Origin of the sequence: Sphingomonas profundi, assembly GCF_009739515.1 — a bacterium.
Taxonomy (GTDB): Bacteria; Pseudomonadota; Alphaproteobacteria; order Sphingomonadales; family Sphingomonadaceae; genus Alterirhizorhabdus; species Alterirhizorhabdus profundi.
The window spans coordinates 2,300,509-2,354,876 of the sequence record NZ_CP046535.1; the positions used below are offsets into that span (position 1 = coordinate 2,300,509).

The 54,368-nt window shown below is 71.1% G+C and carries 56 protein-coding genes and 1 pseudogene (1 of these 57 running past the window's edge); 16 read left to right on the forward strand and 41 right to left on the reverse strand.

The annotated features are described in order from the left end of the window. The 7 genes from GNT64_RS10895 to GNT64_RS10925 form a co-directional block, all read right to left on the reverse strand. On the reverse strand, positions 1-399 hold the 5' portion of the coding sequence (locus tag GNT64_RS10895; RefSeq protein ID WP_156679551.1) for a DUF3617 domain-containing protein. Its footprint begins 27 nt before the window's first position; the window shows 399 of its 426 coding nt (coding positions 1-399); its start codon is at positions 397-399; the stop codon falls past the left edge of the window. A gap of 184 nt (positions 400-583) precedes the next feature. Next, a complete protein-coding gene (gene hslO, locus GNT64_RS10900) occupies positions 584-1,459 on the reverse strand; it encodes an Hsp33 family molecular chaperone HslO (protein WP_156681559.1) in 876 nt (291 codons plus the stop codon). A gap of 182 nt (positions 1,460-1,641) precedes the next feature. Next, complete coding sequence (gene argF, locus GNT64_RS10905; protein ID WP_156679552.1) at positions 1,642-2,586, reverse strand: ornithine carbamoyltransferase; 945 nt, start codon at positions 2,584-2,586, stop codon at positions 1,642-1,644. After that, positions 2,583-3,773, reverse strand: coding sequence for an aspartate aminotransferase family protein (locus GNT64_RS10910; RefSeq protein ID WP_156679553.1), 1,191 nt, complete (start codon positions 3,771-3,773; stop codon positions 2,583-2,585). The genes argF and GNT64_RS10910 overlap by 4 nt, the downstream gene beginning before the upstream one ends. A gap of 149 nt (positions 3,774-3,922) precedes the next feature. After that, positions 3,923-4,066: a hypothetical protein gene (locus GNT64_RS10915; protein WP_156679554.1), complete on the reverse strand. Its 144-nt coding sequence runs from the start codon at positions 4,064-4,066 to the stop codon at positions 3,923-3,925. Beyond that, positions 4,063-4,308 carry a hypothetical protein gene (locus GNT64_RS10920; protein ID WP_156679555.1) on the reverse strand — a complete coding sequence of 82 codons (246 nt, stop codon included), beginning with the start codon at positions 4,306-4,308 and terminating at the stop codon, positions 4,063-4,065. The genes GNT64_RS10915 and GNT64_RS10920 overlap by 4 nt, the downstream gene beginning before the upstream one ends. After that, the gene (locus tag GNT64_RS10925; RefSeq protein WP_156679556.1) at positions 4,305-5,132 is read right to left on the reverse strand and encodes an ABC transporter permease; all 828 of its coding nucleotides are present in this window, start codon (positions 5,130-5,132) and stop codon (positions 4,305-4,307) included. Before GNT64_RS10925 ends, GNT64_RS10920 begins: the two co-directional genes overlap by 4 nt. 67 nt (positions 5,133-5,199) lie before the next feature. Between GNT64_RS10925 and GNT64_RS10930 the strand changes: the two genes are divergently transcribed. The 3 genes from GNT64_RS10930 to GNT64_RS10940 all read left to right on the forward strand — a co-directional run bounded on the left by GNT64_RS10930 (position 5,200) and on the right by GNT64_RS10940 (position 9,118). Continuing rightward, positions 5,200-5,877, forward strand: coding sequence for a GcrA family cell cycle regulator (locus tag GNT64_RS10930; RefSeq protein WP_156679557.1), 678 nt, complete (start codon positions 5,200-5,202; stop codon positions 5,875-5,877). A 55-nt stretch (positions 5,878-5,932) separates the two neighbouring features. Next, positions 5,933-7,915, forward strand: a complete 1,983-nt coding sequence (parE, locus tag GNT64_RS10935) for a DNA topoisomerase IV subunit B (protein ID WP_156679558.1) — start codon at positions 5,933-5,935, stop codon at positions 7,913-7,915. Between the two features lie 246 nt (positions 7,916-8,161). Then, positions 8,162-9,118, forward strand: coding sequence for an extracellular catalytic domain type 2 short-chain-length polyhydroxyalkanoate depolymerase (locus tag GNT64_RS10940; protein WP_197276951.1), 957 nt, complete (start codon positions 8,162-8,164; stop codon positions 9,116-9,118). Positions 9,119-9,131: 13 nt separating this feature from the next. Here the strand turns inward: GNT64_RS10940 and GNT64_RS10945 are convergent, their stop codons facing one another. Genes GNT64_RS10945 through GNT64_RS10960 form a run of 4 tightly spaced genes read right to left on the reverse strand, consistent with a single transcriptional unit; the run spans position 9,132 to position 12,410 of the window. Further along, complete coding sequence (locus GNT64_RS10945; RefSeq protein WP_479683733.1) at positions 9,132-9,938, reverse strand: EAL domain-containing protein; 807 nt, start codon at positions 9,936-9,938, stop codon at positions 9,132-9,134. Between the two features lie 48 nt (positions 9,939-9,986). Further along, a complete protein-coding gene (locus GNT64_RS10950; protein WP_156679559.1) occupies positions 9,987-10,775 on the reverse strand; it encodes a LysR family transcriptional regulator in 789 nt (262 codons plus the stop codon). Between the two features lie 10 nt (positions 10,776-10,785). Further along, on the reverse strand, positions 10,786-11,184 hold the full coding sequence (gene apaG, locus GNT64_RS10955; RefSeq protein ID WP_156681562.1) for a Co2+/Mg2+ efflux protein ApaG: 399 nt from the start codon (positions 11,182-11,184) through the stop codon (positions 10,786-10,788). 17 nt (positions 11,185-11,201) lie between these two features. Beyond that, positions 11,202-12,410: a trans-sulfuration enzyme family protein gene (locus GNT64_RS10960; RefSeq protein ID WP_156679560.1), complete on the reverse strand. Its 1,209-nt coding sequence runs from the start codon at positions 12,408-12,410 to the stop codon at positions 11,202-11,204. 131 nt (positions 12,411-12,541) lie between these two features. On the opposite strand from GNT64_RS10960, the gene GNT64_RS10965 reads away from it, so the two are divergent. Further along, positions 12,542-13,093 (forward strand): glutathione peroxidase, encoded by a 552-nt coding sequence (locus GNT64_RS10965; RefSeq protein WP_156681563.1) that lies wholly within the window; start codon positions 12,542-12,544, stop codon positions 13,091-13,093. A gap of 161 nt (positions 13,094-13,254) precedes the next feature. Here GNT64_RS10965 and recO read toward each other — a convergent pair whose 3' ends face one another. From recO to GNT64_RS11015, 10 genes are all read right to left on the reverse strand, one after another. After that, complete coding sequence (gene recO, locus GNT64_RS10970) at positions 13,255-13,986, reverse strand: DNA repair protein RecO (RefSeq protein WP_156679561.1); 732 nt, start codon at positions 13,984-13,986, stop codon at positions 13,255-13,257. Positions 13,987-14,043: 57 nt separating this feature from the next. Continuing rightward, entirely contained in the window at positions 14,044-15,966 is a 1,923-nt protein-coding gene (gene uvrC, locus GNT64_RS10975) for an excinuclease ABC subunit UvrC (protein ID WP_156679562.1), read from the reverse strand. A 217-nt stretch (positions 15,967-16,183) separates the two neighbouring features. Next, positions 16,184-16,819 carry a F0F1 ATP synthase subunit B family protein gene (locus tag GNT64_RS10980; protein WP_197276952.1) on the reverse strand — a complete coding sequence of 212 codons (636 nt, stop codon included), beginning with the start codon at positions 16,817-16,819 and terminating at the stop codon, positions 16,184-16,186. Between the two features lie 11 nt (positions 16,820-16,830). Then, positions 16,831-17,325 carry a F0F1 ATP synthase subunit B family protein gene (locus GNT64_RS10985; protein WP_156679563.1) on the reverse strand — a complete coding sequence of 165 codons (495 nt, stop codon included), beginning with the start codon at positions 17,323-17,325 and terminating at the stop codon, positions 16,831-16,833. A gap of 59 nt (positions 17,326-17,384) precedes the next feature. Continuing rightward, complete coding sequence (locus tag GNT64_RS10990; RefSeq protein ID WP_156679564.1) at positions 17,385-17,612, reverse strand: F0F1 ATP synthase subunit C; 228 nt, start codon at positions 17,610-17,612, stop codon at positions 17,385-17,387. Between the two features lie 55 nt (positions 17,613-17,667). Next, positions 17,668-18,453: a F0F1 ATP synthase subunit A gene (locus GNT64_RS10995; protein WP_156679565.1), complete on the reverse strand. Its 786-nt coding sequence runs from the start codon at positions 18,451-18,453 to the stop codon at positions 17,668-17,670. Positions 18,454-18,490: 37 nt separating this feature from the next. Beyond that, complete coding sequence (locus GNT64_RS11000; RefSeq protein WP_422396586.1) at positions 18,491-18,820, reverse strand: AtpZ/AtpI family protein; 330 nt, start codon at positions 18,818-18,820, stop codon at positions 18,491-18,493. Positions 18,821-18,948: 128 nt separating this feature from the next. Beyond that, positions 18,949-19,332, reverse strand: a complete 384-nt coding sequence (locus GNT64_RS11005) for a YdbL family probable chaperone protein (protein WP_156679567.1) — start codon at positions 19,330-19,332, stop codon at positions 18,949-18,951. Beyond that, entirely contained in the window at positions 19,329-19,517 is a 189-nt protein-coding gene (locus tag GNT64_RS11010) for a YnbE family lipoprotein (RefSeq protein ID WP_156679568.1), read from the reverse strand. The genes GNT64_RS11005 and GNT64_RS11010 overlap by 4 nt, the downstream gene beginning before the upstream one ends. Before the next feature lie 47 nt (positions 19,518-19,564). After that, the gene (locus GNT64_RS11015; RefSeq protein ID WP_156679569.1) at positions 19,565-22,714 is read right to left on the reverse strand and encodes an intermembrane phospholipid transport protein YdbH family protein; all 3,150 of its coding nucleotides are present in this window, start codon (positions 22,712-22,714) and stop codon (positions 19,565-19,567) included. A 102-nt stretch (positions 22,715-22,816) separates the two neighbouring features. On the opposite strand from GNT64_RS11015, the gene radC reads away from it, so the two are divergent. After that, positions 22,817-23,548: a RadC family protein gene (gene radC / locus GNT64_RS11020; RefSeq protein WP_156679570.1), complete on the forward strand. Its 732-nt coding sequence runs from the start codon at positions 22,817-22,819 to the stop codon at positions 23,546-23,548. 20 nt (positions 23,549-23,568) lie between these two features. Here the strand turns inward: radC and folP are convergent, their stop codons facing one another. The 4 genes from folP to cpdR all read right to left on the reverse strand — a co-directional run bounded on the left by folP (position 23,569) and on the right by cpdR (position 27,046). Beyond that, positions 23,569-24,696 carry a dihydropteroate synthase gene (folP, locus tag GNT64_RS11025; protein ID WP_156679571.1) on the reverse strand — a complete coding sequence of 376 codons (1,128 nt, stop codon included), beginning with the start codon at positions 24,694-24,696 and terminating at the stop codon, positions 23,569-23,571. Then, positions 24,693-25,844 carry a site-specific DNA-methyltransferase gene (locus tag GNT64_RS11030; protein WP_156679572.1) on the reverse strand — a complete coding sequence of 384 codons (1,152 nt, stop codon included), beginning with the start codon at positions 25,842-25,844 and terminating at the stop codon, positions 24,693-24,695. The genes folP and GNT64_RS11030 overlap by 4 nt, the downstream gene beginning before the upstream one ends. 89 nt (positions 25,845-25,933) lie before the next feature. After that, a complete protein-coding gene (locus GNT64_RS11035) occupies positions 25,934-26,608 on the reverse strand; it encodes a ribonuclease HII (protein ID WP_156679573.1) in 675 nt (224 codons plus the stop codon). 63 nt (positions 26,609-26,671) lie between these two features. Beyond that, positions 26,672-27,046, reverse strand: coding sequence for a cell cycle two-component system response regulator CpdR (gene cpdR, locus GNT64_RS11040; protein WP_156679574.1), 375 nt, complete (start codon positions 27,044-27,046; stop codon positions 26,672-26,674). Positions 27,047-27,139: 93 nt separating this feature from the next. Here cpdR and GNT64_RS11045 point away from each other — a divergent pair, with 93 nt between their 5' ends. Beyond that, positions 27,140-28,012: an N-formylglutamate amidohydrolase gene (locus GNT64_RS11045; protein WP_156679575.1), complete on the forward strand. Its 873-nt coding sequence runs from the start codon at positions 27,140-27,142 to the stop codon at positions 28,010-28,012. A 189-nt stretch (positions 28,013-28,201) separates the two neighbouring features. Here the strand turns inward: GNT64_RS11045 and GNT64_RS11050 are convergent, their stop codons facing one another. From GNT64_RS11050 to GNT64_RS11060, 3 genes are read right to left on the reverse strand one after another with little or no spacing between them, the layout of a single operon-like run. After that, entirely contained in the window at positions 28,202-28,771 is a 570-nt protein-coding gene (locus tag GNT64_RS11050; RefSeq protein ID WP_156679576.1) for a cytochrome b, read from the reverse strand. Then, positions 28,771-29,541 (reverse strand): SapC family protein, encoded by a 771-nt coding sequence (locus GNT64_RS11055; protein WP_156679577.1) that lies wholly within the window; start codon positions 29,539-29,541, stop codon positions 28,771-28,773. Before GNT64_RS11055 ends, GNT64_RS11050 begins: the two co-directional genes overlap by 1 nt. A gap of 36 nt (positions 29,542-29,577) precedes the next feature. Beyond that, positions 29,578-31,059 carry an FAD-binding oxidoreductase gene (locus GNT64_RS11060; RefSeq protein ID WP_422396587.1) on the reverse strand — a complete coding sequence of 494 codons (1,482 nt, stop codon included), beginning with the start codon at positions 31,057-31,059 and terminating at the stop codon, positions 29,578-29,580. 96 nt (positions 31,060-31,155) lie between these two features. On the opposite strand from GNT64_RS11060, the gene GNT64_RS11065 reads away from it, so the two are divergent. Together GNT64_RS11065 and GNT64_RS11070 are read left to right on the forward strand one after the other, a co-directional pair. After that, entirely contained in the window at positions 31,156-31,590 is a 435-nt protein-coding gene (locus GNT64_RS11065; RefSeq protein ID WP_156679578.1) for a hypothetical protein, read from the forward strand. A 100-nt stretch (positions 31,591-31,690) separates the two neighbouring features. Next, on the forward strand, positions 31,691-33,193 hold the full coding sequence (locus tag GNT64_RS11070; RefSeq protein ID WP_156679579.1) for a DEAD/DEAH box helicase: 1,503 nt from the start codon (positions 31,691-31,693) through the stop codon (positions 33,191-33,193). A gap of 25 nt (positions 33,194-33,218) precedes the next feature. Here GNT64_RS11070 and GNT64_RS11075 read toward each other — a convergent pair whose 3' ends face one another. Together GNT64_RS11075 and tgt are read right to left on the reverse strand one after the other, a co-directional pair. Next, on the reverse strand, positions 33,219-35,150 hold the full coding sequence (locus tag GNT64_RS11075; protein WP_156679580.1) for an energy transducer TonB: 1,932 nt from the start codon (positions 35,148-35,150) through the stop codon (positions 33,219-33,221). Between the two features lie 66 nt (positions 35,151-35,216). After that, positions 35,217-36,356: a tRNA guanosine(34) transglycosylase Tgt gene (gene tgt, locus GNT64_RS11080; protein WP_156679581.1), complete on the reverse strand. Its 1,140-nt coding sequence runs from the start codon at positions 36,354-36,356 to the stop codon at positions 35,217-35,219. Positions 36,357-36,502: 146 nt separating this feature from the next. Between tgt and GNT64_RS11085 the strand changes: the two genes are divergently transcribed. From GNT64_RS11085 to GNT64_RS11095, 3 genes are read left to right on the forward strand one after another with little or no spacing between them, the layout of a single operon-like run. Beyond that, the gene (locus GNT64_RS11085) at positions 36,503-36,838 is read left to right on the forward strand and encodes an STAS domain-containing protein (RefSeq protein ID WP_156679582.1); all 336 of its coding nucleotides are present in this window, start codon (positions 36,503-36,505) and stop codon (positions 36,836-36,838) included. Continuing rightward, a complete protein-coding gene (locus tag GNT64_RS11090; RefSeq protein ID WP_156679583.1) occupies positions 36,838-37,803 on the forward strand; it encodes an MBL fold metallo-hydrolase in 966 nt (321 codons plus the stop codon). Before GNT64_RS11085 ends, GNT64_RS11090 begins: the two co-directional genes overlap by 1 nt. After that, positions 37,778-39,922, forward strand: coding sequence for a CHASE2 domain-containing protein (locus GNT64_RS11095; protein ID WP_156679584.1), 2,145 nt, complete (start codon positions 37,778-37,780; stop codon positions 39,920-39,922). The genes GNT64_RS11090 and GNT64_RS11095 overlap by 26 nt, the downstream gene beginning before the upstream one ends. Before the next feature lie 2 nt (positions 39,923-39,924). Here GNT64_RS11095 and GNT64_RS11100 read toward each other — a convergent pair whose 3' ends face one another. Both GNT64_RS11100 and GNT64_RS11105 read right to left on the reverse strand, forming a co-directional pair. After that, entirely contained in the window at positions 39,925-40,518 is a 594-nt protein-coding gene (locus GNT64_RS11100; RefSeq protein ID WP_156679585.1) for an OmpA family protein, read from the reverse strand. After that, positions 40,515-40,946: a FecR family protein gene (locus tag GNT64_RS11105; protein WP_156679586.1), complete on the reverse strand. Its 432-nt coding sequence runs from the start codon at positions 40,944-40,946 to the stop codon at positions 40,515-40,517. Before GNT64_RS11105 ends, GNT64_RS11100 begins: the two co-directional genes overlap by 4 nt. 26 nt (positions 40,947-40,972) lie before the next feature. On the opposite strand from GNT64_RS11105, the gene GNT64_RS11110 reads away from it, so the two are divergent. Continuing rightward, positions 40,973-41,440, forward strand: a complete 468-nt coding sequence (locus GNT64_RS11110) for an ATP-binding protein (protein WP_156679587.1) — start codon at positions 40,973-40,975, stop codon at positions 41,438-41,440. Between the two features lie 73 nt (positions 41,441-41,513). Then, positions 41,514-41,729 carry a hypothetical protein gene (locus GNT64_RS21895; RefSeq protein ID WP_156679588.1) on the forward strand — a complete coding sequence of 72 codons (216 nt, stop codon included), beginning with the start codon at positions 41,514-41,516 and terminating at the stop codon, positions 41,727-41,729. A gap of 6 nt (positions 41,730-41,735) precedes the next feature. Here GNT64_RS21895 and GNT64_RS11120 read toward each other — a convergent pair whose 3' ends face one another. The 3 genes from GNT64_RS11120 to GNT64_RS11130 are packed head-to-tail and all read right to left on the reverse strand — an operon-like array spanning position 41,736 to position 43,841. After that, positions 41,736-42,305 carry a winged helix DNA-binding protein gene (locus GNT64_RS11120; protein ID WP_197276953.1) on the reverse strand — a complete coding sequence of 190 codons (570 nt, stop codon included), beginning with the start codon at positions 42,303-42,305 and terminating at the stop codon, positions 41,736-41,738. Then, a complete protein-coding gene (locus tag GNT64_RS11125) occupies positions 42,298-43,212 on the reverse strand; it encodes a phytanoyl-CoA dioxygenase family protein (RefSeq protein WP_156679590.1) in 915 nt (304 codons plus the stop codon). Before GNT64_RS11125 ends, GNT64_RS11120 begins: the two co-directional genes overlap by 8 nt. Then, complete coding sequence (locus tag GNT64_RS11130) at positions 43,209-43,841, reverse strand: acyl-homoserine-lactone synthase (protein WP_197276954.1); 633 nt, start codon at positions 43,839-43,841, stop codon at positions 43,209-43,211. The genes GNT64_RS11125 and GNT64_RS11130 overlap by 4 nt, the downstream gene beginning before the upstream one ends. 135 nt (positions 43,842-43,976) lie before the next feature. On the opposite strand from GNT64_RS11130, the gene GNT64_RS11135 reads away from it, so the two are divergent. Further along, a complete protein-coding gene (locus tag GNT64_RS11135) occupies positions 43,977-45,365 on the forward strand; it encodes a cytochrome P450 (RefSeq protein ID WP_156679592.1) in 1,389 nt (462 codons plus the stop codon). Between the two features lie 38 nt (positions 45,366-45,403). On the opposite strand, the gene GNT64_RS11140 is transcribed toward GNT64_RS11135, so the two are convergent. Further along, the gene (locus GNT64_RS11140; protein WP_156679593.1) at positions 45,404-46,183 is read right to left on the reverse strand and encodes a helix-turn-helix transcriptional regulator; all 780 of its coding nucleotides are present in this window, start codon (positions 46,181-46,183) and stop codon (positions 45,404-45,406) included. 312 nt (positions 46,184-46,495) lie between these two features. Between GNT64_RS11140 and GNT64_RS11145 the strand changes: the two genes are divergently transcribed. Next, positions 46,496-47,563, forward strand: coding sequence for a sigma-54 interaction domain-containing protein (locus GNT64_RS11145; RefSeq protein ID WP_156679594.1), 1,068 nt, complete (start codon positions 46,496-46,498; stop codon positions 47,561-47,563). Between the two features lie 102 nt (positions 47,564-47,665). After that, on the forward strand, positions 47,666-48,232 hold the full coding sequence (locus GNT64_RS11150; protein ID WP_156679595.1) for a glycine zipper 2TM domain-containing protein: 567 nt from the start codon (positions 47,666-47,668) through the stop codon (positions 48,230-48,232). On the opposite strand, the gene GNT64_RS11155 is transcribed toward GNT64_RS11150, so the two are convergent. From GNT64_RS11155 to GNT64_RS11175, 5 genes and pseudogenes are all read right to left on the reverse strand, one after another. After that, positions 48,219-48,893, reverse strand: coding sequence for a hypothetical protein (locus GNT64_RS11155; protein WP_156679596.1), 675 nt, complete (start codon positions 48,891-48,893; stop codon positions 48,219-48,221). The genes GNT64_RS11150 and GNT64_RS11155 overlap by 14 nt on opposite strands. A gap of 3 nt (positions 48,894-48,896) precedes the next feature. Beyond that, positions 48,897-52,323 (reverse strand): annotated as a pseudogene (locus GNT64_RS11160) (chromosome segregation SMC family protein). Positions 52,324-52,357: 34 nt separating this feature from the next. Further along, positions 52,358-53,101 (reverse strand): thioredoxin domain-containing protein, encoded by a 744-nt coding sequence (locus GNT64_RS11165; RefSeq protein WP_156679597.1) that lies wholly within the window; start codon positions 53,099-53,101, stop codon positions 52,358-52,360. Positions 53,102-53,127: 26 nt separating this feature from the next. Beyond that, on the reverse strand, positions 53,128-53,823 hold the full coding sequence (locus GNT64_RS11170; RefSeq protein ID WP_156679598.1) for a DsbA family protein: 696 nt from the start codon (positions 53,821-53,823) through the stop codon (positions 53,128-53,130). Continuing rightward, positions 53,820-54,362: a DUF721 domain-containing protein gene (locus GNT64_RS11175; protein ID WP_231638956.1), complete on the reverse strand. Its 543-nt coding sequence runs from the start codon at positions 54,360-54,362 to the stop codon at positions 53,820-53,822. The genes GNT64_RS11170 and GNT64_RS11175 overlap by 4 nt, the downstream gene beginning before the upstream one ends. Positions 54,363-54,368: the final 6 nt, after the last annotated feature.

Here is a 54,368-nt window from a genome sequence, read left to right on the forward strand (position 1 = left end):
GTCACCCGTCCGCCGCGCATCCGCTTCGAAGGCGAAGGGCGCGTTGTCGGCGATGCCTTGGGTCGAGATGCGGACGGCATTGGCGGTCGCGACGCGCAGGGTCGTGCGCCCCCAGCCGGCGCTCGGGCAGCTATAGTGGACGGTGGCGCTCGCCTTCTCGTCGGCGATCACCAGCCGGCTGCACGCGCTGGCGCGATGGCGGATCTGGATCAGCGCCTCGGGATTGGTCACGCACATCGCGCGCGGCCGCTCGCCGGCGATGCGCAGCAGCCACTGGCCGGGCGCGATCGGCGCGAGCGCGTTCAGCACCGGCTGGGCGGCGGCGGGGGCGGCGGCCGAGAGGCCGGCGGCCAGGATGAAGGCGGGGGCGGCGCGAGTGAGCGCGCGGACGATCGACATGGCACTTCCTTCCTGCGTTGCACCGCCGGGGCGGAGGTTTCCCGGCGGCACCCGGATCGATCCCTTCGGAAACGATCCGCCGCGACGCGCCTGCCGGATGCCACGCTCTATAGGGGTGCGTGCCCGACAGTCATGTGACGATCGTCACTGGTCAGGCGCAAAGTGACGGCACCGGCGAAAAAAGTCAGGCGGCAAGATCGGCGAGCGCGATCGAGAAGCGGCGCGAACAGAATTCGCAATCGACATGGATCAGCCCGTGCTCGTCGGCCATCGCCGCCTGCTCCTCGGCCGGGAAGCGCGCGATCACATCGCGCGTGTGCTGCGGATTGCAGCGGCACCCGCGCGAGATCGCGGTGGTCTCCAGCACGCGCACCTCGGCCTCCTCGTTGAACAGCCGCCAGGCGATCGCCTCGGGCGAGAGCGTCTCGTCGGTCAGCTCCGCGGGGCTGATCGTCGTCGCCAGCGCGCGCACATGCTCCCACTCCGGATGGTCGAGCCGGGTGTGCAGCCGCTCGCGCCCCTCCTCGCCCTCCGGCAGGTGCTGCAGCATGATGCCGCCGGCGATGTGGCCGGCATCGCCGCGGAACACCGTCGCCAGCCGCACCAGGCTGGGGATCTGCTCCGACTGGCTGAAATAGCTCTCGGCCGCCTCGGCCAGCGAACCGCCTTCCAGCGGCACGATGCCCTGATAACGTTCGCCCGTCACCGCCTGGTCGAAGGTGATCGCCAGATACCCCTTGCCGAACAGCCCGAACAGGGATGGCTCGACCGGCGCCTCGGCCAGCCGGTCGGGATCGTGCCGCACATAGCCGCGCATCTCGCCGCCGCGATAGTCGCACACCAGCAGGTCCACCGCGCCGCCCTCCGTCTGCGCCTGCAGGGTCAGCTGCCCCTCCTTGTGCTTCAGGGTGGAGCCCAGCAGCGCCGTCAGGGTCAGCGCCTCGGCCAGCAGACGCGCGATCCTTGGCGGATAGGCGTGGCTGGCGAGGATGGCGTCCAGCGCCGGGCCGAGCCGCACGATGCGCCCGCGCGCATGCCGCGCCGGGATCGTGAAACCCATAACGGTGTCGACATGCACCGCGATGCCGGGCGCGCCCTCCGCGCCGTTTCCATTCGTGCTGGCCAAGATCATGATCCCGCTGCGCCGGCGGCACGCCGGCTGGTGCCGCTAATGTTGGGAGTACCCGCGCGGGAGACAAGCCGCGCCCGCCCGCCCCACGCCCCGGCAGAGGAACCCCGGGGTCAGCCGATCAGGCCGAAACACCATAGCAGCACCGATTTCTGGCCGTGCAGGCGGTTCTCCGCCTCTTCCCAGATCGCCGATTGCGGCCCGTCGATCACCGCCTCCACCACCTCCTCGCCGCGATGCGCCGGCAGGCAGTGGAGGAAGGTCGCGTCGGGCGCCGCCGCCGCCATCACCGCCGGCGTCACCTGGAACGGCATCATCGCCGCCAGCTTCGCCTCGGCCTGCGCCTGCCCCATCGAGATCCAGGTATCGGTGACGACCACATCCGCCCCCGCCACCGCCGCCAGCGGATCGCGCGTGATCGTGATCCGCGCATCCGATCGCCCGAGCAATCGCGCCTGCGAGTCCGACAGCACCTGCGCGTCCGGCTCATAGCCCTCCGGACAGGCGATCCGCACGTCGAAGTGGAGCAGGCTACCCGCCTCGATGATCGAGTGCAGCACGTTGTTGCCGTCACCCAGCCACGCCCAGGTCGATCCGGCGAGCCTCGGCTTGCGATCGAGCACCGTCAGCATGTCGGCGATGATCTGGCAGGGGTGCGACCGATCGGTCAGGCCGTTGATGACCGGCACGGTCGCATGGCGCGCCATCTCGATCACCTTCGCGTGATCGTCGGTGCGGATCATGATCGCGTCGACGTAGCGCGACAGCACCCGCGCCGTGTCGGCAACCGATTCTCCCCGGCCCAGCTGCATCGCGCCGGCGTCCATCACGATCGTGGTGCCGCCCAGCTGACGCATCGCCATGTCGAACGACACGCGGGTGCGCGTGGAGTTCTTCTCGAAGATCATCGCCAGCGTGTGCCCGGCAAGCGGTGCATCGGCATCCGTCCGGCCCTTCGGCCAGCCGCCCCGCGCCTGCTTGCGATCCAGCGCGTCCGCCAGCATCGCCGCCACGCCGTCCCCCCCGGCGTCGACGAGATCGAGGAAGTGGCGCGTCACGCGGCCACCTCATAATCCCGCGCACCGGCCGAAAGCTTCTCGACGAACTCGGCGATGTGCGCGTCCTCGATTACCAGCGGCGGCAGGATGCGCACCACATTCTCGCCGGCCGAAACCGTCAGCAGGCCGTGATTGTCGCGCAGATGCGCCACGAAGGCGCGCGCCTCGGCCCGCTCCTTCAGCTTCAGGCCCAGCATCAGGCCCAGCCCGCGCACGCTCTCGAACAGGCCGTCATGGTTGGGGATCATCTGTTCGAGCGCCTGGCGCAGCCGCTCGCCTTTGGCGCGGACGTTGGCCAGGAAGGCGTCGTTCACCACCACGTCCATGATCGCCGTCGCCGCCGCCATCGCCAGCGGGTTGCCGCCGTAGGTGGATCCGTGGGTGCCGAACACCATGCCCTTGGCCGCATCCTCGGTGGCGAGGCAGGCGCCGAGCGGGAAGCCGCCGCCGATGCCCTTGGCCACCGCCATGATGTCCGGCACGATGCCATATTGCTCATGGGCGAAGAAGGTGCCGGTGCGGGCGTAGCCGCACTGCACCTCGTCCAGGATCAGCAGCAGGCCGTGCCGGTCGGCCAGATCGCGCAGGCCGCGCAGGAACTCGGTCGTCGCGGGCGTCACCCCGCCCTCGCCCTGCACCGGCTCCACCAGGAAACCGGCGGTGGAGTCGTCGATCGCCGCCTCGGCCGCCGCCAGATCGTTGAACGGTACCACCGTGAAGCCCGGCAGCAGCGGCTCGAACCCGTCGCGCATCTTCGGCTGGTTCGTCGCCGAGATGGTGCCGAGCGTACGCCCGTGGAAGGCGTTGTTGAACGAGATCAGCGTGTGCCGCTGCGGCGCGCCGTTGGCGAAGTGGAAGCGCCGCGCCGTCTTGATCGCGCACTCCACCGCCTCCGCGCCGGAATTGGTGAAGAACACCGTGTCGGCGAACGTCTCGTCCACCAGCCGCTGTGCCAGCGCCTCGCCCTGCGGCGAACCGTAGAGGTTCGAGACGTGCATCAGCGTCGCCGCCTGATCCGCGATGGCCTTCACCAGCGCCGGATGGCCGTGGCCGAGAATGTTCACCGCGATGCCGCTGGCGAAATCGAGATAGCGCTCGCCCTGCTCGCCGATCAGGTAGCAGCCCTCGCCGCGCACCGGGCGCACGCCGCACCGCGGGTAGACGGGCATGAGCGGCGTGATCGTCATCGCAGGCACTCCTTCTTCGGCTGGCCTTCCTCGACCGGCCTTTGTTGACCCGGTCGTCGGCGGGAAAGCGGAACTCCGGAAACGCAAAAAGGCGGCCCGTTGCCGGCCGCCTGATCGAAACGCGCGTCTAGGATCGCGCGAGGTGGGTGTCAATCGTTACTGGTAGAGCGGTGGGAGGCTGCGGCGCGTGCCCGGCGGAACTGAACGACCTTCATGCCGACCAGCGCGATCACCGATATGCCGATGGCCATCAGGCCGGGTGCCAGCTCGGCGACTTGCGGTGACAGGGTCATCGATCTTCCTCCGCGTGGAGCAGATGCAGCAATTTCCACCCGGACCATATAGTCAACATCGCGCCCGTCGACCAGAGCAACGCCGTTCGGTCGGTTGCGCCGCTCACATAGATCCGCGCCGCGATCGTCGCCACCAGGGCCGGCCCAAGGTTGAAGAGGAGCCCGGAGACTGCCTTCACCCGCTCGTTCGCGATAAGCGTCTCTGATCGTGAACGATCAGGCGCCTCCTCCTCCCCGCTCACGCCTTCAGCTTCCAGCCTTTCTCCAGCGCATAGTAGCAGGTGATCGCCAGCGCCACGTTCACCACCAGCAGCAGCACCGATCCCACCACCAGCGGGGAATCGGATATGCCGAGGAAGCCGTAACGAAACCCGGAGATCACGTAGAAGAACGGATTGGCATGGCTGATCCCGCGGAACACGCCGTGCAGGCTCTCCACCGAGTAGAAGGTGCCCGACAGCAGCGACAGCGGCTGCACGACGAAGTTCGTCACCGCCGCGGCATGATCGAACTTCTCCGCCCAGATGGACGTCAGCACGCCCAGCAGCGAGAGCAGCGCCGATCCCATCAGGCCGAACCACAGGACGGCCCAGGGGTGCCGCGGCAGCACGCTCACCCCCGGCCACAGGCTCATGGCGAGCCACACGGCGGCGCCCACCAGCACCGCCCGCGTCATCGCCGCGCCCACCAGCGCCGCCAGCAGCTCGCCGGTGGAGATCGGCGGCATCAGATAATCGATGATCGTGCCCTGTATCTTGCCCACCAGCAGCGAGAAGCTGGCATTGGCGAAGGCGTTCTGCATCATGCCCATCATGATGAGGCCGGGGGCGATGAAATTGGCGAAATGCTGGCCCATCACCATGCGCCCGCCACCGCCCAACGCCACCGTGAAGATCACCAGGAACAGCAGGGTCGTCACCGCCGGCGCCCAGATCGTCTGGAGCTGCACCTTGAAGAACCGTCGCACCTCCTTCACATAGAGGGCGCGCATTCCTCCCCAGTTGATCAGCGGGATCACCGGCACGCCGGGGGTGGAGAGCATCCTGTTCGAAGGCTGGTCGGTCATGGGCGTTTCGCCTATCGACTGCCGGCCGGCGCCGCAAGCGCGGCGCGGTAGCCTGGGAAGTGACGTGATGAGCTGGACGGACGAACGCATCGATCAACTGAAGCGGCTCTGGGAACAGGGCATGACGGCCAGCCAGATCGCCGACGAGCTCGGCGGCGTCAGCCGCAACGCGGTGATCGGCAAGGCCCACCGCCTGGGCCTGCAGTCGCGCCCCTCGCCGGTCCGCTCGGCGGAGCCGGCGGCGGCGGCGCCGGACCATGAGGCGGAGGCGCCGAGGCCGCCCGTCGTCGAGCCCTCCCCGTTCGAGCCGGAGGAGGCGCCCGCGGCACCCGTCGTCGTGCCCGAGGCGGACGAGGAGGAGGCCGCCGCGCCCGTCGTGGCCGCCGCGCCCGCGCCGGTGCCGCCGCAACCGATGATCCGCTCGATCGGGCCGGGCGGCTTCCAGCGCCAGGGGCCGGGCGACCAGCACCCGCCCGCCACGCCGGCCCCGCCGCGCCGCCTGGTGCCGGCCAAGCCATCGGCCGACATGGCCGGCAAGACGAGCCTGCTCGAACTCAACGACAAGATCTGCAAGTGGCCGCTCGGCCATCCGGGCGAGCCGGACTTCCACTTCTGCGGCGAGGCGATCAACCCGGGCTTCCCCTACTGCCTCGATCACTGCTCGGTGGCGTATCAGGCGCAGCTGCCGCGCCGCGATCGCCGCCCGCCGCCGCCGCTGCCGTTCGGCGGCCCGCGCGTGCGCTGAGGCGGCGCCGGCCGCGCGGCTGGCGCCGGCCACGCGCGCCGCTATAGAACGAATCATGTCCGACGATCTCTTCGCCTCCGGCCCGTCCGCCACGGGCGGCACGTACGACGCCTCCTCGATCGAGGTGCTGGAGGGGCTGGAGCCCGTCCGCCGCCGCCCCGGCATGTATATCGGCGGCACGGACGAGCGCGCCTTCCACCACCTGGCCGCCGAGGTGCTGGACAATGCGATGGACGAGGCGGTGGCCGGCCACGCCACCCGCATAGACGTGTCGCTCGCCGCCGGCGACAGGCTGACCATCGTCGACAACGGCCGCGGCATCCCGGTCGATCCGCACCCGAAGTTTCCCGGCAAGTCGGCGCTGGAGGTCATCCTCACCACGCTCCACTCCGGCGGCAAGTTCAGCGACAAGGCCTATGCCACCAGCGGCGGCCTGCATGGCGTGGGCGTCAGCGTGGTCAACGCCCTCTCCTCCGATACGGTGATCGAGGTCGCGCGCAACCGGGAGCTGTTCCGCCAGACCTTCGCGCGCGGCCTGCCCACGTCCGCGCTGGAGAAGGTGGGGCCGGCGCCCAACCGCCGCGGCACCAGCGTGGCCTTCACGCCGGACGTGGAGATCTTCGGGCCGAACGCGCACTTCAAGCCCGGCCGGCTGCACCGCCTCGCCCGCTCCAAGGCGTATCTCTACGCCGGCGTCGAGATACGCTGGCGCTGCGATCCCGCGATCATCGGTGACGACACGCCGGCCGAGGCGGTGTTCCAGTTTCCCGGCGGCCTCTCCGATCACCTGCGCGAGCAGATCGGCGCGCGCGAATGCGCCACCGCCGATTTCTTCGCCGGCCGACAGGATTTTCCGGGCGCCGCCGGTTCGGTCGAGTGGGCGGTGGCGTGGCCGCTCTGGTCGGACGGCAGCTACAGCTATTACTGCAACACCATCCCCACGCCCGACGGCGGCACGCACGAGCAGGGCCTGCGCGCCGCGATCGTCAAGGGCCTGCGCGCCTTCGCCGATCTCGCCGGCCAGAAGAAGGCGAAGGATCTCGCGCCCGAGGACGTGATGACGGGCAGCGAGCTGATGCTCTCCGTCTTCATCCGCGACCCGCAGTTCCAGAGCCAGACGAAGGACCGCCTGACCAGCCCGGAGGCCGCCGGCCTCGTCGAGAAGGCGGTGCGCGACCATTTCGATCATTTCCTCAGCCACAATATGGAGCGCGGCAAGGCGCTGCTCGGCTACGTGCTCGATCGCATGGACGAGCGGCTGCGGCGCAAGGCCGAGCGGGAGGTGAAGCGTAAGACGGCCACCTCAGCGCGCAAGCTGCGCCTGCCCGGCAAGCTCACCGATTGCGCCAACGACGATCCCAAGGGCACCGAGATCTTCATCGTCGAGGGCGATTCCGCCGGCGGCTCCGCCAAGCAGGCGCGCGATCGCAAGACGCAGGCGATCCTGCCGATCCGCGGCAAGATCCTCAACGTCGCCTCCGCCAACGCCGCCAAGATCGCCGGCAACAGCGAGATCGCCGATCTGATCCAGGCGCTCGGCTGCGGCACGCGCGACCGCTGCATACCCGACAATCTGCGCTACGAGCGCGTCGTCATCATGACCGACGCCGATGTCGACGGCGCCCACATCGCCACCCTGCTGATGACCTTCTTCTTCCAGGAGATGCCGGAGCTCGTCCGCCGCGGCCATCTCTACCTCGCCCAGCCGCCGCTCTACCGCCTCGTGTCGGGCGCGAGGAATGCCTATGCCCGCGACGACGGCCATCGCGCGGAGCTTGAGCGCACCATGTTCAAGGGCAAGAAGGTGGAGGTCAGCCGCTTCAAGGGCCTCGGCGAGATGAACCCGCAGCAGCTGCGGGAGACGACGATGGACCCGAAGACGCGCGGGATGCTGCGCGTGACGCTGCCGCAGGAATATGAGGAGCGGGCCAGCGTGCGCGATCTCGTCGATCGGCTGATGGGCAAGCATCCCGAGCATCGCTTCGCCTTCATCCAGGCCAATGCCGCCCAGCTGGACGAGGAAGCGATCGACGCCTGAAGCAGCGGATCGCGCCGCGCAAGACGACGCGTGCGGTGTATCCGCTTGCCGCAAGTCGACGGAGCATCCGGCCATGATCCCGCCAGGTTGACGCAAACACCGCTGGCAGATGGCAGGCGGCGGGCGCATGATCGCGGTGGGAGGATGCCGGGGCGCGGGGCCATGATGGCGCGGGGGGGAACTCTCATGCATCCTGTGCGCGTCCTGACGATGCTTGTCGGGCTGTTGATCTGGTCTGGCGCGGCGGTGGCCGATCCCCTGCCCCGTCTTGGGGCGGACGGCAGCCGGGTCTCCGTGTCCGGCCTCTCCTCCGGCGGCTATATGGCGGTGCAATATGAGATCGCCTATTCCGCCAGCACGATCGGCGCGGGCATCGTCGCGGGCGGCCCGTACGACTGCGCCGGCATCTATCTGTGGCTCACCCTCAGCGTGTGCATGCAGGGCCATCCCACCGGCACGACATCGTGGCGCGCGGCGCGCGCCTTCGCCAGGAACGGGCTGATCGATCCCGCCGCCGGCGTCGCCGCCCACCGCGTCTATCTGTTCAGCGGCACGCGGGACAGGATCGTCGCGCCATCGGTGATGGACGGGTTGCGTGACTTCTACCATGCGGCGGGCGTCCCGCCCGCCAGCCTCGTCTATGTCAACACCGTGCCGGCCGGCCACGCCTTCATCTCGGTCGACACCGCCAGCGCGGACTGCGCCGCCAACGGCGACACCTATATCGATCGCTGTACCGTCGCCGGCCGGCCCTACGATCAGCCGCAGGCCATCCTCGGCCACATCTACGGCCCCCTTCAACCCAAAGCGACGACGCTCACCGCCACGCCCGTCGCCTTCGACCAGGGCGTCTACGCCTCGCCGCTCGCGCAGATGGCGCCCCGGGGGTTCGTCTACGTGCCCAGGGCGTGCCGGGATGCGCCGGGGTGCGCCGTGCATGTCGTGTTCCACGGCTGCGGCCAGAGCGCGCTGTCGGTAGGCGACGACGTCTACGGCAAGCTCGGCTACAATGCATGGGCGGACGGCAACCGCATCATCATGCTCTACCCGCAGGTGAACGGAAGCCCGGCCAATCCGAACGGCTGCTGGGACTGGGTCGGCTATACCGGCATCAACTTCATGCTGCGCGATGGGCCGCAGCTCGCCGCCGTCAAGGCGATGGTCTCCCGCCTGGTGAGGGCGCCGGACCCGGCCGCGCCGTGAGCGCGGCGGCGGCTCACCCCGCCTGCGCGATCCGCTCCGCCCGCATCGGCATCTCCACCACAGGCAGCCGCTCGAAGCCCGGCCTGGCGAACAGAAAACCCTGGATGTAGCGCACGCCGATCGCGCGCAGCGCCGCCAGCTCGCCCTCGGTCTCGATCCCCTCGGCGATCACGGTCATGCCCAGCGCCTCGCTCATCTTGACGACGCCGTCCACGATCATCCGGCGCGGCAGGCTGGCGTCGAGGTCGCGGATCAGCTCCATGTCCAGCTTGATGATGTCGGGCTGGAAGCGGGCGAGCAGGTTCAGCCCGGCATAGCCCGCGCCGAAATCGTCGAGCGCGGTGCCGAACCCCATCTTCTTGTAGGTGGCGATGATGTTCGCCACGTGCGCCGGATCCTTCATCTCCTCATTCTCGGTGAACTCGAAGATCAGCCGGTCGGTCGGGAAGTCGATCGCCCGCGCCGTCTTCAAGGTCAGCTGGATGCAGGCGGCCGGCGAGTAGACGGCGTTCGGCAGGAAGTTGATCGAGAGCCGCGCCGGCGTGGCGAGCAGCCCCGCCCTGGCCGCCGTCTCGATCGCCTTCACCCGGCACCGCTGATCGAAGGTGTAGCGGTTCGCCTCCGTCACCTGGCTCAGCACGCTCCACGCGCCTTCGCCGTCCGGCCCGCGCACCAGCGCCTCATAGGCGAAGGGCACGCCTTCGGCGACGTCCATGATCGGCTGGAACGCCATCGAGAAGTCGAAGTCCAGCGCGGCGCCGTCGCGGCAGCCTGAACATGCGGCGGAGCGGCCCGAGGCCGGAGCGAGTTCCTGTCTCATAGGCTAAGTCTAGGAGAGAGGCCGTTAAAAAACTGCAAGCAAAAGGATTTAGCCGAGCAGCGCGGCAACCAGCGCGCGAACCTTCTTCTGGCGCCACTGCGGCGTCGGCGCGATCAGCCAGTAGCCGCGCGACGAGAGCGGGCCGTCGTCCACCCGCGTCACCCGGCCGGCGGCGAGATCCGCCTCGGCCAGCAGCGCCGGCACGCAGGCGCGGCCGAACCCCGCCGCCGCCGCGTCGATCGCCAGGCCGGCATCGGCGACGCTCACCAGCGCCGTGCCGTCCTGCGCCGGGCTGCCCGGCCAGCCGATCGCCGCATCCGGCGCGTCCGGCCCGCCGACGACGACGTGGCCGGTGCCGCCGAGCGCCGCGCCCTCATGCTCCCCCGGCCCTTCCGCCAGGCGGATCGCCAGATCGAGATTGGCCTGCGTGAAATCGAGCTCCTCGTCGCCGCCCAGCAGCACGAAGCGCAGCTCCGGATCGGTGCGGCCATAGGCCGCCAGCCGCGCGCCCAGCCACTTGGCGGTGAAGTCGCGCGGCGCGGCGATCGTCAGCGTCTTGCTCGATTGCCCGGCCTGCATCGCCCGCACCGCCTCCTCGAACTGGAGGAAGCCGGCGCGCAGCGCGTCCAGCCCGGCGGCGCCCTCCGGCGTCAGCTCCAGCCCCTTGGCGGTGCGGCGGAACAGCACGACGCCCAGCGTATCCTCCAGCGCGCGGATCTGCTGGCCGACGGCCGCCGGCGTCACCGCCAGCTCGTCCGCCGCGCGGGTGAAGGAGAGGTGGCGCGCGGCCGCGTCCAGCACGCGCAGGCCGTTCAGCGGCAGGTGGGTACGCTTCATGGCCGCCGGCTCACCGCGCCACCGCCGGCCCGATCAGCGGAAAGCGGGGGATCGCCGCCTCGAAGCTCGATCCGTCCTCGCTCACCATGTGGTAGCTCCCCTCCATCGCCCCGGTGGGCGTCTGGAGCGGGCAGCCGGAGACATAGTCGTAGCTGGCGCCCGGCTCGATCACCGGCTGCTCGCCCACCACGCCCTCGCCGCGCACCTCGTGGCGGGCGCCGCGCCCGTCCGTGATCGTCCAGTGCCGGTGGAGCAGCTGCACCGCCGCCGGCCCCTCATTCTCCAGCCGGATATGATAGGCCCAGAACCAGCGGCCCTTCGCCGGCTCGGACTGTTCGGGCAGGAAGCTCACCGACACCCGCACCACCACGCCGCGCGTGGTCGCGACGTGCGGGAACAGCATCTTCATCGCATCGCTGCCGACGGTCACAGCCGCGCCGCCTTCAGCGCGCGATCGAGATCCTCGATCACGTCGGCGGGATCCTCCAGGCCGACGTTCAGGCGCAGCATGCCCTCCTCCACGCCCATCTCAGCCCGCACCTCGGCCGAGAGGCCGGCGTGCGTGGTGGAGGCGGGGTGCGTCATCAGCGATCGCGAATCGCCGATGTTGTTCGATATGTCGACCAGCTCCAGCGCATCCAGCAGCGCATGCGCCTGCGGCCGCCCGCCATCGACGAACAGCGACAGGATGGTGCCGCCCGCCGCCATCTGCCGCATCGCCAGCGCGTGCTGCGGATGGCTCTCATGCCCCGGATACAGCAGGCGCGGCACGCGCGTGGCCAGGAAGCGCGCCACCGCCAGCGCATTCTCGCTCTGCCGGCGGATTCGCAGGTCCAGCGTCTCCAGCCCCTTCAGCACCACCCAGGCGTTGAACGCGGAGAGGGTCGGGCCGGTGTTGCGGGTGAAGGCCAGCAGCGTCTCGTTGATGAACTTGGCCCTGCCGCACACCGCGCCGGCCAGCACCCGGCCCTGTCCGTCCATCATCTTGGTGGCGGAATACGCGACGATGTCCGCGCCATAATCCATCGGCCGCTGGAGGACGGGGGTGGCGAATGCGTTGTCGACGATGCTGGTGATGCCGCGGTCGCGCGCCAGGCCGCACACCGCCGCCAGATCGACGATGTCCATCGTCGGGTTGGCCGGCGTCTCGAAGAAGAACACCTTGGTGTTGGGGCGGATCGCCCGCGCCCACGCCGCATCGTCGCGCGCGTCCACGATCGTCGCCTCGATGCCGAAACGCGGCAGCAGCGTGTCGGTCAACCAGCGGCACGATCCGAAGGCGGCGCGCCCGGCGACGAGATGGTCCCCCTGCGAGAGCTGGCACAGCAGGGCCGCCGTCATCGCCGCCATGCCGCTCGCCATCGCGCGGCACGCCTCGGCGCCCTCCATCAGCGCGATCCGCTCCTCCAGCATCTCCACCGTGGGGTTCTGCAGGCGCGAATAGGTCATGCCCTGCTGCTCGCCGGCGAAGCGGGCGGCGGCGTCGGCGGCGCAATCATAGGCGTAGCCGCTCGTCAGGAAGATCGCCTCGCTCGTCTCGCCATAATGCGATCGCGCGGTGCCGCCGCGGATCGCCTGCGTCGCGGGGCGCCACTTGGCGGTGATGGTGCGATCCTGGCCGGCGAGCTTCTTCATGCGGGTTCCTTGGGCGTTGGCGCCCGCTTTGCCGCGCGAAGCCGATCCGCGTCAATGCGGCCCGGCCCGCTGGCGGTTGACTTGGCGGGCGCGGACAGGAGAATTGGGCGAAACCGCAGGCGAGGACGATGATGACCGACCTTCAGGCAATTCCGCTCACCACGATCAAGGGCCAGCCGGCCACGCTTGCCGACTATGCCGGCCAGGTGCTGCTGATCGTGAACACCGCCTCCAAATGCGGCCTCACGCCGCAATACGGCCCGCTGGAGGCGCTCCACCAGAAGTATCACGATCGCGGCTTCAGCGTCCTGGGCTTCCCGGCCAACGATTTCGGCGCGCAGGAGCCTGGAACGGACGAGGAGATCGCCGAATTCTGCCTCTCCAACTTCAACATCGGCTTCCCGATGTTCGCCAAGATCGCCGTCAGCGGGGAGGAGCGGCACCCGCTCTACCAGGCCCTGATCGACGGCCAGCCGCAGGCGACCGAGCGCGACTCGGGCTTCCGCGACAAGCTCGCCCGCTACGGCATCGCCCCCGGCGCGCCCAGCGACGTGCTGTGGAACTTCGAGAAGTTCCTCGTCGGCCGCGACGGCAAGGTCGTCGGCCGCTTCACCCCGGATATCACGCCGGAAGACCCGCTGATCGTCGAGGCCGTGGAGGCGGAACTGGAGAAGGCCGCCTGATCCGGTAACGGCGGCGTCCCCCGCCCCAACCATCGTCATCCCGGCGGACGCCGGGATCCATCGATGCGGTGCGCCTGAGGGTTCAGCGAACCACCGTCCATGGATCCCGAATCAGGTCCGGGATGACGGAAAAGTCGTCTGCTCCCACAACCGCCGCCGCCTCAGCCGGTGATCCGCCTGATCCGCGCGATCATCCGCTCGCGGGCGGCGAGCACCGCCGCCCGCCGCTCCGTCAGCAGATCGCGCGAGAGGAAGTGGCCGGTCAGCCGCAGCCCGTCGAGGATGCCGCCCCAGTCCGCCTCCCCCCGGCCCAGCAGGAAGGCCGGCAGCGGCAGCAGCCGTTCGGCATAGGGCGCGCCCGCCGCCCGGCCCACGGCCGCGCCGCTCTTTGGGCTGACGTAGAGGAGGTCGTCGCGCCCGCCGGTCGCCGCGCACGCCGAGAGGTCCAGCCCGAAGCCGAGTTCGGCGAGGATCAGCAGCTCGTAGCGCACCAGCGCCGCCGCCCAGCCGCGCGCCGCCGGCGCCGCCTCCACCGCCGCCAGCACGCCGTCCAGCGCGGCGTGCAGGCGCGGATAGGGCTGCGCCTCCGGCAAAGCGGCGGCGGTGAGCGCGGTCGTCCAGTCGATCGCGGCGGCGGCCAGCGGCTCGCCATGCAGCCCGGCGCGGCTGTGGACCAGCTCCACCGTCAGCGCCGGCAGCTGCTCGTCGGTGCGCGCACGATATTCGGCCTGCACCACATTGCCCGCCAGCAGCACCGGCCGCAGCCGGCGGGATCGCCCGCCGCGCACGTAGCCGGCGCGCAAGCCATCCGCCGGCGTCAGCAGCCGCGCGACGGCACCATGCTCGCCATGCGCCAGCACGCCGCAGACGATCGCTTCGGTGGAGATGTGCATCGACGCGGAAGGTAGCGGCTGGCCTCGCCCGGCGCCATCGCACCCGCCCGGTGCCCCTCACCCGCCCGGATGGAAATAATCCCACACCGCCCGCGCCGTCGCCTTCGACACGCCGGGCGCGCGTTCCAGATCCGCCAGGGCGGCGCCGCGCACCGCCTTGGCCGTGCCGAAGTGCATCAGCAGCGCCTTCTTGCGGGAAGGGCCGATTCCCGGCACCTCGTCCAGCGGGCTCGCGGTGAACGCCTTGGCGCGCTTGGTGCGGTGGGCGCCGATGGCGAAGCGGTGCGCCTCGTCGCGGATGCGCTGGAGGAAGAACAGCACCGGCGAGTTCAGCGGCAGCATCGATTCGCGCCCGTCGGGCGTGTGGAAATGCTCGCGCCCGGCATTGCGGTCCGGCCCCTTGGAGATGCCGACGATCGGCACGTCCTGCACGCCCATCTCCTCCAGCGTCGCCGCCACGGCGCTGACCTGGCCCTTGCCGCCGTCGATCAGCAGCAGGTCCGGCCACTCGCCGCCCCGGCGATCCGGATCCTCCTGCTCCAGCCGGGCGAAGCGCCGCTCCAGCACCTCGCGCATCATCGCGAAATCGTCGCCGGCGGTCGTCTCCGGGCGCTTGATGTTGAACTTGCGATAGGCGTTCTTGCGGAACCCCTCCGCCCCCATCACGATCATCGCGCCGACCATGTTGGTGCCCATGATGTGGCTGTTGTCATAGCATTCGATCCGGCTCGGCGGCCCCTCCAGCCCGAACAGATCGGCCACCTCCTGCATCAGCCGACCCTGCGTGGTGCTCTCGGCCAGACGGCGGTCCAGCGCCTCCACCGCGTTGCGCTTCGCCTGCTCCAGCAGCTTGCGCTGGTCGCCGCGCTGCGGCTGGCGCAGCGACACCTTGCGCCCGGCGCGTTCGGACAGCGCCTCGCACAGCAGCTCCGCCTCCGGCAGGTCGCGGTCCAGCAGGATCAGCCGGCCGGGCGGCACCTCCTCGTAGAATTGCACCAGGAAGCTCGCCAGCACCTCCTCCTCCGGCACCTCGGCGGTGTGCGCCGGGAAGAAGCTGCGATGCCCCCAATTCTGCCCGCCGCGGATGAAGAAGGCCTGGATGCCCATCACGCCCTGCTTGCAGGCGAGCGCGAACACGTCCGCATCGCCGATCCCCTCGGCGTTGATCGCCTGCGCGCCCTGGATGAAGGTGAGCGCGCGCAGGCGATCGCGGTAGACCGTGGCCAGCTCGAAATCCATCGCCTCGGCCGCCGCCGTCATGGCCGCGCCCAGCTTCTGCTGCACCTGGGTGGACTTGCCGGCCAGGAACGCCTTGGCGTCGTTCACTAGCTCCGCATATTCGGTTGGCGCGATGCGATCGACGCATGGGGCCGAGCATCGCTTGATCTGGTGCAGCAGGCACGGGCGCGATCGGTTGGCGAAGAAGCTGTCGGTGCAGGATCGCAGCAGGAACAGCTTCTGCAGCGCGTTCAGCGTGCGGGTGACGGAACCCGCGCTGGCGAACGGCCCGTAATATTGTCCCTTCGCCCGCCTTGCGCCGCGATGCTTCTGCACGCGCGGAAAGGCGTGGTCCTCGCGCAGCAGGATGAAGGGGAAGCTCTTGTCGTCGCGCAGCAGCACATTGTAGGGCGGCCGGTAGCGCTTGATCAGCTGCGCCTCCAGCAGCAGCGCCTCGGCCTCGGTGTTGGTCGTGACGATCGTCATCGATCGCGTCTGCGCCACCATGCGGCTGAGCCGCTTCGGCAGCCGCGCCACCTGCGTGTAATTGGCCACCCGGTTCTTCAAGGCGCGCGCCTTGCCGACGTACAGCACCTCGCCCTTGGCATCCTGCATGCGGTAGACGCCGGGGCGGATCGGCAATGTCTTCAGCACGTTGCGGATCGCGGCGACGCCCGCGTCAATATCCGGCCGGTCCGTGCCGCGCACGGTGTAGACGGATTTTTCCTCGTTGAAGCGGTCGGTCGTGGGCGTTTCTGTCACGATCGGGATTTAGGCTCGCTCGGCCGGATACGCCAGATGCGGCTGCCGCTCGCCGCGCGCCGGAACACCCTGGCATCCTTGTGTCGAGCGAAGTCGAGACACGCGCTCACGTCATTCGCCGGATCGCTGGCAAATGCCCCCCGACTGCGCTCGGGACAAGGTAGGGCGGTCGCGGGGAACAGCAGGCCGACGAAACAGGGCGAAAACGTAACCCGCGTCAGTTCAGCCGCGTGCCGCCCAGCCCGGCGATCGTCTGGTCCACCAGCGCGCGGTCGGCGCCGGCATCGTGGCGGCCGCCGATGATCTGCGCGGCGGCGGCGGCGGCGGCGCGGGCGGCAGTGGCGCGCACGTCGGCCAGGGCGGCGCGCTCGGCGGCGCCGATCTTGTCCTCGGCCATGCGGCCACGGCGCTCGATCAGGGCGGCGGCGTTGGTGCGCGCCTGCGCCATGATCGTCTCGGCCTCCTCGCGGGCGTGGGCGACGATCGCCTCCGCCTCGCTGGCGGCCGCGGCGGATTTCGCCTGATATTCCGCCCGCAACGCCTCGGCCTCGGCGCGCAGGCGGCTCGCTTCATCCAGCTGGGCGCGGATGCCGGCGATCTTCTTGTCCAGCGCCTTGCCGATCACGGCCGGCACCTTCTTCCACAGCATGATCGCGATCACGAACAGCATCGCGATCGAGACCCAGGCCGTGGCGTTCAGCCCCAGCGCGGTGGGATCGAGATGCGCCGGGCCGCTATGCTCGGCGGTGGAGGCGGTGCCGGTCATGCCTTCCAGCTTGTCGGCATCGGCCAGGTTGCCGGCGATCTCGGCGTTGACGTCGGCGTTCGTGGCGGCGTGGGGAGCGGTGCTCATGATGGCGATCCTCAGCCCTGGGCCAGCGCGGAGCGGACGGCGCCCTGCGCCTCGCCGCGATCGACGGTGACGCCGGAGATGCGCGAGACGATGTCCTGTACGGCCTCCGCCGCGACATCCTCGATGCTGGCGAGCGCATCGGCACGCGAGGTGGCGATGCGGGCGGTGGCCGCCTCGTTCTGCGCCGCCAGCTCGGCATCGCGCGCCTTCACCTTGGCCTCGCTGTCACGCGCGGCCTGCGCCTTGGCCTCCTGCGTCGCCTTCAGCGCGCTGGCGCGGGCGGCGTCCATCGCCGCGCGATAGGCCTCCTCGGTGGCGTCCGCCTCGGCGCGGGCGCGCTGGGCGGTGGCGAGATCGTCCGCGATCTTCTTGTCGCGCGCGTCGACGGTCGATTCGATCTTCGGCAGCATCGCCTTGCCGATCCCGAAGTAGATCAGGCCGAAGACGATGAGCAGCCAGAAGATCTGCGACGCGTAGGTAGCGGCGATCTGGGCGATCTGAGGCATCGAGGAGTCCCGGAAATTGGGTCGGGGCCGGCGCGCGGCCGGCCCCGGAAAACGTCAGGTCAGGCGACGAACAGCAGGATCATCGCGACGACGAACGCCAGCAGGCCCAGCAGCTCGGCCGCGGCGAAGCCGATGAACAGGCGGCCCTGCTGGCCGTCAGCGGCGGCCGGGTTGCGCAGCGCGCTCTCCAGGAACGAGCCGAACACGTTGCCCACGCCCAGCGCGGCCATGCCCACGCCGATCGCGGCCAGACCGGCACCCACCAGCTTTGCGGCTTCTGCGTCCATGATAAACTCCCTTGTGAAAACTTTGAGAAGGTTGACGAAACCCGGTTGAAGAAACTCAGTGAAGGTTGATCGCGTCGTTCAGGTAGAGCGAGGTCAGCAGCGCGAACACATAGGCCTGGATGGCGCAGACCAGCAGTTCCAGGACGGTGATGCCGATCATCAGCACGAAGCTGGGCAGCGAGACGATCGCGGCGATGCCCGGCCCGGCGTTCAGCCCGTTGATGACGAAGCCGGCCAGCACCTTCAGCAGGATGTGCCCCGCCGTCATCGCCACGAACAGTCGCAGGCCCAGCGAGAAAGGCCGCACCAGGAACGACAGCAATTCGACGAAGAAGATCAGCGGGATCATCACCAGCGGCGTGCCGTGCGGCACGAACAGCGAGAAGAAGTGCAGCTTGTGCTTCCAGAAACCCACGATCAGCACGATCGCGAAGCTCAGCACCGCCAGCACGCCCGTGACGGTCAGGTGGCTCGTAACGGTGAAGGCGTGCAGGCCGACGACGCCGATCGGCAGCATTCCCAGCAGGTTGGCGATCAGGATGAACATGAACAGCGAGAAGACATAGGGCGTGAACGCCTTGCCCTTTGGGCCGATATTGGTGTGCATCATGTTGGTGATGAAGCCGGTGAAGCTCTCCACCGCCGCCTGCCAGCGGCCGGGCACCAGTTCCCGCTTCATGCCGCCCAGCATGAACAGCCACAGCGCGCCCAGGGTCAGCACCATCCACAGCGCCGAGTTGGTGAACGAGATGTCGTAGCCGCCGACCACCAGATGCTGGCCGAACAGCGGCTCGACCAGAAACTGGTGCATCGGATCGATCTTGCCTGATTCGGCCGCCACGCTGCCAACCCCCTGCTATGCGCCGAGCGCCCCGAAGCTATTCGGGGCGCTCGTTCGAAATCCGGATGATGTTCCTGAAGGCGACCGCTATTCCACCGAACAGCAGCACCAGAAGGAGCCAGGGGGAGGTTCCCAGCCAGCGATCCAAGAGCCAGCCGACCAACGCTCCGCCGGCAGGGCCCGCGATCAGTTCCGCCAGCACGCGATTGCCCTGGGAATAACCCTTCCCGGGCTTCGACTGCCTGCTTCCGGTCCTGACCGTCTCCGCACGGTGAGCCGCCGCCAGCCGCTCGTCGAGCGACGTGAGGCGCGAATCTGCCGCGCTTCGAGGATCCTGCCCGGGTTCGTCCATCGCCACGCCGCACATCCCTCCCTGATCGGGCGAGCGCGCGGACATGCCTGTGAGCGACCCCGCCGAGGCCCGGTCCCTTTAGGAAGGGGGTCGGTTCAAGTCAACAACTGCGCACGGCGGCCACCGGCGTCGCCGCCCGGCGGTCAGCCGCAGCTGCCCGGCAGCGCGATCGGGCCGGATTTCACGCGCCACACGCCGTCCGGCAGCAGGTACGCCTGTCCGTTCGCCACGCGCCCGGCCAGCGTCTTGCAGCCGATCGCCGCCGCCCACTCCTCCAGGGTCACGCCGCGCTTGGCGGCCTCGGGCGTGAAGGCGGCGCGGCGCTTGATGTTGATCGCGTCCACCTTGGCCTTGATCTCCGGCGAGGCGGCCTTGGCGAGGCCCAGATAGCCGTCCGCCTTCTCGCCGACGATGCCCTGCGCGATCGCGCCCTGCAGGTCGGCATCCTGCGCATAGGCGATACCAGCGGCGCCGGCGACGAGGGCGGCGCCGACGAAAAGGGCGATGAATGTTCTGGTGCGGGTCATTGCGGGAAAAGCTCCGGATTGTTCGAGATGAAGTCGCCGGCATCCTTCTGCAGCTTCACGACCACCTCCTGCCTGACGTTCACGTTGAGATTGATCTCGATCGGCTTCTCCGGCGCCTTCACCGTGATGCAGCCGCCGAGCGCCATGGCGCAGAGCCCCAGCATCGCGGCCGTCGCCGGTCTCATCGCCGCTCGTCTCCCATCATGTCGGTCCAACGTCGAAAACATGCGCTTCATCGCTTATCCTCGCTGAGCGGGGGCTGAACGGTGGGGCCGGTGGCGGCCGGCGGCTGCCGGGTCTGCGCGGCGTTGCCGATCAGCCCGCGCGGGTTGACGAACGCCTCGGCCGAGCTGGTGAGGCCGCGGAACGGCGCGCGCACCACGATGTTGAACTTGAACGGCAGCCCGGTCAGGTTGCGCAGCAGCCCCTTCGGCTTCTTCTCGACCGGATTCTCGTTCGTGCCGGTGAAGACGATGCGGCTGACGATCTCGCTGTCCAGCGCACCGTCCAGCTCGATCGCCAGATTGTCGTAGCGGATCGATTTCAGCGCGTCGAAGGCGAGCTTGCCGAACATGCCGAGATCCTTGTTGGTCAGCTCGCCGACATAGGCCAGCGTGCCGCCACCCCTGCGCACCACCAGCCGGCCGCCGACGATCCGCCCGCCGCTCTGGTCGAAGATCATCGGCAGGCTGCCGTCGAAGGTGCCCGTCACGGCGATGTTCTTGAAGTCGAACTGCTGGAGGAAGGCACCCGCCTGCAACCCCTCGACGCGAAAGGTCATGCGCCGCTCGACCGGCTGACCGAAATCGAGGACGGTCGGCTCCAGGATCAGGGCGCCGCCGGAGAAGGGCCATTTGCCGCCGCCCACCGCCACCTTCTGCCCCGGCAGCAGCTGATAGCCGATCACGCCGCCCTCCACCGCGATGCCGGGGTTGAACGCCGCCACCGTCACCAGCTGACCGGGCGGCGTGACGAGGCCGAGCAGATCCGAGAAGTGGATGCGCGTGGTGATGCCCGTCACCGGGCCGAACACGGCGGCGAGATTCATCCCCTCCGTCGCGAAATCGCCCGTGCTCGTCACGCCCTCCGGGCTCCAGGCGATGCGCCCGCGCCCGTTCACCGTACCCTCGACATTGGCGACCACGCCCAGCGTCAGCCGGGTCAGCGCCTCCGGCTGGAAGGCGGGGCCGAAGGTGATGCCGGGCACGTCCAGCGTCGCCGCGCCGCGTCCGTTCGCCAGATCATGGGTGAGGGCGACGTCGCTGATGGCAAGGCCGCTGCCCGGCTCGCGCAGGGTGCCGGACGCGCGGATCACGCCGCCGGTCAGGTCCAGGGTCACATCCGGCGCGGTCAGCGGCGCGAAGCGGGGCGCGGCATCGGCGTCGGCCACGCGCAGCCTGCCGGCGAGGCCCAGCCGCCCGCCCGCCAGCCGCCAGCGGCCATCCCCGTCGGAGAGCAGCAGCGGCACGTTGGCGATCCGCCCGGCGGCCTGGGTGAAGGTGCCGCCGATGCCGCCGCCGTCCACCCGGCCGGCGAGCGCCACCACGTCCAGCCGCGTGCCGCCCGCCCCGCCCAGCCGCACCGCCAGCTCGCTCGCGGTGAAGCCGGGCGCGCCGATCCCGACGCGCAGGTCGCGCGCGGCGATCGTCAGCGGCTGGCTGCCCACCCGGCCGGCCAGTCGCGGGCGCGGCACCGCCACCCCGCCGCTCGCCGTGCCGCCCTGCACGCGCAGCATCGCCCCGCCCACCGGGCACAGCGGCAGCCGGCTCGGGCCGAAGCGGATGCCGGCGATGGCGAGGGCGGCGAAGCGCAGCGTCTCGCATCCCGGATTGACGAGGAGGGCCGCGCCCGACGTGCCGGATACGGGGAGCGAGAGCCCGGTGACGCGCCCGTCGCCGAGCGGGCCGTCCAGCGTCACGGCGGTGGCGAAGCGCAGCGGCCCGCCGCGCGGCCGGGCGAAGCGCAGCGGCGCCAGCGCCAGCCGCGCGCCGCCCGCCGCATAGGGCTGGGCCAGGATTTCGCCGGCGATCCCGCCATCGGCCGGCCGCAGCGCGGCACGCACCGCGGGAAAGCCGCCGCCCGCCAGCGAGGCGGTGCCGGCGATCCCGCCCGCGCCGCCCGGCAGCGCCACCCGCGCCTCGCCCGCAAAGGCGAGCCGCGCGCCGGACCGGCTGGCGAGATCGAGCCGGCGGAGCAGCATCTCGCCCGCCAGTGCGGTCGTCCCCGCTTGCTCGACGACGTCGCCGTCGAAGGCGAGGCCGGCGTGTCCGGCCAAGGCGCGGTTGGCCCTGCCGGCGGCATCGGCGATCGCGCGCGCCAGCGGCGCCACCGGCGTGCCGCCCGCCCCCGCCAGCGCCGATGCGATCGCCCGCAGGCGCGCCGGCGCGGCACTGGCATCGACGATCCGCACCTCGCCCTCCGCCCGCAGCGGCCGTCGCCTGCCCTGCGCCGCCGCCAGGGCCGCACCGACGCGATATCGCCCCGCGATCGCCACCGTGCCCGCCGCATCGCCGCCGGATCGCACGCGATCGGCCGACAGCCGGACCGTGCCGTGGCGATTGCGCCCGTCCCGCCCGTCATAGGAGACGACGCCCGCCACCGCCGCCGCCCCCATTGCGCCACGCGCGATCGCGCCGGAGGCGAGCCGCACCTTCGCGTCGAGCGGCGCCAGCGTCTCGGAAAAGGCAGCCGTCACGTCCGCGCGCACCGCCTGCGCCGAGACGCCGCCGCAGTCCGCGCTCAGGGCGCGCACCGGCCCGCTCACCTCGGGCCGTGCGTCCGCGATGCGGATCGCCAGCGAGGCTTGGACGCGCTCCGCCAGGCATCCGCCCCGCGTCAGCCGGGGCGCCGACGCCGCCAGCCGGCCGACGAAGCCGTCGGCCAGGTTGCCCCGGCCGATCGCGGCCAGCCCCACGGTGCCGATCGGCGTCTCCAGCCGCATCGCGCTATCCGCCACGTCCACGGCGATGTCGGGCAGAGCGAACGGCTTGCCGCTCGGCGGCGGCAGCAGCCGGTCGACCGCGCCCAGCGAGAGCGTGCCGTTCACCACCCGCCCGCGCACCCGCACGCCGCGTGCGCGGATCGACCGCACGGCGGGCCAGCCGAAACCGTAGCCGATCCGCAGCTCCACCATATCGGCGGTGAGGTCCGGCGCGGCGGGATCGCCGATCGAGACGTTCGTCAGCCGCTGCACGCCCGGCCCCAGCGCCGCGATGCGGTAGCGCGCCGGCACGCCCCGCGCGCGCAGCTCGTCATCCACGAAGCCGCGGGCGATGGGCTTGCGCTGCGTCCAAACGCCGACCACGCCGAGCGCGAGAACCGCGCCGAGCGCCGCCGCCGCCTTCCGCTTCCGTCCCGGCCGCCGCGCCCGCTCTTCGTCCATCGCCCCGCTCTACCCGTTCGAAGCTGAACGTCGCGAGAGGAATATCGCCGCCTCGGCCGCTTTTCCTTGTCTTCGCCCACATACCTCGCCCAGACACGCGCCATGGACGAGCTTTTCCCCGCACCCGCCGGCAAGCGTCCGAAAGCGCCGGCCGATCCCGGCCACGATGCGAGCGGCCATCGCGGCCGCCTGCGCCGACGCCTGATCGAGCAGGGGCCGGACGCGCTGCAGGATCACGAGCTCGTCGAATATCTGCTCGGCCTCGCGATACCGCGGCGGGATACCAAGCCGCTCGCCCGCCGGCTGATCGCGGCGTTCGGCAGCTATGGCGCGCTCGTCCACGCCGATCCGGAGGCGCTGGCGCGGATTGGCGGGCTCAGCGAGGGCGTGATCGGCGTCATCAAGATCGCGGAGGCATCGGCGCTGCGCATGCGGCGGTCGCAGCTGATGAACCAACCGGTCCTCGCCAGCTGGGATGCGCTGATCGACTATCTGCACATCGACATGGCCGATCGCGGGGTGGAGCGGGTGCGCGCGCTGCACCTGAACAGCCGCAACCAGCTGATCCGCGACGATCTCGTCTCGGAAGGCTCGATCGATCAGGCGGCGGTCTATGTGCGGGAGGTGATGCGCAAGGCGATCGATTTCGGCACCAGCTCGCTGATCCTGGTCCACAACCATCCGAGCGGCGATCCCCGGCCCAGCAAGGCGGATATCGCGCTGACCCGCGATATTGTCGCCGCCGGGCGGCTGATGGGCGTGACGGTGCACGATCATGTCGTCATCGGCCGCGATGGCCATGCCAGCATGCGCGCACTGGGATTGCTGATGTAGCCGGCGCCGGGCGGCCAGTGTCAGGCGACCGGCGTCAGCGCCTGATCGCGCAGGCCCCGCCATACCCGGATCGCCTGCACCGTCTCGACAACGTCGTGCACGCGCAGCATCTGCACGCCCTGCATCGCCCCGGCCAGCGCCAGCGCCACCGATCCGCCGAGCCTCTTCTCCACCGGCGCCTCGTGCGAGAGCGCCCCGATCACCCGCTTGCGGCTGGCGCCGAGCACGATCGGGCAGCCGAGCCCGTGGAACAGCGACAGACCGTTGAGCAGCGCCAGGCTGTGCCGCACCGCCTTGCCGAAGCCGATGCCGGGATCGACGAGGATGCGCGATCGATCGATCCCCGCCGCCACCGCCGCCGCGATCCGCCGCTCCAGCCAGTCATACACCTCGATCAGCGCGTCGCCATAGGCCGGCGCATCCTGCATCGTCTGCGGCGTGCCCTGGTGGTGCATCAGCACGACCGGGCAGCCGGCGGCGGCGACCACCGCCGCCGCCCGCTCGTCATGCAGCAGCGCCGACACGTCGTTGACGAGGTGCGCGCCGGCGGCCAGCGCCGCCTCCATCACCGCCGCCTTGCGCGTGTCGATCGATACGGCGGTGCCGCTACGCGCCAGTCGCCCGATCACCGGCACGGTGCGGGCGATCTCGTCCCCCTCCCACACGGTCGCGGCGCGCGGCCGCGTCGATTCGCCGCCCACGTCGATGATCGCGGCGCCCTCGGCGGCCATCGCCACCGCCGTCGCCGCCGCGCCTTCCGGATCGTCGGCGAAGCGGCCGCCGTCGGAGAAGCTGTCCGGTGTCATGTTCAGGATCGCCATTACCTGCGGCTGATCCAGCCGCACGGTGCGCGCGCCCAGCGTCAGCGCCGGTCGCGGCGCCACGATGCGCGCCAGCGTCTGCCCGGCGGCCGCGCGCTGCGGCGCGGGCAGCCGGTCGAGCAGGTCGTCCAGCCTGTCCACCGGCACCAGATCGGCCGCCACCCGCGCGGCCCCGGCCACCACGATCGCCTCCACGGCGGAGAACCAGATGAGCCCGCCCGCCAGCCGCATCGCCCGCCCGTCCAGCCCGAACGGCGCGTCGACGAAGGCGGTCGGCCGCAGGTACAGGCGCGCCTCCGCGTGGCGGCCGATCGCGTCGGCGATCATGCGCCGATGGCGGCCAGGTGGCGCTGGCGCAGCGCGTCGATCGGCACCAGCGCGCCCGCATCCTCATAATGCCAGAAGGTCCAGCCGTTGCACGATGGCGCGCCCTGCACGGCGGCGCCCATCTTGTGGATCGATCCCGCCTGCCCTTCCACCAGCAGCGATCCGTCCGCCCGCACCTCCGCCCGCCAGCGCCGACGCGCGTCGGAGAGGGCGGTGCCGGGCGCGAGCAGCCCCAGTTCCACGATCAGGCCGAAGGCCACGCGCGGCGCGGCGCCCTTCTCCGGCATCAGCACCATCGCGCTCTCGTCCAGCGGCAGGGTGGAGGCGATCCGCTCGCGCGCCACGGCGACATATTTCGGCTCCCGCTCGATGCCGATCCAGCGCCGCCGCAGCCGCCGCGCCACGGCGCCGGTGGTGCCGGTGCCGAAAAACGGATCGAGCACCACGTCGCCCGGCCGGGTGCAGGCCAGCAGCACGCGATAGAGCAGCGCCTCCGGCTTCTGGGTGGGGTGCGCCTTGTGGCCGTCGTCCCCCTTCAGCCGCTCCGGCCCGGAACAGATCGGCAGCGACCAGTCCGAACGCATCTGCAGATCGTCGTTCAACGCCTTCATCGCGCGATAGTTGAAGCGATAGCGCGCCTTCTCCCCCTTGCTGCACCAGATCATCGTCTCGTGCGCGTTGGTGAAGCGGGTGCCCTTGAAGTTGGGCATCGGATTGGCCTTGCGCCAGACGATGTCGTTCAGGATCCAGAAGCCCTCGTCCTGCAGCGCGGTGCCGACGCGGAAGATGTTGTGGTAGCTGCCGATCACCCAGATCGTGCCGTCGTCCTTCAGGATGCGGCGGGCCTCGGCCAGCCAGCGGCGGGTGAAGTCGTCATAGGCGGCGAAGGTGGCGAACTTGTCCCAGTGATCGTCCACCGCGTCCACCCGCCCCCCCTCCGGCCGGTAGAGATCGCCGCCGAGCTGGAGGTTGTACGGCGGATCGGCGAAGATCATGTCGATCGATCGATCGGGCAGCCGCGCCATCGCCGCGACGCAATCCTCCAGCAGCACCTCGTCCAGCGGCAGCACGGCGGGCACGGGCACGAGCGCCGGCCGCGCCACCCTGCGCGGGCCGCGCTCCGCCCCGATCCGCTCCACCACGCCCATGCCGCTTCCCCCTCGAACCGCGCGCCACGGTGAGTCCTCGGCGAGTCCCGGTCAAGAGCAAAGATGGCGGATTCCCGCGAGTCGCGGGTTCAGGCCGGCGGTGTGTCGCGCGAGAGACCCGCCTCTCCCACCAGCCGCGCCACGGGCGCGAAGCTGCGCCGGTGGAGCGGGCTCGGCCCCAGCCTGGCGAGCGCGTCCTGATGGTCGGGCGTGCCGTAGCCCTTGTTGCGCGCCCAGCCATAGCCCGGATGCGCGGCATCGTAATCGTGCATCATCCGGTCCCGCTCATGCTTGGCGACGATCGAGGCCGCCGCGATCGAGAGGCACAGCGCATCGCCGTCGACGATCGCCAGGCTGGCATGAAGCCATTTGGGGCAGCGGTTGCCGTCCACCAGCACCATCGCCGGCACCGTGCCGGCATCGATCAGCGCGGCCACCGCCCGGTCCATCGCCAGCATCGTCGCCCACAGGATGTTGAGCGTGTCGATCTCCTCCACCGTGGCGATGCCGACGCCCACCGCCGCCACCCGCCGGATCGCGCCGCACAGATCCTCGCGCCGCTCGGCGCACAGCTTCTTCGAATCGTCGATGCCCCTGGGCACGCGCCGCCGATCGAGGATCACCGCCGCGGCCACCACCGGCCCGGCCAGCGGCCCCCGCCCCGCCTCGTCCACCCCGGCGAGCGGCAGCGGATGCGGGCGCTCCAGCCTGAACGACGGTGCGGTTTTCCTGAAAGGGGTGCGGGGCTTGGGCGCAGTCGGCATGAGCGGCTTCTAGCCCAGCCCGGCGTCATCCTGAACCCCGTTCGGGACGACCTGGTCGCGACTTCAGGCCCCCGTCGCCTCGCCCATGTGGAACATGCGGTCCACCTCGGCCACCAGATCGCGCAGGTGGAACGGCTTGGAGAGCACCTTGGCGTTGGCCGGCGCCGCGCCGCCCTTCAGCGCCACCGCCGCGAAGCCGGTGATGAACATCACCCGCATGCGCGGCGCGATCGTGGCGGCGCGCTGGGCGAGCTCGATCCCGTCCATCTCCGGCATCACGATGTCGGTCAGCAGCAGGTCGAAGGCCAGGGCTTCCAGCAGCGGCAGGGCGGCCGTGCCGCGATCCACGGCAGTCACCTGATAGCCCACCCGCTCCAGCGCGCGGGCGAGATATTCGCGCATGGAGGTATCGTCCTCCGCCAGAAGGATGCGAATCATCGGTGTTGCCCAAGCCTGCCCGTCCACGCGCCCCTGCTATGCGGGAAGCCTTTAAGATTTGCCACCCGCGCGGGCGCGCCGTAGCACAGGCGGATGGAGGCGGGGGGAAAGGATGCGGGGCCGTTCGCCCGCGTGGGTCTGGCGGTGCCGGCCACGCCGCTCGTCTTCAGCGTGCCGCATGCCGGCCGGCATTATCCGCCCGATCTGATCGCCGCCAGCCTGCTGCCGGTAGAGGCGCTCGCCGCGCTGGAGGATCGCCACGCCGATCTGCTGGCGGAAGGGCTGCCGGCGCTGGGCGCGACCGGCTTCGTCGCCCGCCACGCGCGTGCCTGGATCGATCTGAACCGCGACGAGCGCGAGCTCGATCCGGCGATGCTCGCGGCGCCGCCCCGGCCCGGCCGGCTGGTCAGTTCCGCCAAGGTGCGCGGCGGCCTGGGCCTGATCCCGCGCCGAATCCTGGGCGCCGGGGATATCTGGTCGCAGCGGCTGGCGGATGCCGATGTCGATGCCCGCATCGCCGGCGATCACCGGCCGTGGCACGCGGCGATCGCCGCGGCTTTGCACGCCGCGCGGGCGCGGTTCGGCGTCGCGCTGCTGATCGATCTCCACTCGATGCCGCCGCTGTCCGTCGGCGGCGCACGGATCGTGATCGGCGACCGGCACGGCCGCAGCAGCGCGCCGCACCTCGTCGATCGCCTGCGGACGGTGGTGGAGGCCGCCGGCCGGCCGGTGGCGCTGAACCTGCCTTATGCCGGCGGCCACACGGTGGAGCGGCACGGCCGGCCGCGCGCCGGCATCCACGCGATCCAGGTCGAGATCGATCGATCGCTCTATCTCGCGCCCGATCTGCGCACGCCGGGCGAGGGCCTGCCCGCCACCCGCGCGCTGGTCTGCCGCATGGCGCAGGCGATGCTGCACGCGCTGGCGGAAGGGCAGCCGGCCGAGGCGGCGCTCGCGGCGGAGTGAGACCGGGAGCGTCGCCGACAGAAAAAGCCACCTCGTGCGATGCACGAGGTGGCCAAGGTTCAGGGAGGAAATGCACCCGGAGGTGCACTAATGCCAGCCGCGAAAGGGGGGACGCGGCCACGCATCGATAGTGAAATAGGGCGATCGATTGTGGCTTTCAAGCCACCCTTCAAAACTATTTCGCGCGGTTCAGCGCACGGCCGGCTCGGCACCGGGCAGCATGCGCGCCAGCGTCCGGTCGCGATCGACGAAATGATGCTTCAGCGCCGCGGCGATGTGCAACGCGACCAGCGCCGCCATGATCCAGCCGGCATAGACGTGGAAGGTGTGGGCCGGCGCGCCGCCATCGGGCGATTGCGGCAGCGGCAGATAGGGTATGTCGAACAGGCCCAGGAAGGTCAGCGGCCGGCGGGTGACGGCGGTGGAGCTGAACACCCAGCCCGACAGCGGCATCAGCACGATCAGCAGGTAGAACAGCCAGTGCAGCGCATGCGCCGTGCCCACCTGCCAGCGCGGCATCGGCGGCAGCGGCGGCGGGCGATGCGCCAGCCGCCAGCCGAGCCGGGCGAGGCTGAGGAACAGCACGGCGATGCCGATGCCCTTGTGCCACGGGATCAGCGGCAGGCCCTTCGGCGCGTAATCGTGCAGCAGGCCGCTCAGCAGGTTGAATAGGACGAGCGCGGCGATGATCCAGTGCAGCCAGATGGCGACACGGGTGTAGCGGCCCTGGCCGGGCGCCGCGCGCTCGTCCCGCGCCATCAGATCGTCAGCGCCGGCTGCGGCACCCGGCCCAGCGCCATTTGCCGGCCGAAGATCTCGCGGATCAGCGTCAGCGAGAACAGGTGGCCGTAGACGAGCGCCAGCAGGCCGGACTGGATCAGCTTGCGGGCGATATCGCCGCGCAGCTCGCGCAGCTTGTCCTCGGAGACCATCTGGAAGCCGCGGTAGATGAACGGCTGCTCCGCCCCCTCCGGCTGGATCGAGACCTCGCCGTCGATTAGCAGCTTGTGGTCGGCCAGCTCCTTCATGAAGGCGGCGGTGCGCTGGCCGGCCTGCTCGAACTGCTCGCAGAAGCCCAGCACCTCGCGTGTCGCCTGCGCCGGCTGGCCGTCTTCGAACAGCGGCTCGCCATCCTCGAACCGGCCGATCACCTCGCTGGTCGGATCGAAGCAGAGCGACAGCTCCTCCGCATCCGGCCGCAGCCGCGCCAGCATGAACGGATAGCGGCGGACATAGGCGGGAATGTAGACGTCGCTGGTCAGCTTGCCCTCGCCGTCGACGAACACGTTGACGCCCTCGTTCAGCCCCATCAGCGCCAGCGGCACCGGATTGTCGCCCACCGAGAAGACGATCGGATAGTAACGCTGCGCCAGGCCGAACTCCTCCACCGTCAGCGGCACGGCGTGCGCACCGGCCAGGAACGGCGCGTTCTCCACCTTGCGCGCGCGCCAGTCGCCATGCGCCACGCTGGAGAGCGGCTCGAGCTGGCTGTAGAAGAGCGGCAGTCCCTGCTCGGGGGCGCTGGCCATCATCATGTCTCCTTGGGGGTTCTGCGTGCCCGCGCTCTATGGCGCGGCCTCGCCGGGCGCAAGCGGCACCAGCTTGCCCGGATTCATCAGGCCGAGCGGATCGAGCGCGTGCTTGATCGCCCGCTGCGCCGCCAGCCGCACCGGATCGCCCAGCCGCGCATATTCGGCGAGCTTGGTCTGGCCGATGCCGTGCTCGGCGGAGATCGAGCCGCCGGCCGCCACCGTAAGATCGTGGACGTGGCGGCTCACCGCATCGCCATGCTCCGCCAGCCACGCCCCGTTCGGCGTGCCCGCCGGCGGGCGGACGTTGAAGTGGACGTTGCCGTCGCCGAGATGGCCGAAGGCCAGCACCCGCGCACCGGCGAAGCGCGCCTCCACCGCCGCCCGCGCGGATTCGATGAAGCCGGGCATGGCGGAAACGGGCACGGAGACGTCGTGCTTGGCCGCCATGCCGTCCGCCCGCTCCGCCTCGGACATCGTCTCGCGCAGCTTCCACAGCGCCTCGGCCTGGCTCTCGCTCGCCGCCACCACCGCGTCGGCGGCCACGCCATCCTCGATCGCCGCGACCAGCGCCTGCTCCAGCGCCACCCGCGGATCCTCCGCCCCGGCCGGCGCCACGCTCTCCACCAGCACGTTCCAGCGATGCCGCCCCGCCAGCGGCGCGCGCGTGGCCGGTATGTGGCGGAGGACGAGGGCGAGCCCATCCGCCGGCACGATCTCGAAGCTCTCCACCGCGCTGCCGGTCGCCGCCTCCAGCCGGCGCAGCAGGTCCAGCGCCTGCTCCGGCGTCTCCAGCCCCACCCACGCCACCCCGCGGGCCGCCACCGCCGGCACCAGCCGCAGCGCCGCCGCCGTGACGATGCCGAGCGTCCCCTCGGCCCCGCTGAGCAGCTGGCGCAGATCGTAGCCGCGATTGTCCTTGCGCAGGGCGGAGAGGCCGTCGAAGCGCGATCCGTCCGGCAGCACCGCCTCCAGCCCCAGCACCAGCGCCCGCATCGGCCCGAAGCGCAGCACCTGCGTGCCGCCGGCGTTGGTGGAGATCAGCCCGCCGATCGTGGCCGATCCCTTCGCCGCCAGCGACAGCGGAAAGCGCATGCCCTGCGCCTCCGCCGCATCGTGCAGCGCCGACAGCGGCACGCCGGCCTCGACGATCGCCACCCCGTCCAGCGGCGAGATCGCGCGGATCGCCCGCATCCGCCTGAGCGAGAGGATCAGCGCCCGCCCGTCCGCCGGCGGCGTGGCGCCCGCGACCATAGACGTGTTGCCACCCTGCGGCACGATCGGCATCCGCGCGGCGGCGGCCAGCCGCACGATCGCCGCCACCTCTTCCGCATCGGCTGGCGAGAGCAGGGCAAGCGCCTCGCCCCGCACGCGGCCGCGCCAGTCCACCAGCCACGGCTCCAGGTCCGCCCGATCGTCGGTATAGCCGCGCGGGCCGAGCAGGCGGGCGAGCTCGCCCAGCAAGGCGGCGTCGGCATCCTGCGCCATCGGCCGGCGATCGGTGACATCGGAGAGCATGCCACCCCCATATAGTCCGCCTTCGCGCCCACGCCAATTAATCGCCCGTTCAACCGGCGGCCACGATGGGCAGGCCGTGAACGGACAGGGCGGCACGTGATCGAATCGGGCGTTCTCGCGCTGCTGCTGGCATCCGGCGCGGCCCCGCCGCCGCGTGGCGCGCGCGTCGAGGAGGCGCAGCTCACGATCCGCCAGCGTATCGAGCGGGTGATCGTGCGCGTCCGCACGCCACGTGATCCCGCCCCGCCCCGCCAGAAGTGGAAGGATAAAAAGGGGCCGCGCTGCATGGCGACGGACATGATCGCCGGCGCCGCCGTCACCACCGGCGACAGCGTCGATTTCGTGATGAAGGGCGGCACGCGGCTGCGCGCGCGACTGGAATCGGACTGCCCGGCGCTCGATTATTACGGCGGCTTCTATCTCGCCCCCACCGCCGATCGGAAGATCTGCGCCGATCGCGACTCCATCCACGCCCGATCCGGCGGCGAGTGCCAGATCACCCGCTTCCGCACCCTGGTGCCCGATCGCTGAGGCCGATTTCCAGCGTTTCGCTTGACAAGGCGGCGCTTCATGGTCAAGCGCCGCAACGGTCGCGCTGCCCCGATCGCCTGCGCCTTTTCCCGGATCGCCCATGACATTCGCCGATCTCGGCCTCTCCGACGAACTGCTCCGCGCGATCGGCGATTCCGGTTATACGGAGCCGACGCCGATCCAGGCCCAGGCCATCCCGCCGGTGCTGATGATGAAGGACCTCGTCGGCATCGCGCAGACCGGCACCGGCAAGACCGCCGCCTTCGTGCTGCCGATGATCGACATCCTGGGCGCCGGCCGCAGCCGCGCCCGCATGCCGCGCTCGCTGATCCTGGAGCCGACGCGCGAACTCGCCGCCCAGGTGGCCGAGAATTTCGAGAAGTACGGCAAGTATCACAAGCTTTCGATGGCGCTGCTCATCGGCGGGGTGAACATGGGCGATCAGGTCGCCGCGCTCGAAAAGGGCGTGGACGTGCTGATCGCCACGCCGGGCCGCCTGATGGACCTGTTCCAGCGCGGCAAGATCCTGCTCACCGGCTGCAACCTGCTGGTGATCGACGAGGCGGACCGGATGCTCGACATGGGCTTCATCCCCGACATCGAGGAAATCTGCACCAAGCTGCCGGCCCAGCGCCAGACCCTGCTGTTCTCGGCGACGATGCCGGCGCCGATCAAGAAGCTCGCCGATCGCTTCCTCTCGAATCCCCGGCGGATCGAGGTCTCGCGCCCCGCCTCGGCCAACCTGCAGATCGAGCAGCGGCTCGTCGAGGTCTCGGCGCGCAACAAGAAGGCGCGCCTGCGCGATCTGCTGCGGGCGGAGGACATGCGCACCGCGATCGTCTTCTCCAACCGCAAGACGATGGTGCGCGAGCTTGCCGACGCGCTGCGCCGCGACGGCTTCGCCGCCAGCCAGATCCACGGCGACATGGAGCAGGCCGAGCGGCTGCGCGAGCTGGACCGCTTCAAGGCAGGCGAGATCAACATCCTCGTCGCATCGGACGTCGCCGCACGCGGGCTGGACATCAAGGGCGTCAGCCACGTCTTCAACTTCGACGTGCCCTGGCATCCGGACGACTATGTCCACCGCATCGGCCGCACCGGCCGCGGCGGCGCCACGGGCAAGGCGTTCACCCTCGTCACGCCCGACGATGCCGAGGCGATCGACGCGATCGAGAAGCTGACCAGCACGAAGATCGTCCGCGTCGAGGGCGCCCAGCCCGCGCCGGCCCGTGACGAGGAGCCCGCCCGCGACGAGAGCCGCGGCGATCGCCCCCGCCGCGGCCGCAAGCCGCGCGAGGAGGAGCGCGCCCCCGGCGCCGAGGTCCCGTCCGCTGCGCCAGAAGACCGGCCCGACCGTGACGAAAGGCCGCGCGAGGAGCGATCCCAGCGCGAGGATCGCCCGCGCCGCGACGACCGGCCAAAGCGGGAGGACCGGCCCCGCCGCGACGACCGCCCACGCCGCGACGATCGCCCCCGCCAGCCCGACCGCCCCGGCGAGGACCGCGCCTCCACCCGCGCCGCCGACCAGCTCCCGCCGATCGAGACGGACGACGGCTGGAACGGCCCCATCCCCGCCTTCCTCGACTACAAGCTGCGCGGCTGAGGGCCGGGACGCCCGGCCCTGCCGCTCAGTACGGCATCTGCCACCGCACCGTCTGCGTTATGCCGGTACAGCCCACGGGCACCGCGCCGCGGCTCGCCGGATTGTAGCGGATGGTCGCACTCTTCTCGCTGGCGATACGATCGAACGCGAACGGCGGATCGCTGACGAGGATCCGCCTGTCGCGCGCGGCGCCGGTGGGATCCAGCGCGAACTCCAGCCCGGTCGTGCCGCGCATCAATGTGCGAAGCAGATCGGGCGGATAGTCCTCCGAACGGATTTCGGACGAGACGAAAGTGGGCACGTTGTCGGCCATCGCGCACAGATCGCTCGAAAGGCCGTATTGGCCCGCCAGGCTCGCGGCTGCGTTCCGGTCGTTGGCCCGCTGCTTCAGCGCTATCAACCGCATGGCAAGTGACAATGTGCGGGGATCCCCGATGGCCGCGCGTGCGCGCAGCACGTCGAGTGCGCGGGTCAGCACGGCCTCCTTGATCGCTGTCGGAGCCGCGTCGTTCTTCGCGGTCCCGATCGTAACGAAATAGAGCAGGTCGGGCGAAATCGCCTGCTCGCGCGCCGCCTGTTCGAACAGGTCCTTAAAAGCCGCTTGCGCCGCTTCGACGGTCATCTGGTTGGCGGTCAGCTTCGCGCTCAGCAGACTGAACCGCATGGTCAGCAGCAGATCGGCCGGTGCGCTGCCGCCCTGCAGGATCGCCACGATCCGCTCCGCAATGGCGACACTTCGCGTCCGTGCCTCGGGGTTGTTGGTGCCCTCGATCATGGTCGTGGCGAAAAGCGTGGTCAGCGGCGCAACGAGCGCCAGGGATTTCGGTCCATAGCGCCGCTCCCGATCGCTCAACTCACCGGCGAGCGAAAGGCCCTCATTCTCGCCGATGTCCATAAGCGGAAAGACTCCCTGCTGCGAGAGCCAGTCCACATAGAGGCCAGCGAAGTTCGGCAGTGCCGGATAATCGTCCGACGGTCGCTGGCGGCACCGCAGCGCGAGCGGCGCGACCTGCCCGCTGACCGGCATCGTCGTTGCACCGAACGCGTAGAGTGCGCGCAGGAAGGGTGCGGCGATGCCGGGTCGGCTGGACCAGACCAGATCGACCCGCGGCCGGTTACCGCTCGGTGCGCGGCTGATCTCCACCATCACCTGATCGTCGGGCCGCAGCCCGTTCTCGCCGCAGATCGGCAGCGCGTCGCTCAAGGCTCGGCCGGCGAACGAGTCGCGATCTAGCCGATCGACCGACAGCAAGGCGACCAGACCCGCCCGATCGCCGGCACGTCCCGCCCGCAACGCACGATCGGTCGCGATGCGGGCGATCGCAGCATCCGCGGCTGGAGCGCGCGGGGCGGCAGACCACGCGGTGTCACTCGCCTGCTCGGCGCGCCTCGCATCGCCGGACATGTCCGCTGCTCGCGCCGAGAGGAGCGCGCGCTCCCACTCCCGCTCGCGGGTCATGTTCGTCATGGCATCCAGCGTGGCCAATGCGGCACGCGGATCGGAGATCATCTGCACCCGTGCGAGGCCGAGCACGGCATCGATGCCTACGCCGGGGTCTGCCATCAGCGCGCGATACTCCCGCTCTGCGCCGGCGAAGTCGCCGCCGGCTTCCTGCGCGACGGCCAGGATAAGGCGATAGTGGGCGCGCTCGGCCACAGGCGCCTCGGTCGCGGCACGCGCCGCGAAGATCGTGGTGAGACGCGGATCGCCGGTTCGCAGCAATAGCTCCGTGTAGACGCGGTCGAGCACCGGATCGGGGCGCGCCGGCAGTTTCGCCGGCAGTCGCGAGACGATCAGCGTGTTGACCGCGATCGCCGCGCCGCGGTCATCCCCGTCTGCCAGACGCTTTCTCACGTCCTGCACCGCGGCCTCGTCACCGCCTGGAGCGGCCGCGTTGCCTGCCGCGGCACTCGCGGCCAGCAGAAGCGCAAGACAGGGCCGTAGAAAGTTCGCCATATAGTCCTCCCCCAAGTCTCGCAGGACAATGGCATGAAGGGCAGGCGCCGCACCATCCTCCGGCGTCTACCCTGACGCCGTCCGCCCGTACCGCACCCGAAATCCCTCCGCGAACGACCTCAGCCTGCCATCGGCGATCGCGGCGCGCAGCCGCTGCATCAGCGCCTGGTAGAAGGTCAGGTTATGCTCGGTCATCAGCATCGCGCCGAGCATCTCGCCCGATCGCACCAGATGGTGCAGGTAGGCGCGGCTCCAGCCGGTGCAGGCGGGGCAGCCGCAGTCCGCGTCCAGCGGCGCCCCGTCCTCGGCGAACTTCGCGTTGCGGATGTTCAGCGGGCCGTCCCACGTAAAGGCCTGGCCGTTGCGGCCGCTGCGCGTGGGCAGCACGCAATCGAACATGTCGATGCCGCGCTCCACCGCGCCGACGATGTCGTCCGGCTTGCCGACGCCCATCAGATAGCGCGGCCGCGCCGGATCGAGCTGGCCGGGCGCATAGTCCAGCACGCCGAACATCGCCGCCTGCCCCTCCCCCACCGCCAGCCCGCCGACCGCATAGCCGTCGAAGCCGATGTCCAGCAGCGCATCGGCGGAGGCGCGGCGCAGCGTCTCGTCCAGCGCGCCCTGCTGGATGCCGAACAGGGCGGCGCCCGCCGCATGATCGCCGCCCGCATCGAAGGCCGTGCGGGATCGGCGCGCCCAGCGCATCGATCGCTCCATCGCGGCCGCCTGCACCTCGCGCGTCGCGGTGGTGGGCACCAGCTCGTCGAACGCCATCACGATGTCGGAGCCGAGCAGCCGCTGGATCTCCATCGATCGCTCCGGCCCAAGCATGTGGCGGGATCCGTCGAGGTGGCTCTTGAACGCCACCCCCTCCTCCGTCACCTTGGAGAGCGCGGAGAGGGACATCACCTGATAGCCGCCGCTGTCCGTCAGGATCGGGCGCTCCCAGCCGGAAAAGGCGTGCAGCCCGCCCAGCCGCGCCACCCGCTCCGCGCCGGGCCGCAGCATCAGGTGGTAGGTGTTGCCCAGGATGATGTCGGCCCCGGCGCGGCGCACGTCGGCCGGCTTCATCGCCTTCACCGATCCCGCCGTGCCCACCGGCATGAAGGCCGGCGTGCGGATGGTGCCGCGGCGCATGGCGATGGCACCGGTGCGGGCGGCGCCATCGGTGGCGGAGATGCTGAACGAGAAGCGCGGGGCCGTCATCCCGCCGCCCATGCCGCCGCCCGGGCCCCATGTCGAGGCTGGAAGTCGGGGCGGCCCGCGCCCGCCCGCCGAAGCGCGCTTCCGTCCGCCTTTGCACCTTGCTAACCTGAAGCGCCTAAGGGTCGCGCCGAGGGCTGGAGGACGGGATGGACTGGAGTGACAGCGCCGTCGGCGACGCGCTCGTCGGGCGGCCGGAGGGTCGCGTCGACGAGGGCAGCTGGGAGACGTTCCTCGGCGGCATCACGCAGCGCGTGGGCAACGCGGCGGATGCGGGCCGGCGCTTCGTGCTCGATCTCTCCGGCGTGGACTATATGTCCTCGCGCGGCCTGCGCGTGCTGACGCTCGCCAAGCGGGAGGCGGATGCGCGCGGCGTGGCCCTCAGCCTCGCCTGCCCCAACGATCGCATGCGCGAGATCCTGGCGATCAGCCGCTACGACAAGATCTTCGCCGTCGCCGACGCGCTGCCGCAGGGGGCGGCGTGATGCGCGTGCGCTTCTGGGGCACGCGCGGATCGCTGCCGGTGGCGCCGCGCGCGGACATGGTGCGCCGCAAGGTCGCCCGCGCGCTCGTCGCGGCCGGCGGGCGGCGCTTCGCCAGCGAGGCGGAAGCGATGGACTTCGCCCGCGACGAACTCGATTTCGCCACCGGCCGCTCATACGGCGGCGCCACCGCCTGCGTGGAGATAGAGGGGGCGGCGGACGGCAGCTTCATCGTCTGCGACATGGGATCGGGCCTGCGCGATTTCGGGATCGATGCCGCGCGCCGCTGCGCCGCCGGCCACCCCAAGGTCTACCACCTCTTCCTGTCGCACCTGCACTGGGATCACATCATGGGCTTCCCGTTCTTCGGGGCCGCCTTCGATCCCGCCGCCAGCATCACGATCCACGGCTGCCATGCGGACATGGAGACGGCGCTGCGCCGCCAGCAGGAGGAGATCAGCTTCCCCGTCGCGTTCGACTGGCTGAAGGCCAACATCCGCTTCGTCACCATGGTGCCGGGCGAGACCTACGAGATCGCGGGCATGCGCGTGCAGGCGATCGAGCAGTGCCACTCCCACCTCTCCTACGGCTACCGCTTCGAGCAGGGCGACGAGACGGTGATCTTCTCGACCGACGCCGAGCATCGCATCGACGACATGGAGAATGAGCGCGCCTTCGAGGCGTTCTTCGCCGGCGCCGACATCGTCGTTTGCGACACGATGTACTCGCTGGCGGACAGCGTGACGATGAAGGCCGACTGGGGCCATTCCAGCAACCTGGTGGCGGTGGACCTGTGCCACGCCGCCGGCGCGGGCCGCCTCGTGCTGTTCCACCACGAACCCACTTACAGCGACGAGGACATCCAGCGGATGCACGAGGAGACGATCCGCTACGAGGAGATCAACCGGCAGGATCGGCCGCCGCTGACGGTGATCTGCGCCTATGACGGGCTCGAACTCGACGTCTGAGCCCGCGCCGGAAGCGGCCGTCGCGCACGGCCGCCCGCCGCTCCGCGTCGCGCTCGCCGGGCTCTGCGCGGCGGTGCTGGTGGCGGCGGCACTGCTGTGGATCGGCCAGGACGCGACCGGGCGGGCGCTGTTCGATCGCTTTCAGCGCCTCGCGCCCGCGCCCGTGCACGATCCCGCCACCCGCGTGGTGCTGATCGATCCCGAGAGCCTGAAGATCGCCGGCCCGTGGCCATGGCCGCGCTACCTGATCGCCCGGCTGACGGAGGAGATCGCCGCGCGCGGCGCCACCGCCATCGGCTTCGACATGCTGTTTCCGGAGCCGGACCGCTTCAATCCCGATCGCGTCGCCGCCCTCTATCCCGAACTTTCGGCCGAAACGCGGGCGGCGATGCGGGCGGTGCGATCGCAGGACCAGGTGTTCGCCGAGGTGATCGGCCGCCACCCGGTGGTGCTCGCGCGGCTGGGCGTGGCCGCCGGATCGATGGACGCCGGCAGTGCCGAGCGGAACGCCGCCCGGCTGCCGGTCAACGCCGCCTTCGCCGGGCCGCTGCCGGCGCGCGTGCTCTCCTTTCCCGCCGCGATCACCGACATCGCCGATCTCGACGAGGTGGCCGCCGGCCAGGCGGTGGTGAACGGCGCGCCCGATCGGGACGGTGTCGTCCGCCGCGTGCCGCTGGTCGCCTCCGTCGCCGGCGCGCCGACGCCGGGCTTCGCGCTGGAGCTGGCGCGCATCGGCCTGGGAGCGGAGACGATCGCGCCGCTCCTCTCGCACGGCACGCTGCGCGCGATCGGCGTCGGCGATCGCCGCGTGCCGGTGGATCCGGACGGGCGGATGCGGCTGCGCTTCGGCCGGTGGCCGGAAGGCACGCTGGTGCCGGCCGGCCTGCTGCTGCAGACCGGCTTCGACCGCGCGGCGTTCCGCGGCAAGATCGTGCTGGTCGGGCTCGGCGCGGCGGGCACCGCCGACGTCATTACCACGCCGCTGGATGCCGAGACCTACGGCACCTTCGTGCAGGCGCAGGCGGTGGACGCGATCCTCTCGGGCGGCGCGCTCGCCCGGCCCTGGTGGGCGCCGCTTGCCGAGTGGAGCCTTGCCGCGCTGCTGGCGACGGCGGCGGCGCTGCTGGGGCCGCGCCTGCGCGGTCCCGCGATCCCGCTCGTGCCGCTGCTGGCCGCCGTCGCGCTGGTCGGCGGCAGCTTCGCCCTGTTCCGCTTCGCCGGGCTGGTCGTCGATCCGCTGCGGCCGATCGCGGTGGGCGGCGCCGCCGCGCTGGCGGTGGCGGCGATGCTGTTCGTCGAGCAGGCCGCCCGCCAGCGCCGCCTGCGGGCCGCCTTGGCCGAGCAGCGCGTCGCCGCCGCCCGCGCCGCCGGCGAGCTGGAGGCGGCGCGCGAGATCCAGCTCGGCATGCTGCCGCCGCGCGCCGGCCTCGCCACCTTGCACCCCCGCGTCGATCTGGATGCGCGGCTGGAACCCGCCCGCTCGGTGGGCGGCGACTTCTACGATGCGATCCCGCTCGGCCCCGACCGGCTCTGCGTGCTGGTCGGCGACGTGACCGGCAAGGGGGTGCCGGCGGCCTTGTTCATGGCGCTCTCCCGCGCGCTCTCCAAGAGCGTGCTGCTGCGCGCGCGGGACGGGCTGGCCGATGCCGTCGCCACGATCGACGCAGAGCTTGCCCGCGACAATGCGCAGGACATGTTCGTCACGATGCTGGTCGCGGTGCTGCACACCGACACCGGCCGGCTCGACCTGTGCAATGCCGGCCACGAGAACCCGCTGCGGGTGACCGCCGGCGGAACGGTGGAGCCGCTGCCGCTGGAAGGCGGCCCGCCGCTCTGCGTCGTCGGTGGATTCCCCTACCCGGTCGAGACGGTGCAGCTGGCGCCCGGCGACGGCATCGTCCTGGTCAGCGACGGATTGACCGAGGCGCAGGACGGCGCCGGCGGCTTCTTCGGCCACGATCGCGCGCTGGCAATCCTCTCGCGCTGGCACGGCGACGCCACCGCCCGCTCCGCCACGGACGATCTGGCGGGCGCGGTGCGCGCCTTCGAGGGCGGCGGCGAACCGAGCGACGACCTCACCGTGCTGGCGCTGCGCTGGCGCGGGCCGGCGGCGGCGTAAGTCTACCGCACCACCACCTCAACCCGGCGGTTCGCGCGCGAGGCGACGCCGTCGGCGGTTTCCACCAGCATGTCGCGCTCGCCACGTCCCACCGCCCGCGTCGATGCGGGGTCCAGCCCGCGCGCGATCAGCTGGTCGCGTATGTCGTTCGCCCGCTGCAGGGAGAGGGTGTCGTTGAACGCCTCCGTGCCGGCGCGGTCGGCATGGCCGATCACCACCACGTCCACGCCGTCGCGCCGGCGCACCTCGCCGAACAGCTCCTTCAGCACCGGCTCGGACTCGGCCGTCAGCCTGGTGGAATCGGTCATGAAATTGAGGATGAAGGTGCGCGGCGGCGGCGGCAGATCCTCCACCAGCCGCCGGTCGCGCCGGGCGATCGCCGCCTCCTTCAGCCGGCGCGCCTTGGCCGCGCCAGGGGCGAGGCTCGCCTGCTCGTTCGCGTCCGCCAGCACGGCGCGATCGTTGCCTGACGTCTCGTCCAGCACCGCCACCGAACCCGCCGGCGCGCCATTCTCGCCCGGCAGCAGCAGCACCGTCGAGCGCGCGCAGCCGCCCAGCGCGATCGCCGCCAGCAGCAGCCCCCCGACCGTCCTCACGGCACGTTGACGACGAAGCGCGTGCCGCGCACGCCCAGCAGCGACGTGGGCGTGCGCACCTTCATCGCGTCCTTCGTCTCGTGCGCGATCTGGCCAGAGACGATCGCCAGCGAGCCGCGATCGACTTTGGTGACGAAGGCACCCTTGCGCGTCGCCTCGTTGAACTGGAATTGCGAGAGGGTGATGCGGCTGTTCGGCCCGGCCGAGAAGCGGCTGTTATCGGCAAAGGTGATGCTCACCCGCCCATCGCGCCCGGTGACGAGCACGTCGCCCTGCTCCACCCCGGCGCCGACCGCCGCCGGCATCCGGGCCGTGCCGCGCTGGACGGCGGCCGTGCCCATCGATCGCTTGATGCGGCCGATCTCGGCCTGCGCCGCGCCGTTGCCGGCGAGCGCCACCGAGAGCGCGAAAAGAACGAGACGGCGCATGGTATGCTCCCAGATCGTAGGGCGCCATGCTAGTCCTCCACGTCATGCACGGCAATGATCCTGCCATCTCCCGCTTCGCCGCCGATGGGCATGCGGCGGCGACGGCGCTGGCCGTGGCGCGCCGCTTCGCCGAGCAGGCGGCGCTGCCGCGCGACCCGCGCGAACGGCTGGCGATCGTCGTCGAGGAGCTCATCCTCAACATAGTCGAGCATGGCGCGGCCGACGGCGGGGCGATCGACCTCATGCTCGCGCGCGAAGGCGACGAGATCCGGCTCGTCATCGAGGATGCGGGCATCTTCTTCGATCCGCGCGACGTGGAGCCGCCGGCCACGCTGCCGCAGCGGGGCGGCGGCGTGGGGCTCGCGCTGGTGCGCGCCTGGACGCGAATCGATCGCTACGCACGGGCGAACGGGCGCAATCGCCTGGAACTGGCCATTCCGCTAGGGGGCGAAGCGTCGGAAAAGGCGGGTTTCACCCGTTTCGGATCAAGCTGATGAAACAATTCCGTTCCGGACAGGTAATCTCGGCCGCAGCGTGACCCGTGTTGGCGGGCAGGAGCCCGGGGGCATGAAATCTGGAATGTGGTCGCACACACAAAAGGCCAAGGATGCACGGAGTATCGAGGACGTGACCCGCAGGCAGTTGACCGCCGCCCGACTGAAGATGACGGAGGCCCTGCGCCTGCTAGACGATTTCTCGCAATCCTCGGCGGCCGCCAGCCTTGACCTGGCGATCCATCAGCTCGATCGCGAGCTGACGGCGCTGCCTACGAAATTGTCCTAGCGCCTCTCAGAGCGGCCGGGCGCCGCCCTCGCGCGGGGCGGCGGCGTGCATCTTGTCGGCCGCCGCCATCTGCTCCTCCATGTAGCGCCGCATGGAGTCCGAGGCTGACCGGGTCAGCTGTACCAGCACCCGCCGCTTGTCCACCTTGTCCTTGTGGCGCACGACGAGGCCCTCGTAGCAGAGCGTCTTGATCCAGCGCAGCACCGTCGTGTCCGGCACGTTGGAGGTGAAGCACAGGTTCGTCACCGGCACCTCGCGCATCTCGATCTCGGCGACGAACAGCTCCAGCATGATGTCCCATGCGGGATCGGAGAAGAGGTGGCCGTCGAAATACTGGAAGCGGCGGTAACGCTCGCCGATCATGCGCCGCGCGAAGGCGAGCATGTCCGGATCGGCGCGACCGGACCGATCGGCCGACTCCTCCAGCTCCATCGTGTTCAAGATACGGCGCAAGCCTTTCAGCGCCTTGCGCAGCTCCTGCTCGCGGCCGTCATCGGGAGCTACGGGCTTGCCCGGCACCTGTGATCGGATGATGTCGGTGCCGTTCGGCACGTGGGGGGAAGTACGCTCAATCACCGGCATGGGCCTCCGCCAGTTCCTTCTCGAGATGGGCGTCGACGATCACCTTCTGCGCCGGCGTGAAGGAATCGACCGTCGGCAGGTAATCGGACACGTCGTCCTGCAGCAGCACGGACGGGCACTGGCCGTCATAGGTGCCGAGATTCGGCCGCTGCCAGCGATAGCCGATCATCGCCGCCAGCTCCGGATCGAGCGTGCGGGCGAAATCGGCGGTGTAGGTGAGGTTCTGGTTCTCGTAGGTGCGCAGCCAGCCGAGGCTGTAGCTGACGATGATGCCGCGCCGGGGCAGCGCCGATCGGTTGCTGCCGGCGGCGTGGAGCACCGATCCCAGGAAGACGAACACGTCGCCGCGCTTCATCTCGGCGACCAGCGGCTCGCCGAGATCGGCGACGCTCATCTTGTATTTGTCGTGCTCGTGATGGGTGTTCGGCCATACCTTCGTCGCGCCGTTGCGCTCGGTGAAGTCGTCCAGCGGCCACATCACGTTGAAAGAGAATTCCATGTCGCCCTTGGGCGCCGGCCACATCGTCTGGTCGCGGTGGGGGATCTGCGCCGGCGCGCCGGGATAGATCGACAGGCCCTGCGACAGGTTGAGCTGCGGAAAGTCGCACCATTTGCCCAGGATCGTCCGCGCCGCGCGGATGATTTCCGCGTGCATCACCAGGTCCTGCGATGTCGGCGCGCGCTTCAGCAGGCCGTGGAACCGTTTGGTCCACTCGCCGTGGAAGGCGCCGACGGAGAAGGGCGTGCGCTCGAAGCGATCGCCCATCTCCGCCTTGATCGCCTCGATCGTGGCCGGCGGCACGGCGCCGCGCAGGATGGCATAGCCCTGGTCGATCAGCTGCGCCGACAGCGGATCGAGATCGTCCCGCTCGGCCAGATGGGCGAAGCGTTCGGGGATCATGCGGCCCTCGCCACATCGTCCGCCGAAACGGACAGCACGGGGCCGTCGAAGCCCAGTCGGGCGCGCATGCGGGCCAGCGTGTCCGCCTCGATATGGATGCGCAGCGCCTCGATCGTCTCGCCCTCATGCTCGGTCGGCAGGCTCAGCGGGGTCACGCGCCAGCCGACCGACAGAAGCGCGGGAACGCGCTGGCTCTCGGCCACCAGCACGTAGCCGGTGATGTCGTTCAACCGGGCGAACTCCACCAGGGCCAGCGCCAGCATCCGATGCACGCGCAGCAGCCGGGTGCCGGCGCGCCCCTGCACGGTTGCGACCAGCCGCGAGATCTCCCAGATGTCGGCTCCGCGCAGCAGCCCTTCGGCGCAGAGATCCGGGAACACGCCGTCCATCAGGTGCGCGCCGGTGGTGGGCAGCAGCCGCACCGATCCGATATGCGATCCGTCCGCGCCGTCCCGCGCCATCAGGTAGACGGCATGCTCGTTGTCGTAGTCGTCGACTTCCAGCCAGCTGCCCGGCGACTTGAGCCGCCAGCCGAGATGATCGACGAACACCCGCTTGCGATCATGATACATCTGGATCAGCGGTGTCGCATACGCATGTCGGTCGTCCGGATAAATCGTGTCAATCATGGCGCGGCCCCTGTTTCTGCCATGACCGGATCGCACGTCCGGGCACATAGAGGCATCCCGGTAACTACCGGGTGGTTAAGATTGGGGTAACCACGATATGTCCTTCGGCGATTTGTATAAGGGCGCGCCAGACCGATGACCGTGCAGTTCCCCCCGCCGGCGGCGGCCGAGCCCGTTTTCGCCAAGCCCGCGTTCCGCGCCGTGGGCGCGCGCGATCTGGCGCATATCCCCGGCCGCAAGGGCCTGCCATGGCTGGGCATCCTGCCCGAAGCCGTCGCCGATCCGTACCGCTTCACCCGGCGGATGCATGCCCGCTACGGCGACGTCCACCGCTTCTACGCGTGCGGCAACTGGAACGTGCAGCTCGTCGGCGCGGAGGCGAACGAGTTCGTGCTGTTCGATGCCGCCGGCAACTTCTCCTCGGCGGGCGGCTGGGATCCGGTGTTCGGCCGCCACTTCCAGGGCGGGCTGCTGCTGCGTGACGGGGCGGACCACAACCGCCACCGCAAGCTGCTGGCCGCCGCCTTCAAGCAGCACCAGCTGGAAGGCTATCTGCGCATCTTCGATCGCGTGATCCGCGCCGACCAGCCGGAGTGGCGGCAGGGCACGATCGAGACCTACGGCGCGGCGCAGCGGCTGGGCTTCAAGATCGGCTATGCCAGCTTCCTCGGCCGGCCGGAGGCGGACGCGCAGCCGATGGACCTCTGGTCGTTCCGCTCGCTGATGCGCACCAGCACCTCGATCGTCACCTTCCCCTTCCCCGGCAACAGCGAGTGGCGGGCGGCGAAGGCGCACCGCCATGTCGTGGGCCTGATCGACGGCGCCATGGCCGATCCGCTGACCGACTCGCGCGGCGATCTCCTCGCCAACCTGCTCCGCCAGCAGGACGAGCAGGGGCTGACGCGCGAGGAGATCGTCGGCCACATGGTCTTCGTCATCGCCGCCTCATACGACGCCCTTTCCTCGGGCATGACCTCGACGATCTTCCACCTGAGCCAGAATCCGGAGTGGCAGGCGCCGCTGCGCGAGGAACTAACCGGCATCATCGCCGGGCCGGACGACGTGACCCTGGCGAACCTCGCCAGATGCACGCTGGCAGACCGCATCTTCAAGGAGGCGCTGCGGCTGAACGCCGCCGCCCCGGTGCTGTGGCGCCGGGCGCTCGGCGACTGCACGTTCCGGGGCGTGGAGATCCCGTCCGGCACCGTCACCGGCGTCAACCCGATGCTGACCCACCTGCTGCCGGAGATCTGGGGCGAACAGCCGAGCCGCTTCGATCCCGACCATTTCCTGCCCGACCGCGTGCGGGCGCGGCACAAATATGCCTATGTCCCGTTCGGCGGCGGCGCGCACGCCTGCCTCGGCATGAACTATGCCGCGCTGGAGGCCAAGCTGCTGCTGCGCCACATGCTCGACGGCCGACGCATCGAGATGGCGCAGCCCACCGCCCCCAAATTCTACCACTGGCCGAATGCGCGCCCCTTGGGCGGGCTGAAGATCAGGCTGGTGCCGGTCGACGAGTGAAGGTCCGGATACGGGAGCCCGTCACCGCCAGGCCGGCCTCAGTGCAGCACCTCGGAGAAGCTGATCTCGCTGCAGAACAGCGCCCGCACCACCAGCTGCTGGCGCGTCGCCACCACGTAGCGGCGCTTCGCCGCCTCGACATATTCGTTCACGGTGCGCGGGCGCAGACCGAGTATCTCGGCGATTACCCCGTCGCTCTTGCCGCGCGCCACCTGCACCAGGCAGTCGCGCTGCCGCTGGGAGAGCGGCGCCGGATCGGGTGCCGGCCCCGGCGCCGCGATCTCGCCGGCCAGCCGCCGCGCCGCCTCGAAGCCGAACGCGCCGACCGACTGGGCGGCGGCGAAATGCTGGCGCGGCAGCGCATCGCTGGACCCGACGGCGAAGTGGCAGGAGCCGAGGATCTCGCCCGGCACGTTGTTCGGCACGGTGAAGCCGTTCACCAGCCCGTGCCGCGCCGCTTCCCGCATATAGGCGTGGTCGCCATCGCGCAGCGGGATCAGCGACGGGATCTGGTCCCACGAGAAGCCGATACCGGCCCGCTCGCTCGCTCGCAGCACCGGATCGCGGGTCAGGCCCAGTTCGCGCAGCCGGCCGATGAACTCGACTGGATAGTTGGTCAGCCGGATGCCCGGCACGATCTTGCCGAAATCGACATGGTTTACGATCGCGAACCGATCGAAGCCGAGCCACGCCGAGATGTCCGCCACCGCATCGGACAGTTCCTGCATCGTCGCCAGCTTGTGCGCGGCCGCCGCGAAATCCTGCACGGCCCGGTAGATCGCCTTGCCGCGATCCACATCTGACAGAACGGTCTGCATCGCCCTACCCTTCGTGATCGCGCCGCAATCGTGGTTGATGGCGGGTTAATGATCCCGAAGCAAGCGTTCGCCACTGCGAATATTCGCGACGACGCGCCTTTTCGGCACGGCGAAGCTAGGAAGACGCCTGTCAAGCGCGCGATGGGCCGCCATTTGAATAGGAACATCGGAATTGGCTAGGATTTTAATCCATTTCGGTTAACGGTCGGGACAGGCTGTGGCAAACATGGCAGGGGTCGCTGTGCAACGGATCATCGGAAGCGGGACGGGTCGTCTCCGGCCGAATCGCCAGGTTCGGGCGATCGCCGCTTCATGACGGTCGCGTGGAAGCCTGAAGCCATCGACGGCGGGGGATCGCGATCGCTGCTGATCGGCGAGAGCGCGTCGATCCGCGTCGTCCGCCGCCTCATCGGCCAGGTCGCGCCCACCACCGCGTCCGTACTCATCACCGGCCCGTCCGGCAGCGGCAAGGAGATGGTGGCCCGCGCCATCCATGCCGAGAGCGCGCGGGCGGACGGGCCGTTCATCGCCGTCAACTGCGGCGCCATCCCGCGCGACCTGCTGGAATCGGAGCTGTTCGGGCACGAGAAGGGCGCCTTCACCGGCGCCGTCACCCAGCTGCGCGGCCGCTTCGAGGATGCCGACGGCGGCACCCTGTTCCTCGACGAGATCGGCGACATGCCGGCCGACATGCAGGTGAAGCTGCTGCGCGTGCTGGAGGAACGATCCGTGACGCGCGTCGGCGGGCGCACCACGATCAGCATCGACACGCGGATCATCTCCGCCACGCATCGCGACATCGGCACCGCGATCGAGGATCAGCGCTTCCGCGAGGATCTCTACTACCGTCTCGCCGTGTTCCCGGTGCACCTGCCGTCGTTGGCCGAGCGGCGCGACGACATCCCGCTGCTGATCGAGCATTTCCTGCGCCTGTTCACCGAGCCCGGCCGGCCGATCGCCCTCACCCGCGCGGCGCTGGAGGAGCTTTCCGCCTATCGCTGGCCGGGCAATGTGCGGGAGCTGCGCAACATCATCGAGCGGGCGGCGATCCTCTTCCCCGGCAATACCATCGGCACCGAGGAGGTCGCCCTGCTGCTGCGCCGCTCGCCGGCGGTGCGCGCGGTGGAGCGGGAGGCGCTGTGGGAGAATTCGTCGCCGCCGGCCCCCGCCCCGCGCGCGGCCGATGCGGCGGCCGAGGCGCCGGTCGGCGGGCCGATCGACCTGAAGTGGCTCGTCGCCGAGTTCGAGCATCGCCACATCGTCGATGCGCTGCGGCGCTGCAACGGCGTCGTCGCCGATGCCGCCCGCCACCTGTCGCTCCAGCGAACGACCCTGATCGAGAAGATGAACAAGTACGGCATTGCGCGCACGCGCGGGTGACGCCGCACCGCCGATGAACGGGCCGTTGTTTTCGGTTCACGCAACCGGAACGACCGGGCGCAGGTTCAGCGTGCATCTCGTCACCAGGTCAGGAACCCGATCATGCGCAACCTCATCCTCGCCGGCATGCTTGCCGCCGTCACCCTGTCCGCCGTGCCCGCATCGGCGCAGACCCCGAACCGCGACTATCGCGAGGACGTGCGTGACGCGCGGCGCGACGAGCGCCGGGATTTCCGCGATGCCCGCCAGGACCGCCGCGACGACATACGCGACGCCCGCGAGGATCGCCGTGACGATCGCCGTGACGACCGCCGCGACATGCGCCAGGATCACCGCTACGATGGCCGGCGCGACGATGGCCGGCGCTGGGATTATAACCGCCCCGATCCGCGCTACGGCAATTACCGCGCCGATCGCTACTATCGCGACGGCAACTACAAGGCGCGCCGCCTGGGCGCGAACGACCGCATCTATCGCGGTGGCGACAATCGCTATTATTGCCGCCGGACGGACGGCACGACCGGCCTGATCGTCGGCGGCGTCGGCGGCGGCGTGCTCGGCAACGTCATCGCCCCGGGCGGTTCGAAGACGCTCGGCACGCTGCTGGGTGGCGCCGCCGGCGCGGTGCTCGGCCGCTCGATCGATCGCAACAACGTCACCTGCCGCTGAGGCCGGCGCTCGGGCGGGATGCGCTCCCTCGCGCATCCCGCCCCTGAACGGACGCACCGGCGGGATCGCCGGTCCGTACCGGGAAATCCATTCGCACGATCGCGCGGCTCGACCAGCGATCGCCCGGCTGGGTGGGCGGCGTCCGCGGGTTGCGGGCGAACGCCTCGAAATTGACGGCGTAGAAGCCGGTCAGCCTCACCGGGAAGACGAAGGGCAGCGCGACGCTGCGTCCGGGAACGATGCGAATCGCTGGGCGCGGCACGCCTTCCAGCGTGACGATGGCCTGGCCTACAGGCCGCGCAACTCCGGCCAGCCGGTCACTCGAATAGTTGAGCCGGGCCAGCCTGATCGGTGCGTCTCCCAGATACAGGTCGGTCGTCTGCACGCCCAGGTTCCGGATCGTCACGACACCGCTGAGATAGTGGCGCTCGCCAAGGGTCTCGCTTGCGCCGGTGATGTCGATCTGGAAGCCGTTGGCCTTGGCCGCGGCCAGCGCCTCCTCGTACCGCTGCCTGGCGGTGTTGCTTTCCAGCACGACGTAGCGGTAGACCGCCCAGCCACCACCGATCAGCAGGGCCGCCGCCAGCAGCAGTTCGCGCAGCAACGTCGCCTTGGCCGATCGCAGCGCCCATTTCTGGGCCTCCTCGGTGGTGTCGGTCATCGCTCACTCCGCCGCCAGCAGCCGCTCCGCTCCGCCCAGATCCACCGATACGAGCCGGCTCACGCCGCGCTCCGCCATCGTCACGCCGAACAGGCGGTGCATCCGGCTCATCGTCACCGCATTGTGGGTGACGATCAGGTAGCGCGTCTCGGTATCCTGCACCATCCGGTCCAGCAGGTCGCAGAAGCGCTCGATATTCGCGTCGTCCAGCGGCGCGTCCACCTCGTCCAGCACGCAGATCGGCGCGGGGTTGGTGAGGAAGAGGGCGAAGATCAGCGCCACCGCCGTCAGCGCCTGCTCGCCGCCGGATAGCAGGGTGAGCGCCGCCAGCTTCTTGCCGGGCGGCTGCGCCATGATCTCCAGCCCCGCCTCCAGCGGATCCTCGGCGTCGATCAGCGCCAGATGCGCCTCGCCGCCGGCGAACAGGGTGGTGAACAGCCGGCGGAAATGCGCGTCGACCGCTTCGAACGCCGCCAGCAGCCGCGCCCGCCCCTCGCGGTTCAGGCTGCCGATCGATCCGCGCAGGCGGCGCACGGCCTCGTCCAGCTCGTCGCGATCGGCGATGGATCGGGCGCGCGTCTCCTCCATCTCGGCAAGCTCGGCCTCGGCGACGAGGTTGACCGGGCCGAGCCGCTCGCGATCGGCCGACAGCTTGTCGTGGCGCGCCGATTCCTCGCTTGGGGCGACGATATCGGCGCTGGCGAAGCCGATCTTCTCCGGCAGCACGGCGGCGGGGCACTGGAAGCGCTCGCCGGCGATGCGGCCCATCTCGATCCGCCGCGCCTGCTGGTTCTCATGCCGCGCGGCGGCGCCCGCCCGCGCCTCGCGCGCGGTGCCGAGCGCCTCGGCGGCGTCGGCCAGCCCCGCCTCGGTGGCGCGCGCCCGCGTCTCGGCCGCGCGCTCGTCCGCGCGGACGGCGGTGGCGGCCTCGCTCAAGCTCCGCTCGCGATCCGCGGCGGTGGCGATGGCGGCGTCGAGCGTTCCCGGCCGCTCCGCCAATGTGGCGCGCTCGGCCGCCACGGCAGCGGCGCGCGCGGCCATCTCGGCCACGCGCCGCGCCGCGTCACCGGCGCGCGCGCGCCAGCCCTTCGCCTCGCCGCGCGCCGCCTCCTGCCGCCGGCGATCGGCCTCGATCGACAGAGCGAGCGCGGTCGCGCGCGCCTGCGCCTGGCCCAGCGTGGCGCGGGCGAGGGCATTCTCCTGTCGCAGCCGCTCCACGTCGGCGCGCGCGGCGGCGCCGTCCGGCAGCGCCGCCGCGGCCGCCTCGGCCTGCCGGTGCTGCGCCATCGCCTCGGCACGATCCGCCTCGGCGCGGCCGGCCCGTTCCGCCACCGCGTCCCGCCGTGCCGCCAGCCGCTCGATCGCCAGCGCCGCCGCCTCCGCTTCGCCGCGCGCCCGGCGGCCGGCGAGCTCCGCCGCCGTGGCACGCGCGCGCGCCGCGTCGATCGCCGCCCGCGCCTGTGCCACTCGGTCGGCGAGCGTCGCCAGCCGCGCCTCGCCCTCGGCCATGGCCGCCCGCGCCGGTGGCAGCTGCGCCTCGATCGCCGCCAGCCGGTTGACCCGGATCAGCCGCTCGGCCGCCGCCGCGCCGACATTCTCGGCGACGAAGCCGTCCCACCGCCGCATCCGCCCGTCGCGCGTCACCAGCCGCTGGCCCGGCGCCAGCACGATCGTCGCGTCCAGCCGCTCCGCCACCATCACCTGCGCCAGCCTGCGGGCGAGTTGCGCGGGCGCGGCGACGTGATCGGCCAGCCCCCCGCCCCCCGCCGGCAGCGGCGGATCGCCGGGCAGCGCATCCGCCCCCCTCCCAGCGGCGCGCGCCGGCCGATCCGATCGCGGCATCGATATCGTCGCCCAGCGCCGCCGCCAGCGCGCGCTCGTAGCCGGGTGCCGCGGTGATGCCGCCCAGCGCCCTGCCCGCCACGCCGCCGCCTTCGAGCGCGCGGGCGAGCGCCTTCGCTTCCGCCTCCAGCGCCGCCAGCGCGGCGTGGGCGGCGGCGCGGGCCGCCTGCGCCGCATCGCGCTCGCCCGATGCGCCGTCGCGCTCGGCCTCCGCCGCGGCGAGGGCCGTCGCCGCCGCCGCACCGTCCCGCCCGGCCAGCGCCGCCGCCTCGGCCGCGGCCGCGCGCCGCGCCTCATGCGGCGCGGGGTCGCCGATCGTCGCCATCTCGCCCGCGATCCGTGCCTGCTCGGCCCCGGCGCGATCGAGCCGCTGGCGGGCGGCCGCCAGCGCGGCCTGCGCGACGCGGATCTCCGCCTGCTCGGCCGCCTGCGCGGCCTGCGCGCGGGCGAGCGCCACCTCGGCGTCGCGCGTCGCGCTCTCGCCGCTGCGCACCGCCCCGTCGACGTGCGCGCGCTCGCCCTCGCCGGCGGCGATGCGGGTCGCGAGCGTCTTGTCCTCGTCGGCCAGTCGGGCGAGCGCCGCCGACGCGTCGAGCGCCAAACTGTCCTCGCGCGCCCTGTCCCGCGCCAGCGTGTCTCCCTGCGCGGCCAGCTCGGCGAGCCGGCGGTCGAGCGCCGCCCGTTCCGCCCGCAGGCCGGCCAGCGCGTGGCCCGCCGCCGTCGCCTGCTCGCGCGCGGCCTCGGCGGCGGCGCGCAGCCGGGCGAGATCGGCCACCGCCGCCTGCGCGTGCGCCGCCGCCGCGCGCTGCGCCTCGGCCGCCGTCTCGACCAGCGTGGCCGCCGCCCGCGCCTCGCGCTCCGCCACCTCGGCCGCCGCCGCCGCCTCGCGCCAGCGGGAGAAGATCAGTCGCGCCTCGGCCGTGCGGATCGCAGCGGAGAGGGCGCGATACCGCTCGGCCGCCCTGGCCTGGCGGCGCAGCGCGGCGGCGCGCGTCTCCATCTCGGCCAGCAGCTCGTCCAGCCGGGTGAGGTTCGCCTCGGTGGCGCGCAGCTTCTGCTCGGCATCCTTGCGGCGCACGTGCAGCCCGGCGATGCCGGCCGCCTCCTCCAGCATCATCCGCCGCTCGGCCGGCTTGGCGGCGATCACGGCCGCGATCCGCCCCTGGCTGACGAGCGCGGGCGAGTGGGCGCCGGTCGCCGCATCGGCGAACAGCAGGCCGACATCCCTGGCCCGCACGTCCCGCCCGTTCAGCCGGTAGGCGGATCCGGCGCCCCGCTCGATCCGCCGCACCACCTCGATCTCGCGCATCGCCGGGTCGTCGGGGGTGGCGCCGTCGACCAGGATCGTCACCTCGGCGAAATCGCGCGCGGCGCGGGCGGTGGTGCCGGCGAAGATCACGTCTTCCATGCCGCCGCCGCGCATCGACCGGGCGGAGCTCTCGCCCATCACCCAGCGGATCGCCTCCAGCAGGTTCGATTTGCCGCAGCCGTTGGGGCCGACGATGCCGGTCAACCCCGGCTCGATGCGCAGCTCGGCGGGCTCGACGAAGCTCTTGAAGCCGGAGAGCTTCAGCCGGCGGATGCGCATCGCGCCGCCTCCGGCCTCCTGCCCCGCTCCGCCGTCAGCCGGCGAGTGCCGCATCCAGCTTGGGCTTCAGCATGTCCCAGCTGGCGACGTCCTTCACCGGCTGGCCGTTGATCACGAAGGCCGGCGTGCCGGTGACGGCATCCTTGTCGACGCCGTTCTTCGTGATCTGCTCCAGCGGCGTGAAGGCGGCCTTGTCGGTCAGGCAGGCGATCGCCTTGCTCTCCGGCAGGCCGCGCGCGCCGAAGAAGGTGATGAGGCCGGCCGCCTCCGCCACGGCGCGCGGCTGCTGCTCGGGCGGCACCGCCTGGATCTGGCTCTGCTGCGCCGGCGTCATCGTCTGCAGCTTGGCGATCCAGCTCTGCTGCTCGGCATAGACCTGCTCGATCAGCTTGAAGAACGGCCCCGGCCCCTGGCAGCGCGCCAGCAGCGATACCGGCACGTCGATGCCGTTCAGCAGGAAGGTGCGGAACTCCCAGCTGACGTTGCCGGATCGCACCATCTCGGCCAGCGGGCCGCTCGCCTCCTTCTCGAAGGCGGCGCAGTGCGGGCAGGTGAGCGCGCCATATTCGATCAGCTTCACCCGCGCCGCCGGATTGCCCATGCGGAAGCCGCCTTCGGGCGTCGCCGCCACCGTCTCGGTCCAGTCCTGCCCGGCCGGGGCGGGCACGGCCGGTGCTGCGGCGGTGCCGCCGGCGGGTGCCTGCACGGCCTCGGGCTTGTTGCAGCCGGCGACGGCCAGAGCGAGGGCGGCGACGGTCCAGCGATAATCGATACGCATGCGGTTACGGGCTCCTGAGAGGCTGCTTAGCGGAGGGCGGCGGCGATCTGCGGCTCCAGCAGTTTCCAGCTGGAGCCGTCCGCCATCTTGTCGTTGATCAGGAAGGTCGGCGTGCCGGCGATGTGGCGCACGCCCCAGGCCTCGTCGGTCATCGCTCCCAGCGCCTTCTGCTCGGCCGGGTTGCGCAGGCAGGCGGCGGCCGCCGCCGGCGCGGCGCGGGCGATCGCCGGCAGGTCGGCGGCATCGGCGGTGGCGACCAGCGCCGCCTCGCGCGCGGCGGGCGTGTCGGCGGGGTCGCCCTCCGGCGCGGCGGCGGCTTTCGGCAGCCAGTCGGCCTGCGCCGCGAACAGCCGCTCCAGCGTGGCGAAATAGCCGCGCGGCCCGGCGCAGCGCGCCAGCAGCGAGGCGGCGAGATCGGCGCGGTCGCGCACGGCGTGGCGCATCTCCAGGCTCACCAGCCCGCGCCGCAGATAGTTCGCCCGCAGCGCCGGCCACCCCTCGGCCGAGAAGGCGGCGCAGTGCGAGCAGGTGAGCGAGGCATATTCGACGAGGCGCAGCCGCGCCCGCGGGTTGCCGAGCACATAGCCGCCGGACGGTGCGCGCGTGACGGTGGCGGACCAGTCGCGCGCCGGCGCGCCACCTGCGGCCCTGTGCGCTGGCGCGGCGCCGGCGGCCGGCGCCAGCAGCGCGAGCGACAGCATGGCGGCGGCGGCGATCCTCATTCCACGTCCTTCGCTTCGATCATGGGCACGCCGGTGGAGGCGGCGAGCGCCCCCGCCAGCGAGGCGAGACAGGCGCGCAGCTCCGGATCGCCGATCGCCCGCAGGCTGTCGCCCAGCTCCACCGGCACCGGCCGCAGCGACGGCGGGGCGCGGCGGGGCGCGGGCGGCGGCGGCGCGGCGGCGGCCTGGCGGAAGGCGACGCGGGCGACCGCCTGATAGCCGAAGAAGCGGTTCACCCGCTCGACGATCGCCGGGGCGACATGCTGCATCATCGGCGCGTGGGCGCCGTCCACCACCAGGGTCAGCACGCCCTCCGCGCGCTTGCCGTGCGGGAAGCGGATCGATTCGGGGGTGGAGACGCCGGCGTAGCGATCGCCGACGATCTCCGGCCAGCGGCTCACCACAGAGGACTGGACGAAGCCGAAGCGGCGGAAGGAGGCGCGGCCGACATCGGGCACGATCGCGCCCACCGCGCGCGCCGCGCCGCCACGCTTCGCTTCCGGTTCCGCGCCGGGCCTGTCCACTTTCCGTTTCGTCATCGGTAG

Excerpts from the sequence above, each read along its gene's own strand:
- hslO (WP_156681559.1), bottom strand. The coding sequence starts at position 1,459 with ATGGGTTTCACGATCCCGGCGCGGCATGCGCGCGGGCGCATCGTGCGG.
- GNT64_RS10910 (WP_156679553.1), bottom strand. The coding sequence starts at position 3,773 with ATGACGATCACGCCGCTCATGCCCGTCTACCCGCGGTGCGGCGTGCGC.
- GNT64_RS10915 (WP_156679554.1), bottom strand. The coding sequence starts at position 4,066 with ATGACCCTGTCACCGCAAGTCGCCGAGCTGGCACCCGGCCTGATGGCC.
- GNT64_RS10925 (WP_156679556.1), bottom strand. The coding sequence starts at position 5,132 with ATGACCGACCAGCCTTCGAACAGGATGCTCTCCACCCCCGGCGTGCCG.
- GNT64_RS10930 (WP_156679557.1), top strand. The coding sequence starts at position 5,200 with ATGAGCTGGACGGACGAACGCATCGATCAACTGAAGCGGCTCTGGGAA.
- parE (WP_156679558.1), top strand. The coding sequence starts at position 5,933 with ATGTCCGACGATCTCTTCGCCTCCGGCCCGTCCGCCACGGGCGGCACG.
- GNT64_RS10945 (WP_479683733.1), bottom strand. The coding sequence starts at position 9,938 with ATGAGACAGGAACTCGCTCCGGCCTCGGGCCGCTCCGCCGCATGTTCA.
- GNT64_RS10950 (WP_156679559.1), bottom strand. The coding sequence starts at position 10,775 with ATGAAGCGTACCCACCTGCCGCTGAACGGCCTGCGCGTGCTGGACGCG.
- apaG (WP_156681562.1), bottom strand. The coding sequence starts at position 11,184 with ATGAAGATGCTGTTCCCGCACGTCGCGACCACGCGCGGCGTGGTGGTG.
- GNT64_RS10960 (WP_156679560.1), bottom strand. The coding sequence starts at position 12,410 with ATGAAGAAGCTCGCCGGCCAGGATCGCACCATCACCGCCAAGTGGCGC.
- GNT64_RS10965 (WP_156681563.1), top strand. The coding sequence starts at position 12,542 with ATGACCGACCTTCAGGCAATTCCGCTCACCACGATCAAGGGCCAGCCG.
- recO (WP_156679561.1), bottom strand. The coding sequence starts at position 13,986 with ATGCACATCTCCACCGAAGCGATCGTCTGCGGCGTGCTGGCGCATGGC.
- GNT64_RS10980 (WP_197276952.1), bottom strand. The coding sequence starts at position 16,819 with ATGAGCACCGCTCCCCACGCCGCCACGAACGCCGACGTCAACGCCGAG.
- GNT64_RS10985 (WP_156679563.1), bottom strand. The coding sequence starts at position 17,325 with ATGCCTCAGATCGCCCAGATCGCCGCTACCTACGCGTCGCAGATCTTC.
- GNT64_RS10990 (WP_156679564.1), bottom strand. The coding sequence starts at position 17,612 with ATGGACGCAGAAGCCGCAAAGCTGGTGGGTGCCGGTCTGGCCGCGATC.
- GNT64_RS11000 (WP_422396586.1), bottom strand. The coding sequence starts at position 18,820 with ATGTGCGGCGTGGCGATGGACGAACCCGGGCAGGATCCTCGAAGCGCG.
- GNT64_RS11005 (WP_156679567.1), bottom strand. The coding sequence starts at position 19,332 with ATGACCCGCACCAGAACATTCATCGCCCTTTTCGTCGGCGCCGCCCTC.
- GNT64_RS11010 (WP_156679568.1), bottom strand. The coding sequence starts at position 19,517 with ATGAGACCGGCGACGGCCGCGATGCTGGGGCTCTGCGCCATGGCGCTC.
- GNT64_RS11015 (WP_156679569.1), bottom strand. The coding sequence starts at position 22,714 with ATGGACGAAGAGCGGGCGCGGCGGCCGGGACGGAAGCGGAAGGCGGCG.
- radC (WP_156679570.1), top strand. The coding sequence starts at position 22,817 with ATGGACGAGCTTTTCCCCGCACCCGCCGGCAAGCGTCCGAAAGCGCCG.
- folP (WP_156679571.1), bottom strand. The coding sequence starts at position 24,696 with ATGATCGCCGACGCGATCGGCCGCCACGCGGAGGCGCGCCTGTACCTG.
- GNT64_RS11030 (WP_156679572.1), bottom strand. The coding sequence starts at position 25,844 with ATGGGCGTGGTGGAGCGGATCGGGGCGGAGCGCGGCCCGCGCAGGGTG.
- GNT64_RS11035 (WP_156679573.1), bottom strand. The coding sequence starts at position 26,608 with ATGCCGACTGCGCCCAAGCCCCGCACCCCTTTCAGGAAAACCGCACCG.
- cpdR (WP_156679574.1), bottom strand. The coding sequence starts at position 27,046 with ATGATTCGCATCCTTCTGGCGGAGGACGATACCTCCATGCGCGAATAT.
- GNT64_RS11045 (WP_156679575.1), top strand. The coding sequence starts at position 27,140 with ATGGAGGCGGGGGGAAAGGATGCGGGGCCGTTCGCCCGCGTGGGTCTG.
- GNT64_RS11050 (WP_156679576.1), bottom strand. The coding sequence starts at position 28,771 with ATGGCGCGGGACGAGCGCGCGGCGCCCGGCCAGGGCCGCTACACCCGT.
- GNT64_RS11055 (WP_156679577.1), bottom strand. The coding sequence starts at position 29,541 with ATGGCCAGCGCCCCCGAGCAGGGACTGCCGCTCTTCTACAGCCAGCTC.
- GNT64_RS11060 (WP_422396587.1), bottom strand. The coding sequence starts at position 31,059 with ATGCTCTCCGATGTCACCGATCGCCGGCCGATGGCGCAGGATGCCGAC.
- GNT64_RS11070 (WP_156679579.1), top strand. The coding sequence starts at position 31,691 with ATGACATTCGCCGATCTCGGCCTCTCCGACGAACTGCTCCGCGCGATC.
- GNT64_RS11075 (WP_156679580.1), bottom strand. The coding sequence starts at position 35,150 with ATGGCGAACTTTCTACGGCCCTGTCTTGCGCTTCTGCTGGCCGCGAGT.
- tgt (WP_156679581.1), bottom strand. The coding sequence starts at position 36,356 with ATGACGGCCCCGCGCTTCTCGTTCAGCATCTCCGCCACCGATGGCGCC.
- GNT64_RS11085 (WP_156679582.1), top strand. The coding sequence starts at position 36,503 with ATGGACTGGAGTGACAGCGCCGTCGGCGACGCGCTCGTCGGGCGGCCG.
- GNT64_RS11090 (WP_156679583.1), top strand. The coding sequence starts at position 36,838 with ATGCGCGTGCGCTTCTGGGGCACGCGCGGATCGCTGCCGGTGGCGCCG.
- GNT64_RS11095 (WP_156679584.1), top strand. The coding sequence starts at position 37,778 with ATGACGGGCTCGAACTCGACGTCTGAGCCCGCGCCGGAAGCGGCCGTC.
- GNT64_RS11105 (WP_156679586.1), bottom strand. The coding sequence starts at position 40,946 with ATGCGCCGTCTCGTTCTTTTCGCGCTCTCGGTGGCGCTCGCCGGCAAC.
- GNT64_RS11110 (WP_156679587.1), top strand. The coding sequence starts at position 40,973 with ATGCTAGTCCTCCACGTCATGCACGGCAATGATCCTGCCATCTCCCGC.
- GNT64_RS21895 (WP_156679588.1), top strand. The coding sequence starts at position 41,514 with ATGAAATCTGGAATGTGGTCGCACACACAAAAGGCCAAGGATGCACGG.
- GNT64_RS11125 (WP_156679590.1), bottom strand. The coding sequence starts at position 43,212 with ATGATCCCCGAACGCTTCGCCCATCTGGCCGAGCGGGACGATCTCGAT.
- GNT64_RS11130 (WP_197276954.1), bottom strand. The coding sequence starts at position 43,841 with ATGATTGACACGATTTATCCGGACGACCGACATGCGTATGCGACACCG.
- GNT64_RS11135 (WP_156679592.1), top strand. The coding sequence starts at position 43,977 with ATGACCGTGCAGTTCCCCCCGCCGGCGGCGGCCGAGCCCGTTTTCGCC.
- GNT64_RS11140 (WP_156679593.1), bottom strand. The coding sequence starts at position 46,183 with ATGCAGACCGTTCTGTCAGATGTGGATCGCGGCAAGGCGATCTACCGG.
- GNT64_RS11145 (WP_156679594.1), top strand. The coding sequence starts at position 46,496 with ATGACGGTCGCGTGGAAGCCTGAAGCCATCGACGGCGGGGGATCGCGA.
- GNT64_RS11150 (WP_156679595.1), top strand. The coding sequence starts at position 47,666 with ATGCGCAACCTCATCCTCGCCGGCATGCTTGCCGCCGTCACCCTGTCC.
- GNT64_RS11155 (WP_156679596.1), bottom strand. The coding sequence starts at position 48,893 with ATGACCGACACCACCGAGGAGGCCCAGAAATGGGCGCTGCGATCGGCC.
- GNT64_RS11165 (WP_156679597.1), bottom strand. The coding sequence starts at position 53,101 with ATGCGTATCGATTATCGCTGGACCGTCGCCGCCCTCGCTCTGGCCGTC.
- GNT64_RS11170 (WP_156679598.1), bottom strand. The coding sequence starts at position 53,823 with ATGAGGATCGCCGCCGCCGCCATGCTGTCGCTCGCGCTGCTGGCGCCG.
- GNT64_RS11175 (WP_231638956.1), bottom strand. The coding sequence starts at position 54,362 with ATGACGAAACGGAAAGTGGACAGGCCCGGCGCGGAACCGGAAGCGAAG.